This window comes from Streptosporangium longisporum (genome assembly GCF_039534895.1).
GTDB classification, from domain to species: Bacteria; Actinomycetota; Actinomycetes; order Streptosporangiales; family Streptosporangiaceae; genus Streptosporangium; species Streptosporangium longisporum.
Genome location: NZ_BAAAWD010000015.1, coordinates 1 through 57138, shown reverse-complemented (window position 1 = coordinate 57138; position 57138 = coordinate 1). Strand labels below are relative to the sequence as shown.

General features: G+C 72.3%; 50 protein-coding genes (1 of these 50 only partly in view). 27 read left to right on the top strand and 23 right to left on the bottom strand.

What is annotated here, in order from left to right; all coding sequences use genetic code 11:
• On the top strand, positions 1–448 hold the final stretch of the coding sequence (locus tag ABD832_RS26690; RefSeq protein WP_344900189.1) for a phosphotransferase enzyme family protein. Its footprint begins 521 nt before the window's first position; only the last 448 of its 969 coding nucleotides appear in the window; its start codon lies off the left edge, out of view; its stop codon occupies positions 446–448.
• 112 nt (positions 449–560) lie between these two features.
• Here the strand turns inward: ABD832_RS26690 and ABD832_RS26685 are convergent, their stop codons facing one another.
• The gene (locus tag ABD832_RS26685) at positions 561–2396 is read right to left on the bottom strand and encodes a tetratricopeptide repeat protein (RefSeq protein WP_344900188.1); all 1836 of its coding nucleotides are present in this window, start codon (positions 2394–2396) and stop codon (positions 561–563) included.
• A 386-nt stretch (positions 2397–2782) separates the two neighbouring features.
• On the opposite strand from ABD832_RS26685, the gene ABD832_RS26680 reads away from it, so the two are divergent.
• The 3 genes from ABD832_RS26680 to ABD832_RS26670 all read left to right on the top strand — a co-directional run bounded on the left by ABD832_RS26680 (position 2783) and on the right by ABD832_RS26670 (position 5177).
• A complete protein-coding gene (locus tag ABD832_RS26680) occupies positions 2783–3715 on the top strand; it encodes a Ppx/GppA family phosphatase (protein ID WP_344900186.1) in 933 nt (310 codons plus the stop codon).
• A 37-nt stretch (positions 3716–3752) separates the two neighbouring features.
• Positions 3753–4571 carry a DUF1206 domain-containing protein gene (locus ABD832_RS26675; RefSeq protein WP_344900184.1) on the top strand — a complete coding sequence of 273 codons (819 nt, stop codon included), beginning with the start codon at positions 3753–3755 and terminating at the stop codon, positions 4569–4571.
• Positions 4572–4736: 165 nt separating this feature from the next.
• Positions 4737–5177: an ATP-binding protein gene (locus ABD832_RS26670; protein WP_344900182.1), complete on the top strand. Its 441-nt coding sequence runs from the start codon at positions 4737–4739 to the stop codon at positions 5175–5177.
• A gap of 96 nt (positions 5178–5273) precedes the next feature.
• Here ABD832_RS26670 and ABD832_RS26665 read toward each other — a convergent pair whose 3' ends face one another.
• Positions 5274–5786: a DUF1203 domain-containing protein gene (locus ABD832_RS26665; protein ID WP_344900180.1), complete on the bottom strand. Its 513-nt coding sequence runs from the start codon at positions 5784–5786 to the stop codon at positions 5274–5276.
• A gap of 190 nt (positions 5787–5976) precedes the next feature.
• Between ABD832_RS26665 and ABD832_RS26660 the strand changes: the two genes are divergently transcribed.
• Entirely contained in the window at positions 5977–7227 is a 1251-nt protein-coding gene (locus tag ABD832_RS26660; RefSeq protein WP_344900178.1) for a chymotrypsin family serine protease, read from the top strand.
• 221 nt (positions 7228–7448) lie between these two features.
• On the opposite strand, the gene ABD832_RS26655 is transcribed toward ABD832_RS26660, so the two are convergent.
• From ABD832_RS26655 to ABD832_RS26625, 7 genes are all read right to left on the bottom strand, one after another.
• A complete protein-coding gene (locus ABD832_RS26655) occupies positions 7449–8696 on the bottom strand; it encodes a DegT/DnrJ/EryC1/StrS family aminotransferase (protein ID WP_344900176.1) in 1248 nt (415 codons plus the stop codon).
• Positions 8693–9781 carry a GNAT family N-acetyltransferase gene (locus ABD832_RS26650; protein WP_344900174.1) on the bottom strand — a complete coding sequence of 363 codons (1089 nt, stop codon included), beginning with the start codon at positions 9779–9781 and terminating at the stop codon, positions 8693–8695. The genes ABD832_RS26655 and ABD832_RS26650 overlap by 4 nt, the downstream gene beginning before the upstream one ends.
• A gap of 329 nt (positions 9782–10110) precedes the next feature.
• Positions 10111–11271: a DegT/DnrJ/EryC1/StrS family aminotransferase gene (locus ABD832_RS26645; protein ID WP_344900173.1), complete on the bottom strand. Its 1161-nt coding sequence runs from the start codon at positions 11269–11271 to the stop codon at positions 10111–10113.
• A gap of 72 nt (positions 11272–11343) precedes the next feature.
• Positions 11344–12726, bottom strand: a complete 1383-nt coding sequence (locus ABD832_RS26640; RefSeq protein ID WP_344900171.1) for a lipopolysaccharide biosynthesis protein — start codon at positions 12724–12726, stop codon at positions 11344–11346.
• A gap of 820 nt (positions 12727–13546) precedes the next feature.
• Positions 13547–13930, bottom strand: coding sequence for a histone-like nucleoid-structuring protein Lsr2 (locus ABD832_RS26635; RefSeq protein WP_344900169.1), 384 nt, complete (start codon positions 13928–13930; stop codon positions 13547–13549).
• Between the two features lie 1056 nt (positions 13931–14986).
• Positions 14987–15373 carry a DUF1622 domain-containing protein gene (locus ABD832_RS26630; RefSeq protein ID WP_344900167.1) on the bottom strand — a complete coding sequence of 129 codons (387 nt, stop codon included), beginning with the start codon at positions 15371–15373 and terminating at the stop codon, positions 14987–14989.
• Between the two features lie 218 nt (positions 15374–15591).
• On the bottom strand, positions 15592–16713 hold the full coding sequence (locus ABD832_RS26625; RefSeq protein WP_344900165.1) for a DUF5925 domain-containing protein: 1122 nt from the start codon (positions 16711–16713) through the stop codon (positions 15592–15594).
• Between the two features lie 230 nt (positions 16714–16943).
• Here ABD832_RS26625 and ABD832_RS26620 point away from each other — a divergent pair, with 230 nt between their 5' ends.
• From ABD832_RS26620 to ABD832_RS26575, 10 genes are all read left to right on the top strand, one after another.
• Positions 16944–17714, top strand: coding sequence for a peptidoglycan recognition protein family protein (locus tag ABD832_RS26620; protein WP_344900163.1), 771 nt, complete (start codon positions 16944–16946; stop codon positions 17712–17714).
• 79 nt (positions 17715–17793) lie between these two features.
• Positions 17794–19575 (top strand): methylmalonyl-CoA mutase family protein, encoded by a 1782-nt coding sequence (locus ABD832_RS26615; protein ID WP_344900161.1) that lies wholly within the window; start codon positions 17794–17796, stop codon positions 19573–19575.
• On the top strand, positions 19572–21746 hold the full coding sequence (gene scpA / locus ABD832_RS26610; RefSeq protein ID WP_344900159.1) for a methylmalonyl-CoA mutase: 2175 nt from the start codon (positions 19572–19574) through the stop codon (positions 21744–21746). Before ABD832_RS26615 ends, scpA begins: the two co-directional genes overlap by 4 nt.
• Positions 21730–22716 carry a methylmalonyl Co-A mutase-associated GTPase MeaB gene (meaB, locus tag ABD832_RS26605; protein ID WP_344900157.1) on the top strand — a complete coding sequence of 329 codons (987 nt, stop codon included), beginning with the start codon at positions 21730–21732 and terminating at the stop codon, positions 22714–22716. The genes scpA and meaB overlap by 17 nt, the downstream gene beginning before the upstream one ends.
• Before the next feature lie 1038 nt (positions 22717–23754).
• A complete protein-coding gene (locus tag ABD832_RS26600; protein WP_344900155.1) occupies positions 23755–23946 on the top strand; it encodes a hypothetical protein in 192 nt (63 codons plus the stop codon).
• Entirely contained in the window at positions 23927–24577 is a 651-nt protein-coding gene (locus ABD832_RS26595) for a GTP-binding protein (RefSeq protein WP_344900153.1), read from the top strand. Before ABD832_RS26600 ends, ABD832_RS26595 begins: the two co-directional genes overlap by 20 nt.
• A gap of 189 nt (positions 24578–24766) precedes the next feature.
• Positions 24767–26767: a CehA/McbA family metallohydrolase gene (locus tag ABD832_RS26590; RefSeq protein WP_344900151.1), complete on the top strand. Its 2001-nt coding sequence runs from the start codon at positions 24767–24769 to the stop codon at positions 26765–26767.
• Between the two features lie 313 nt (positions 26768–27080).
• Positions 27081–27869: a polyphosphate kinase 2 family protein gene (locus ABD832_RS26585; protein ID WP_344900149.1), complete on the top strand. Its 789-nt coding sequence runs from the start codon at positions 27081–27083 to the stop codon at positions 27867–27869.
• 99 nt (positions 27870–27968) lie between these two features.
• Complete coding sequence (locus tag ABD832_RS26580; RefSeq protein WP_344900147.1) at positions 27969–29411, top strand: bifunctional phosphatase PAP2/diacylglycerol kinase family protein; 1443 nt, start codon at positions 27969–27971, stop codon at positions 29409–29411.
• 154 nt (positions 29412–29565) lie between these two features.
• Positions 29566–30543 carry a hypothetical protein gene (locus tag ABD832_RS26575; RefSeq protein ID WP_344900145.1) on the top strand — a complete coding sequence of 326 codons (978 nt, stop codon included), beginning with the start codon at positions 29566–29568 and terminating at the stop codon, positions 30541–30543.
• A gap of 141 nt (positions 30544–30684) precedes the next feature.
• Here ABD832_RS26575 and ABD832_RS26570 read toward each other — a convergent pair whose 3' ends face one another.
• A complete protein-coding gene (locus ABD832_RS26570; protein WP_344900143.1) occupies positions 30685–30993 on the bottom strand; it encodes a TFIIB-type zinc ribbon-containing protein in 309 nt (102 codons plus the stop codon).
• A 46-nt stretch (positions 30994–31039) separates the two neighbouring features.
• Positions 31040–31954 carry a phosphotransferase family protein gene (locus ABD832_RS26565; protein ID WP_344900141.1) on the bottom strand — a complete coding sequence of 305 codons (915 nt, stop codon included), beginning with the start codon at positions 31952–31954 and terminating at the stop codon, positions 31040–31042.
• 55 nt (positions 31955–32009) lie between these two features.
• Here ABD832_RS26565 and ABD832_RS26560 point away from each other — a divergent pair, with 55 nt between their 5' ends.
• Both ABD832_RS26560 and ABD832_RS26555 read left to right on the top strand, forming a co-directional pair.
• On the top strand, positions 32010–32909 hold the full coding sequence (locus ABD832_RS26560) for a TIGR03619 family F420-dependent LLM class oxidoreductase (RefSeq protein WP_344900139.1): 900 nt from the start codon (positions 32010–32012) through the stop codon (positions 32907–32909).
• A 145-nt stretch (positions 32910–33054) separates the two neighbouring features.
• Positions 33055–33837, top strand: coding sequence for an HAD-IIA family hydrolase (locus ABD832_RS26555; protein WP_344900137.1), 783 nt, complete (start codon positions 33055–33057; stop codon positions 33835–33837).
• A 113-nt stretch (positions 33838–33950) separates the two neighbouring features.
• On the opposite strand, the gene ABD832_RS26550 is transcribed toward ABD832_RS26555, so the two are convergent.
• Together ABD832_RS26550 and arfB are read right to left on the bottom strand one after the other, a co-directional pair.
• Positions 33951–34397 carry an NUDIX hydrolase gene (locus ABD832_RS26550; RefSeq protein WP_344900135.1) on the bottom strand — a complete coding sequence of 149 codons (447 nt, stop codon included), beginning with the start codon at positions 34395–34397 and terminating at the stop codon, positions 33951–33953.
• 128 nt (positions 34398–34525) lie between these two features.
• Positions 34526–34948 (bottom strand): alternative ribosome rescue aminoacyl-tRNA hydrolase ArfB, encoded by a 423-nt coding sequence (gene arfB / locus ABD832_RS26545; protein ID WP_344900133.1) that lies wholly within the window; start codon positions 34946–34948, stop codon positions 34526–34528.
• A gap of 659 nt (positions 34949–35607) precedes the next feature.
• Between arfB and ABD832_RS26540 the strand changes: the two genes are divergently transcribed.
• From ABD832_RS26540 to ABD832_RS26505, 8 genes are read left to right on the top strand one after another with little or no spacing between them, the layout of a single operon-like run.
• Entirely contained in the window at positions 35608–37080 is a 1473-nt protein-coding gene (locus ABD832_RS26540) for a peptide MFS transporter (RefSeq protein WP_344900131.1), read from the top strand.
• On the top strand, positions 37077–38315 hold the full coding sequence (locus tag ABD832_RS26535) for a ketosynthase chain-length factor (RefSeq protein WP_344900129.1): 1239 nt from the start codon (positions 37077–37079) through the stop codon (positions 38313–38315). Before ABD832_RS26540 ends, ABD832_RS26535 begins: the two co-directional genes overlap by 4 nt.
• Positions 38316–38329: 14 nt before the next feature.
• Complete coding sequence (locus tag ABD832_RS26530; RefSeq protein WP_344900127.1) at positions 38330–39085, top strand: SDR family NAD(P)-dependent oxidoreductase; 756 nt, start codon at positions 38330–38332, stop codon at positions 39083–39085.
• Positions 39082–39447: an antibiotic biosynthesis monooxygenase family protein gene (locus ABD832_RS26525; RefSeq protein ID WP_344900125.1), complete on the top strand. Its 366-nt coding sequence runs from the start codon at positions 39082–39084 to the stop codon at positions 39445–39447. Before ABD832_RS26530 ends, ABD832_RS26525 begins: the two co-directional genes overlap by 4 nt.
• 11 nt (positions 39448–39458) lie before the next feature.
• The gene (locus tag ABD832_RS26520; protein ID WP_344900123.1) at positions 39459–39749 is read left to right on the top strand and encodes an antibiotic biosynthesis monooxygenase family protein; all 291 of its coding nucleotides are present in this window, start codon (positions 39459–39461) and stop codon (positions 39747–39749) included.
• A gap of 39 nt (positions 39750–39788) precedes the next feature.
• A complete protein-coding gene (gene accA / locus ABD832_RS26515; protein ID WP_344900121.1) occupies positions 39789–41456 on the top strand; it encodes a carboxyltransferase subunit alpha in 1668 nt (555 codons plus the stop codon).
• Entirely contained in the window at positions 41453–41935 is a 483-nt protein-coding gene (locus ABD832_RS26510) for an acetyl-CoA carboxylase biotin carboxyl carrier protein (RefSeq protein ID WP_344900119.1), read from the top strand. Before accA ends, ABD832_RS26510 begins: the two co-directional genes overlap by 4 nt.
• Positions 41932–43362: an acetyl-CoA carboxylase biotin carboxylase subunit gene (locus ABD832_RS26505; RefSeq protein ID WP_344900117.1), complete on the top strand. Its 1431-nt coding sequence runs from the start codon at positions 41932–41934 to the stop codon at positions 43360–43362. The genes ABD832_RS26510 and ABD832_RS26505 overlap by 4 nt, the downstream gene beginning before the upstream one ends.
• Before the next feature lie 31 nt (positions 43363–43393).
• Here the strand turns inward: ABD832_RS26505 and ABD832_RS26500 are convergent, their stop codons facing one another.
• The 5 genes from ABD832_RS26500 to ABD832_RS26480 all read right to left on the bottom strand — a co-directional run bounded on the left by ABD832_RS26500 (position 43394) and on the right by ABD832_RS26480 (position 48616).
• Positions 43394–45256, bottom strand: a complete 1863-nt coding sequence (locus ABD832_RS26500) for an AfsR/SARP family transcriptional regulator (protein WP_344900115.1) — start codon at positions 45254–45256, stop codon at positions 43394–43396.
• A gap of 543 nt (positions 45257–45799) precedes the next feature.
• Positions 45800–47056, bottom strand: a complete 1257-nt coding sequence (locus ABD832_RS26495) for a beta-ketoacyl-[acyl-carrier-protein] synthase family protein (protein ID WP_344900113.1) — start codon at positions 47054–47056, stop codon at positions 45800–45802.
• Positions 47053–47511, bottom strand: coding sequence for a cupin domain-containing protein (locus tag ABD832_RS26490; RefSeq protein WP_344900112.1), 459 nt, complete (start codon positions 47509–47511; stop codon positions 47053–47055). The genes ABD832_RS26495 and ABD832_RS26490 overlap by 4 nt, the downstream gene beginning before the upstream one ends.
• Positions 47508–47846 (bottom strand): TcmI family type II polyketide cyclase, encoded by a 339-nt coding sequence (locus tag ABD832_RS26485; RefSeq protein ID WP_344900110.1) that lies wholly within the window; start codon positions 47844–47846, stop codon positions 47508–47510. The genes ABD832_RS26490 and ABD832_RS26485 overlap by 4 nt, the downstream gene beginning before the upstream one ends.
• 86 nt (positions 47847–47932) lie before the next feature.
• On the bottom strand, positions 47933–48616 hold the full coding sequence (locus ABD832_RS26480; RefSeq protein ID WP_344900108.1) for an SDR family NAD(P)-dependent oxidoreductase: 684 nt from the start codon (positions 48614–48616) through the stop codon (positions 47933–47935).
• A gap of 145 nt (positions 48617–48761) precedes the next feature.
• On the opposite strand from ABD832_RS26480, the gene ABD832_RS26475 reads away from it, so the two are divergent.
• The gene (locus tag ABD832_RS26475) at positions 48762–49925 is read left to right on the top strand and encodes a nucleotide disphospho-sugar-binding domain-containing protein (protein ID WP_344900106.1); all 1164 of its coding nucleotides are present in this window, start codon (positions 48762–48764) and stop codon (positions 49923–49925) included.
• A gap of 22 nt (positions 49926–49947) precedes the next feature.
• Here the strand turns inward: ABD832_RS26475 and ABD832_RS26470 are convergent, their stop codons facing one another.
• From ABD832_RS26470 to ABD832_RS26460, 3 genes are all read right to left on the bottom strand, one after another.
• Positions 49948–51759, bottom strand: coding sequence for a carbamoyltransferase C-terminal domain-containing protein (locus ABD832_RS26470; protein ID WP_344900104.1), 1812 nt, complete (start codon positions 51757–51759; stop codon positions 49948–49950).
• A 153-nt stretch (positions 51760–51912) separates the two neighbouring features.
• Entirely contained in the window at positions 51913–52611 is a 699-nt protein-coding gene (locus ABD832_RS26465) for a cytochrome P450 (protein WP_344900102.1), read from the bottom strand.
• Entirely contained in the window at positions 52578–53090 is a 513-nt protein-coding gene (locus ABD832_RS26460; RefSeq protein ID WP_344900100.1) for a cytochrome P450 family protein, read from the bottom strand. The genes ABD832_RS26465 and ABD832_RS26460 overlap by 34 nt, the downstream gene beginning before the upstream one ends.
• A gap of 168 nt (positions 53091–53258) precedes the next feature.
• On the opposite strand from ABD832_RS26460, the gene ABD832_RS26455 reads away from it, so the two are divergent.
• Positions 53259–54278 (top strand): methyltransferase, encoded by a 1020-nt coding sequence (locus ABD832_RS26455; RefSeq protein WP_344900098.1) that lies wholly within the window; start codon positions 53259–53261, stop codon positions 54276–54278.
• Here ABD832_RS26455 and ABD832_RS26450 read toward each other — a convergent pair.
• Positions 54226–55896 (bottom strand): DHA2 family efflux MFS transporter permease subunit, encoded by a 1671-nt coding sequence (locus ABD832_RS26450; RefSeq protein WP_344900096.1) that lies wholly within the window; start codon positions 55894–55896, stop codon positions 54226–54228. The genes ABD832_RS26455 and ABD832_RS26450 overlap by 53 nt on opposite strands.
• 5 nt (positions 55897–55901) lie before the next feature.
• Positions 55902–56930, bottom strand: coding sequence for an LLM class flavin-dependent oxidoreductase (locus ABD832_RS26445; protein WP_344900094.1), 1029 nt, complete (start codon positions 56928–56930; stop codon positions 55902–55904).
• Positions 56931–57138: the final 208 nt, after the last annotated feature.

Below are 57138 nucleotides of genomic sequence, written 5' to 3'. Positions count from 1 at the left end.
GCGCACCCTGCTGGGACGGCTGGACACGGAATTGCGGACACGGCTGCGCCGCTTCGGCCGCGGGCCGGAACGCTACGGCCTGATCCACGCCGACCTGCGCTCGGCCAACCTGCTCGTGGCCGGCGACGGGCCACCGGCCGTCATCGACTTCGACGACTGCGGCTTCGGCTGGTACCTGTACGACCTGGCCGCGGCGGTCAGCTTCGTCGAGCACCGTCCCGAGGTCCCCGACCTGCTCGACGCCTGGACGCGGGGCTACCGGACCGTGCTGGACCTGCCGGCCGGGGACGCGGCCGAGATCTGGACGTTCGTGATGTTCCGCAGGCTGCTGCTGGTCGCCTGGATCGGCACCCACACCGGCGCGGAGATCGCCGCCGAGCTCGGCTCCGGCTACACCGAGGGCACCTGCGAGCTGGCCGAGCGCTACCTCTCCGGCACGCTCGGCTGACCCCTGCCCCGCCCGGACCCGTCCCACACGGTCCCGCCCGGCTCGAAGGCCCGGCTCGAAGACCCGGCTCGGGGACCCGGACGAGGGACCCGGACCGGGTGTCCCGTCCGGGTCAGGACTTCAGCTCGCGCCGGATGTCCTCGTCGTCGGGGGCCAGCTCCAGCGCCCGGGTCAGGTCGGCGACGGCCTCCCCGTCGCGTCCGGCGGCGCGCAGCGCCATCGCCCGGTTGAAGAGCAGCGCGGGGTCGGGCCCGGACTCCAGGGCCCGGGTGAAGTCGGCCGCCGCGCCCTCGGGGGCGCCGGTCTCGAACGCCAGCAGCCCCCGGCTTGCCCAGGCGGCGGCGAGGCCGGGGGAGAGCTCCAGCGCGCGGTCGAAGGCCGCGCGCGCCGCGGCGTACCGGCCCTGCGCGGTCTCCACCTGCCCCAGCGCGCACAGCAGGTACGGGTTGTCGGGGGCGATGGCCAGCCCGGCCTCCGCGTCCGCGCGGGCCCTGCCGTACTCGCCGAGACCGGCCAGCAGCCCCGACCGGTTGGCGAGCCCGTCCACGAACGACGGGTCCAGCTCCAGCACGTGGTCCAGGTCCTGGAGCGCGCCGCGGTGGTCGCCCGCGGAGAAGCGGATCTCGGCCCGGTTGTAGTACGGCTCGGGAAAGGGCGGCCCGGCGCGCATCGCCGTCTCGTAGTCGGCGACCGCCGCGTCCATCCGGCCCAGCCGGTGCAGCAGGTTGCCCCGGTCGATGTAGTAGTCGGGGTAGCCGGGATCGGCCGCGATCACCGCGTCCAGGTCCGCCAGGGCCTCCTCGGGACGGTCCAGCATCACGGCGAGCTGGGCCCTGTTGGCCAGCAGCACCAGCCGGTGGATCGGGTGCTCGCCGGGCCGCAGGTCGCGCTCGGCCAGGTCGACGGCCTCCTGCACCAGCTCCATGGCCTTGGCGGGACGGCCCCGACGCGTCTCCACCAGCGCCCGGCCGTTGAGGTCGAACCCCAGCTTGAACGCCCGCTCGCGCGGGTCGGGCAGCAGCGAGGAGATGGCGATCGCCTGGTTCACCAGGGCCAGCGCCGCCCCGGTGTCGCGCCGCGCCGGGTCGCGGTGGCGCACCTTGAGCATCCCGGTGGCGTAGGCGGCCGCGGCGTGCACGGCGGGGGAGACGCTCTCCCTCCTGGCCAGGTCGAACAGGTCCTCGGCCTCGTCCTCGCGGCCCAGCGCGGCCAGCGCGGTCGCGGTGCTGTGCAGCAGCCGCCACCAGGTCGCCGGGTCGTCCTCGGGGTCGGCCAGGCGCAGGGCGCGCCGTCCGAGATCCGCCACGGCGTCGTGGCACCCGGCGTCCAGGCACCAGCCGACCGCGAACGCGAGCGCCTCCAGCGCCCTGGCCGGGTCCTCGCCCCGTTCCCGGTGGTACGGGATCGCCCCGAGCCGCGCGCCGACCGTCCCGAGCCGTTCCAGCTCGTCGGCGCGGGCGTCGTGCCCGGACGGGGTGAGCGTCTCCGGTGGCGTGCCCTCCTCGCGGGTCACCACGGTCAGCAGCTCCGCGGGCACCCGGCGGCGCAGCACCGCGAGGAGTTCCAGGTCGGTGGGGTCGGCCAGGGCGAGGTTCTCCACGACGAGCGTCCGCGGCCCGGTCGCGGCCAGGCGCTCGCGGACGAACTCGGCCAGCCCGTTGGACAGGCGCAGCGTGCGCCGCGGGGCGTGCACCAGGATCCGCTCCGCCTCGGACAGGCCCGCGGCCACCGAGCGGCGCCGTACGGGGACGCGGTCGTGCAGGTCGGGGGCGACGGCGCGCAGCTCGATGTCGTAGCGGGAGACCAGGTCCGGCGGGGCGCCGGGCAGCAGGGCGGCGACGAGCGCGCTTCCGGCGGTGTAGGGCCCGAGCAGGTGCCGGCCGGCGTCCACCGTGGGAAGCGGCGGTGCGGGGCGGGGGTCTCCTGGCGGGTGCGGTTCCCGGCTCACCGGGCTCCTTCGCGTCGGTTCAGGTGCTCTCCGATGGTATCGGGAACACCGTGTTCGGTGGACCGGCGCCCAGCGTGGGACGCCGGTTCTGCGATCAGATCTCAGCCGACGTGCTTGGGGCTCGCGTTACCGCTGAGGGCGACGGTGCCGGGCTTGTGAATGATGACGCGTTTCATGAGAACCTCCCCGTTAATAGCGACAAATGGCAAGTATTTGCAGAAAAGGGGCATCTTTACAAGATCTACTTCCTTTGATGGCCGCATCAGGCCACCCTCGGACGGACGACGGACGACGGACGACGGACGACGGACCCGGTGGGCGGTGCGCCGCGTGCCCGTCCGCGGACCCCGGGTGGAGGAGCGGGCACGGGGTAGTAACTTCATCCCATGCGACTGGGCGTTCTCGACATCGGTTCCAACACGGTCCATCTCCTGGTGATGGACGCGCATCGGGGGGCTCGGCCGCTGCCCGCCTTCTCCCACAAGGTGGATCTGCGGCTCTCCGAGCACATGGAGGACGGCGACCGCCTGTCCGTCCGGGGGGCCACGCGCCTGCGGGAGTTCGTCGAGGAGGCGCTCCGGATCGCCGAGGACAAGGGCGTGGAGGACCTCATGGCCTTCGCCACGTCCGCGGTCAGGGAGTCGGTCAACGGCGAGGAGGTCATCGCCGGGATCAAGGACGGCACGGGCGTCGACATCGAGGTGCTGTCCGGCCAGGACGAGGCGAGGCTGACGTTCCTGGCGGTGCGCCGCTGGTTCGGCTGGTCCTCCGGGCGACTGCTGGTGCTCGACATCGGCGGCGGATCCCTGGAGATCGCCACGGGCCTCGACGAGCAGCCCGACGCCGCGGTCTCGCTCCCGCTGGGCGCCGGGCGCCTCACCCGCGACCACCTCACCGCCGACCCGCCGCCCGCCGACGAGCTCCGGGCGCTGCGCCGGCACGTACGGACCCAGATCGCCCGGACCGTGGGCGAGGTGTGCCGGTACGGCTCGGCCGACCACGCGGTGGCGACGTCCAAGACGTTCCGGCAGCTGGCCAGGATCGCCGGGGCCGCGCCTTCCAGCGAGGGGGAGCGGACGCGCCGGGTGCTCAGGCACGCCGACCTGGTCGGATGGGCCGACCGGCTGGCCAGGATGAAGACGCGCGAGCGGGCCGGGCTGCCCGGCGTCTCGGAGGCGCGGGCACCGCAGCTGCCCGCCGGGGCGATCGTCGCCGACGCGGCGATGGACCTGTTCGGCGTGGAGGAGCTGGAGGTGTGCCCGTGGGCGCTGCGCGAGGGAGTGATCTTGCGCAGGCTCGACGCCATGCCCGAGAATTAAGGTTTACCAGGGGCTGAGCGGGTTAGAGCGCAGAGTTATGAACAGCCCTCAGGCTCAGGTGGAAGGGGCCGCTCGCAGAGCGGCCAACAGTCAGACGCTGGACAGGCTGGCACGGGTCGGAATGGCCTGCCGGGGTGTCCTCTACGGGCTGATCGGTTTCCTTGCGCTGCAGATCGCCTTCGGCGGGGGAAGCGGCGGCAAGGAGGCCGACAAGACCGGTGCCATCGAGATGGTGGCCGAGCAGCCGTTCGGCAAGGTGCTGCTCTGGCTCATGGTCGTCGGCTTCATCGCCCTGACCCTCTGGCAGCTGTCCGAGGCGGTCATCGGCCGTGGCAGGACCAAGGACCGGGTGGAGTCGGCCGGACGCACCGCCGTCTACGGGCTGATCGTGGCCACGCTGCTCGGCATGGTGCTGCGCAACGACCCGGGCGCCTCCATGGACGGCAAGTCCAAGGACATCACCGCCATGGTGATGGACCTGCCCGCCGGCCAGTTCCTGGTGGGGCTGATCGGGCTCGGCCTGATCGCGCTGGGCGCCTACTGGATCCACAAGGGCTGGAAGAAGAAGTTCCTGGAGGACCTGCGCACCGGCCAGATGTCGGCCCAGGCGCGCGGCCTCGCCGAGAAGCTCGGCATGGCCGGCTACATCGCCCGCGGTGTGATCGCCGCCGTCGCCGGTGTCTTCGTCGTCCAGGCCGCGATCACCTACGACCCGGACAAGGCCAAGGGCATCGACGCGACGCTGCGCTCGCTGACCGAGACCCCGGCCGGTCCGTGGCTGCTCGGGCTCGTCGCGATCGGCCTGCTGCTGTTCGCGGTCTACTGTTTCTTCGAGGCTCGCTGGCACCGCATGTGACGGATGACGTCACGCGGTACGGCAGGTACGGGCACGCAGGTGGGGGCCCTTCCGGCAAGCCCCACCTGCCTGTCCGGTAAGTGATCACATTCCTACTTTTCTGAGACATCTCCCCTTCGGACCTCCGCGTCTTCCCAGAAGCGAGAACGACACGGAGGGGGCGGCATGGACATGCCGGAGTACGAGGGCGACGAATGGGTGCTCCGCCTCGCGGGGCTGCCGGAGCAGGTGGCCAGGGCCCGCCGCCTGGTCTCGGCCACCCTGGGGAGGGACCATCCCCTCCACGACGACTGCGTCCTGCTGACCAGCGAGATCGCCACCAACGCGGTCGTCCACTCCCGGTCCGCGGACGGCGGCACGTTCACCGTCACGGTGACCTGCTCGGTGACGGGCGTGCGGGTCTCGGTCCAGGACGAGGGCTCCGGCGAGGTCCCCTGCGCGTGCCGTGCCTCGTCCGACGCGACGGGGGGCCGCGGCCTTCCCCTGCTGGAGGCGCTGGCCCACCGCTGGGGCCTGGTCAGGGAGACCGGCTCCAACGAGGTCTGGTTCGAGCTGGTCCTCCAGCCGGCCCGGATGCGCGCCGGCCGCCTGGCCGTGGCCGGCTGACCGCCGTTCGTCCGGCCGTGGCCGGACGAACGCGAGCCGCCGACGGACCCCCGCCCCCACCTCCCGTGGGGGCGAGACACGCGCCGGGGACGGGCGTCAGTCCCGGCGGGTCTCCAGCAGGAAGCAGCCGAACTCCACCGCCCGCAGGTGCACCGCGGCCACCTCGGGGTCGCGGTACAGGTCGTCCAGTTCCTCCTCGATCGACGGGCGGCCGTCACCGGCCTCCACGTAGCGTCCCCGCAGGATCCGGCCGTCCGCCGCGTACGCGCGCAGCACGCGCCGGTCGCCGCGCATGGCGTCCGGGAAGCCGGACCCCGCCGGACCGGCGCAGCCGCCGACGTGCACGAACACCGGCCCCACCTCGTCGTACGGTCCCGGGTCCGCCCCGGTCTCCGCGGCCCAGCGCCGCAGCGGCGCGTACGACACCAGCGCGATCCTCTCCCCGGGAAGGCTCCGGCCCAGGCAGCAGCGCATCGGGCTGCCGCCCTCCTCGTCGAGGACCATCCGGGGGCCGCCTCCCGCGTCGTCGCGTTCCAGCAGCTCGCTCACGACGTCCGGGGCGATGGCCCGGACCCGGTGGCGTGTCCTCGTGGTCTCGGTGTGGTTCATGCGCCCCATCGTGCCGTCCGGGGACACGGCCGCGCTGGCGGCGACCGGACGGCGCACTCGTCCCGCCCGGTGCCCGTTCCCTTGAGGGACGCACAAGGGCGAATCACCCCCCACACCTCGTAAAAGGGCGAAGAAACGCCGCCGGGACGCTGGTCTCATTGCCTCTCACGGACGACCACGAGGGGAAACAATGGAAACCAGCACGCGCTTACGCATGGCGGCCATCGGCGCCGCCGCGCTCACGCTCCTGACCCTGTCGGGAACGGGGACCGCCGGCGCCCGGACGGCGGACGGTCCCGCGGACAAGCCGCCGATCGTCAACCAGGACGCCCCCCGGGAGCCGGTGCCGGCCGGGTTCACCGGCTGGGACGCCCTGTTCGCCGAGCAGGACCGGCTCAACGGGGTGGCCGACCGGATCACCGAGCGGGCGGAGACGGCCGAGGGGTACGCGGGGATCGTCGTCGCCCCCGAGAACCACGAGGTGCGCCTGTACTGGCGGGGCGCGGTGCCCACGGCCGTGCAGACGGCCGTCGACCAGGGGAGGCAGGTGGCACCGGTCCGCGTGCTGCCCGCGGCCCACACGCACGCCCAGCTCCTCCAGGAGGCCACCAGGTGGGTGGAGGCCGGGCAGGTCACCGGCGCGGTGCCGCAGCCGGACGGCAGCGGCGTCCAGCTCTCCGTCGCGGGGGCCGACACCTCCCCCGACCGGTTGCAGCGGCCCAGCGGAGCGACGGCGCCCGTCGCCGTCGAGGGGAGCGAGACCTTCACCACCGCCTACGACCGGCAGAACGACGTCCCCAGCTACTACGGGGGCGGCCGGATCCTCAACAAGCAGCAGGGCAACGGGTGCACCGCGGGCTTCCCGGTCGTCGACAGGAACGGCAACGCCGGGTACCTCACCGCCTCCCACTGCGGCAGCCTGTGGAACGAGTTCTACGACGGCGGCGGCGTCAGCAGCCAGGCGAACTACATGGGCACGCTGAACTGGTACATCACCAACCGCGACGCCGCGATCGTCAACGCGGACACGACCGGCAGGATCTTCGTCGGCGGCAAGACCTCCTCGTCCAGCGCGAGGGTGGTGGGCGTGGTCAAGACCTACCCCGGCAACTTCGTGTGCAACTCCGGCTCCACGATGGGGCAGATCTGCAACATCAAGGTGACCCACTACGGCTGGAGCGGCACCTACAGCACCGGGCAGCACGTCAAGCACATGATCCGCGCCAAGCACACCACCGCCTCCTGCGCCGGGGCGAAGGGTGACAGCGGCGGACCGGTCTACAGCCACGCCAACTACTACGGCGACGTCAACGCGCACGGCATCTTCTCCGCCTTCAGCAAGAGCGCGAACTGCGGTGGCGCGACCGGGGGATCCGTGATCGTCTTCCCCCGCGCCTGGGACGTGCTCCTCGCCTTCGAGGCGTCACTGCTGGTCTCCTGACCCGGCCCCCGGGGTGCCGTCCGGACGGGGCGACCCCCGGGGACAGGGCGAGAAGGGCGAGACCTGTGGAGCCCCGGGGCCTTCGTGGCCCCGGGGCTCCACCCGGTTTCGCCGAAACCCCCCTTGAGCCACCCGGAGCCGTCCGGAAGCCACCCGGGAGCCACCCTTGAAGCCGTCCGGTAGCCGCCCGGGAGCCGTCCGGCGTCCCGGGAGGGAGCCGTTCAGGGCGCGGGAGGCGGGGGAGCCGGGCGGGCGCCGAGCTCGGTCAGCAGCCCGGCCATCCGGCCCGCGCGCAGCGGGTCCACGGGCAGCACGTGCCGGGTCCACCACCGGGCCACCTCCGGCGACGGCCCCGCGGGCACCAGGTCCAGGTAGTCGTCCAGCGGCGGGTCGTAGATGAAGCCGGGCACCACGCCCCGGCTCTCCAGCCGGGCCACGAGCCCGTCGCGGTCCTCCACCAGCAGCGGCACCCGCAGCAGCGGCAGGGGCGCCGTCTCCCGGACGCCCTCGGCCGCCCACGGGGTGGCGCGCAGCAGCTCCACCCCGGCCGTCCGCCGCTCCCGCTCGCGGTCGATCACCCGGAAACGGGACCGCTGGTAGCCCAGGAGCGGCGCACCCTGGCGCATCCTCCAGTCGTCCAGGTCGATCCGGAGCCAGTACCGCATGGCGTCCAGGTCGACGGGGCCGGCGGCGAGAACGGCCCGCAGCTCGTCCTCGCGCGGCGGGCAGCGGTGACCCGTCCACGTGATGACCCCGGCCGCCTTGAGGGCGTGCCAGATCGGCCGGACCAGCCCGGTGCGGTAGATCGTCTCGCGCAGCACCGGCCGCAGCGTCCCCGACAGCTGGGCCCCGGTCCCGCCGGGCAGCAGCAGCTCCTCCCTGGCACGCGCCAGGGAGGCCAGCGCGGACGGATCCCGCGCGGTGAGGAACCCCCCGGACATCGACCGCCCGTGCTTGGCCAGGCTGAACACCCCGGCCTCGCCGAACGTGCCCGCGGGGCGGCCGTCCACGGTCGTCTGCATGGCGTGCGCGGCGTCGTCCAGCAGCACCACGCCGCGCCGGTCGCACTCGGCCCGCAGCTCGGCCACCCGGTCGGGCAGGCCGTACAGGTGCGTGGTGATCACGCCGGCCAGGCCGGTCCAGTCCACCGCGGGGACGTCGATGTTGCCGTCACGGTGGGAGACCGGCGCCGTCACCGGCTCCAGCCCGGCGGCCAGCACCGTGAACAGCACGGTCTCGCAGTTCGTCGGGGAGATCAGCACCCGGTCACCGCGGCCGAACCAGTGCCGCAGCGCCAGCAGCAGCCCGAACCTGGCCGACGGCACGTGCAGGCACTCCTGGCCGATCCGGTCGCGCATGGCCGCCTCCAACGCCCGGCGGCCGTCCCCGGCACCGGCGGTGCCCGCGGCGCCTGCGCCACCCGAGGGCCCTGCGGTGTCTGAGGCTCCCGCGGCTCCCGGCCCGCTCATCCGGCCCTCCCGCCGCGCAGCCGCCCGTACCGCTTCATGACGCGGTCGGCGACGCCGTACAGCGCCGGGGTGTCCAGGACGAGGCGCCGGGCCCGGCGGACCGGTTCGGTGCGCAGCCAGTGCGCCGCCGCGGCCGCCGACCTGCGGCGCACGATGCCCTCGGAGACGGGAACGGTCCTGCTGCACAGCGCGTCCTTGTACTCCGAGCCGTTGCTGATGCCGAGGTCCAACGAGCGCACCCCGATCTCCGCGGCGGCCTCGACCATGCGCAGGTGCTGGATCAAACCGGGGGAGTAGCGGGCGTACTCGGGATCGTAGGCGGGGAACCAGCCGATCATCGCGGTGTCGGTGCGCAGCCCGAAATGCCCCGCCACGGGCCTGCCGTCCACGTACAGCATGGAGAGCGGCCCGGCGAACTCCGGGGTGTCGACGGCGTGCAGGCGCTCAACCAGCTCCACGACCCACGGCCTGGCGAAGCGGTCGGGGCGTCCCATCCGCCGGTACTGGGCCGACTTCCACTCGCGCAGCAGCCGGAACGCCTCCGGGTCGCTCACGGCGAACTCGGAGGTGACCTCGCCCACGTCGCGGCCGAGCTTCCGCTCCTTGTACAGCGTGCTCTTGACGAACTTCGGGGAACGCCCGCGCAGCTCGTCCAGGAAGGCCGGGTAGCCGTCGGCGAATTCCAGGACCACCGCCTGCTGCGTGAGCGTCTCGAACGGCCGGAACCACCGCTGGCCCTCGACCAGGCAGCCGAACTCCCACACGCTCAGCCCGCACGCCCGCAGCAGCGCGTCCGCGTCGAACTCGGCGCCGGACCGGTGGACGATCCCCTGGCAGAGCGAGACCCACCCGCCGAGGGCGGCGCCCACCCGGCCGCCGTGCCGCTCGAACGGGAAGAACCCGACCGGCCCGTCCGACTCGGTGATCACCGCCACCCGCGCCCCGGCGGAGACCTCTCCCATCGCGATCGTGAACTCGGGACTCAGGAAGGGGTTGGCCAGGTGCGCGCTGGAACGTTGCATCTCGCGCCAGGTCTTGATCTCGACCGGCCCCAGTTCCCCGGGCCGGACGACGCTCACCCTCACCGGCCGCCCCCGCCCCCACCAGGGCGATCACCGGCCGCACCGGCGCCGGGCGCCAACCTACCGTTCACGGGGGGAGGTCCTTTCTCGAGGCCTGGGCTCAGGCGCTGGGGGTCTCGGAACGGTCCAGAGGACCCGGCCGCGCGCCGGACGGGCCCGCCTGCGGGCGTGAGCCGTCCACGACCCCCGACCCGATGGCGTCTCCCCCGAACCGCCGCCCGGTACGGCCGGTCCGGGAAGGCACCGGCCCCCCGGCGCTCCCCGGACCGCCGCCCGACGCGGCAAATCTATAGCGATATCGGTCCCGGCCGCTGAGTGACGCCGAAAGCCCCTCAGGCGATGTCCGAGACCACCGGGGCGGGGGGCGTGGAAGGACTCCCCGAGCGCACCGGCGGGACCGCCGGGGTGAGCCGCTCGACGACGGCCATCGCGCGCCGGGCGTACAGCGGGTCGATCGGCAGCACGTGCCGTCCCCACCAGCGCGCCACCTCGGGCGACGGCGAGGGATCGGTGAACTCGGGCAGGTAGCCGTCGTAGGGCGGGTCGTAGAGGTAGCCGGTGGCGACCCCGTTCCGCTCCAGCTCGGCGATGGCCTCGTCCCGGCCGGAGACCAGCAGCGGCACCCGGAACAGCGGCTGGTCCAGGTGGCGGTGGACCGCGGGCGCCACGGTGGGCAGCGCGGCCAGCATCGAGACGCCGGCGATCCGCCGCGACCGCTGGCGCGGCAGCGTCCGCAGCCGCCGGGACTGGTACCAGCGGGCCAGGTGGCCGCGCCTGGTGCGGTAGTCGTGCAGGTCGGCCTGGACCCAGGAGTCGAACGCGGGCAGCTGCGGCGCGTACTCCAGGGCCTGCAGCAGTTCCACCGGGCGAGGGGCGATCCGGTAGCCCTCGCGCTCCTCCTCCATGCCGAGCGCGCGCATCGCCCGCAGTGCGGGGCGGACCATGTTCAGGCGCAGCGCGGCGTGGCGGCTCGCCGAGGTCAGCACGCTGTGGATCTCCTTGCGGAAGACACCCGGCTGCAGCAGCCGGTCACGCTCGCGCTCCAGGGCGCGCAGGTCCTCGGGGTGCTCCACCGCGAGCACCCCGCCGGAGCCCGCCCCGGCGTGCTTGGACAGGCTGAACACCCCGGCTACCCCGAAGGTGCCCAGCGGCCTGCCGTGCACGGACGTCTCGATCGCGTGCGCGACGTCCTCGATCAGGATCTTGCCCGCGAACGCGGCCACCCGGTCCGGCAGGCCGTACAGGTTGGTGGTCAGGACCGCGTCGACGGTGCCGAGGTCGACGGCGTCGGCGTCGATGTTGCCGTCCTCGACCGACAGGGGGGCGATGACCGGGCGGAGCCCGGCGGCGAGCACGAGGAAGAGGATCTCGTCGGCCGAAAGGGGGGACATCAGTAGCCGCTGGCCGGGACGGCACCAATGCCGCAGGGCCAGATACAGGCCCAGGCGGTTGGAGGGAAGCGAAAGGCAGAGGCGATCTGTCCGCTTCGCCACAATGTGCTCAGGAGTCACCGGAGACCGTCTATCACGTACGGCACCTTGACCACAAGCTGCGGCGGAGTGAGGCTAGTCGGCGCTCACCTGCGACGTCGTGCCGTAACTGATCACCTTGCGGATGTTAGGGAAGATCAGCACGGCGACCAGGAGCTGGCTGCCGAGCATCGCGTAGCCCACCGCGGCGATGCCGAAGTGGGGGAAGAGCAGCACGATGGACGTGAGCACCAGAACGGCCATCCCGATCTGGATGAGGGCCAGCCTGCGCGCCCGGCTCTGCGCGCGCAGCATGCTCAGGCAGATCTCGATCACCGTCTGGGGGAGCACGGCGATCGCCATCAGGCGCAGCAGCGGCGTGCCCGCCTCGGCGAACCCCGGGCCGAACACGCTCAGGATCAGCGGCGCGCCGATCACGACCACCGCGATGACCGGGCCGACGATCAGGAAGGTGCGGCGGAGGGCGTTGCGCACGCTCTCGGCCAGCTGCGCGGCGTTGAAGGAGCCCTCGACGGTCAGCGAGACCGCCATGTTCGCGGCCAGCAGCCCGATCATGGAGCCCAGCGTGTGGGCGATCGAGAAGTAACCGAACGTCGGGGCGTCGTCGAGCCAGCCCGCGACGATCACCGGGACCAGGTAGAGGATCAGCAGGATGGAGAACGCGCCGGGGAAGTCCCCGGCCAGGAAACGCCCCACCTCGCGCAGGCGCGGCGGGTTGGCCGCGCTGACCTCGGTGTCCTTGACGTGCCGGGGGATGATGACGCCGAAGATGAACCAGCTGATCGGCACCAGCGCGATGGCGGTCGGCACGATCCAGGAGACGAAGATCCCGCCGAAGAGCCCGCCCTGCGGCAGCGCGACCGCCAGCGCGGCGAGCATGCCCATCTTCACCAGCCCGAACGCCAGGCTGTTGACCGGCACCCAGACGGCCTTGCGCAGCCCGGCCAGCGTCACGTCCTGCAGGGTGAACACGGTCCAGACGAGCACCGAGGCGAGGAAGAACAGCCCAGGCCCGAACCCGCCCAGGTGGGTGTAGACCTCCCCCCACATCGGCAGCGTCAGCAGGAACCCCAGCGCCGCCACCAGCCCGGTGGCACCGGCGATCGCGTACCCCCGGAGCACGAACTCGGCGGTGCGGCGGCCGGCCACCGGGATGAACCTGGCCAGGGCGCCCGCGAAGGCGAGGCCGGTCAGGGAGGCGAAGAGCCGCATCGCGCTGATCACGGCCTGACCCTCGCCGAAGGCGGTGGCGGTGTACAGGTGCGTGGCGAGGAACCAGTAGCCCAGTCCCAGGACGGCGGTGATCCCCGTGTTGATCATCAGGGCGTAGCCCTGGAGGAACAGCGGGTTGCGCAGGTCCTTGCGCAGGCGGTCCATCAGGCCGAGCCGGCGGCCGGCGGCCGGCGTCACCGGGCCCGTGGTCGGTCCCATCGTCCGGTCGCCTCCGTCGCGCGTCACGTGGCCATCGTCGGCCGGGACCCTTGCGCCGGCCTTGCCGTCTGCTGTACGGACATCGGCGGTACGGAGGTCGGTCGCCGCGTTCGGCGGCGCCTGCGGCGGACCCGTCCGGGGGGCCCGGGGGTCCGGCGCGGGGACACCGGCCCGGTGGAGGGGTTCCCCGGGGACCCCGGGGACCGTAGGAGCAGCGGGGTTCCGGGAGTGCCGCCCGGTGCCGTCCTCACGCATCCCGGTGCTCCCGGCGCGCGCCGTCCCCTCGTGCGGACCCGCGGGCCGGTTCCGGGGACGCGCTCGCGCGGGGCGGGACGACGGCCTCACCCGGTCGCCCGGCGGGCGGCGTCAGGGGTGGGGGCGTCCCGTCACGGGACCGGCCGGTCACGGAGGGGAACATGAGAGTCGGCACGTGAGCCATGATGCCCCAGTTTCAGGCGGCCCGCGCCCGGCATGCGCGGGGAAGCCCACGGGTGGGCTGGATTGTGATATGGAGTGCCCTGTTTTCTGGGGAAATCCAGTGGCGATACGTGAGCGGACACACATCGAAACCGGTGACGGACGCCTCGTGACGGGAGAGGCGGACGGCCCGGGGGCGGGCGGAAGCGGCGCGGGGGACGCGTGAGGACGCCCTCGGACGTCGGGCGGGCTCCTGCCCGGTGAGGGCCCCGGGGACCCGGCGGAGCGCGTCCGGACGATCACCGGCGGCCGGGGCCGAAGGCACCCCCCGCCGTCGTCCCGTCACCACCTCGTCGCCGCGTCGTTCACTGCCTCGCGCACTCCCGGCCGGCTACGACGCCGTCACCCCTGAAGGGTCCGGGAGCCCGTCCTAGTCGCTGAGCGCGGCCTGCGGAGTCTTCTTCGCCGCGGGCTTGGCCATGCTGGGGTCACCGGCGGCGAAGGCCTCGGCGACCTTTCCTCCGATACGGCCACGCTCGCTGACCTCTATCCCGTGGGACTTGGCCCACGCCCGGATCTCGGCACTCCGCTCACGGTTGCCACCCGTCCCCTTGCTCCTGCCCTTGCGCCCCGAGGAGGTGCTCGCCTTGCGGGCGACGGACTGGAAGGGCTTGAGGGCCTCGCGCAGCTTGGTGGCGTTCTTCGAGCTCAGATCGATCTCATAGGTGGTGCCGTCCAGACCGAACGAGACCGTCTCGTCCGCGCGCTTCCCCGTGATGTCATCGGTGAACGTGACGACTTGCTGACGTGCCATTGTGTCACTCCTTAATGTTGGCGTCAGAGTGCGGCTGCGAACCCGGCCGACCGATGGTTCCCGCGTCTCTTCCCCGCGCGCAAAACTCTAGTACCTCCTTTCACCGCCGCGCGCGGGAAACCCCTGTCCGCCGGAGATCCACCCTCTCAGGTCAATTACCCGAGGCTGAACTCCGGGTCTTCACGTCATTGTGAAATGCTTCCCTGCGGGAGGGGATTAAAAACGACCGTGGCGCCGGCGGCCCCGTTGACACGCCTATGACGGCGCCGCGGCCCGCCCGCGGTCCGGTTTTTCGGGCACGGCCGCGATGGTTTTTGAAGTTTCGTTACCTAAGGGTGGTTTTCACCCTTGTCGCCCTGAAAAATGGACGCGCCACCCCGGGTCCCGGCTCCGCGGGGCCGCCGGGCCGGTGCGGCGCGCCACGGTCCGGGCGTGCCGGTACGGGCCGCCGGTCCTCACGCCGGTCCGGAGGATTTCCCTGGTCGGAGGGTGATACGGGTCCGCTCGGGTGACGGCGCGGACCGCGCGGGACCGGCCCGGGACGGCACGGGGCGACGGCCGGGGCGGACCCGGCCGGGCGAGGGCCCGGGAAGGGGCGGGGGCGGCCCGGGCCGGTCGTCCGGTGGATAATTCACGCGGTCCGGATGTCCGTAACCGAACGCGCCGCGGGTTTCCCGGAGGACAAATGATGTGTCTCGCTCCCGAATGGCAGCGGCCCTCCCGCGGGTTTGCGGCCGGTGCGATCGGTGCCTTCGAAGACGCCCCCCGTGACGTGTCGATCACATTGGGAGGCGACGCGGCCACGCTCGGGTAAGACAAGAGCCGTCGCGCGGGCGGGACGATTCCGGGCGTCTCGCATTGCGGAAGGCGAGCGCGAAGGGCGTGGTTCGCTCTATGACGACTATTGGTCCGTTCCAGCATCCCGGCGGATCAATCCACCGGCGTTCCCCGAATTGTTCGGCCGCCGCCCGAAAAGCGGACCGGGCGTCGCCGGGCGCGCCGGACCGGCCGGCCGCGCCGGATGCGTGGGACGTCCCGGGCGGGGCCGGTCCGGGATCAGTTCTTCTCGCCCGGCCGGGCCTGGTCCCCCTTGCCCTCCACCGCGCGCCCCTCGCGCTCGATCTCCCGGTTGAGGAAGAAGTTCAGCGCGGTACGGATGGCGGCGATCGCGGCGAGCTGCCCGATCTGCGCGAAGCTCGGCGCGATCGCGGTGCGCAGCACGTCGCTCGCCAGCTGGAACTCCAGGCCGAGTGCCAGGAAGCGTCCCAGGAACAGCCGGACGGCGATGAAGCCGTGATCGTGCCGCCGTACGGCCACCACGACGAAGCGCACGAACGCGATGGCCGCGCCCGCGAAGATCACGGCGGCCCCGGCGGCCTCGACGAGGCGGACCAGCAGGTTGACGAACTCCCTGAGGGACTCCTCCGGCAGAAGATCGAGCATGCGCTGCCGATACCCGGCGACCCCGAACCCATGCGTCCCGGACCTGCCGGGCATCACGGGTATCAAAGGCATCACCGGCATCAGGGGCATCGGCCGCGCCACGGACGTTGGGAGGTGCCCGAAGCCACGGGAGTCACCCGTGTCACGGGCACCCCGTGCGTCACCGGGACCGCGACCCCGCACGCGTCCCCGGGACATCCCGGGCCCCGTCCCGGGTCTCAGAGGTAGAGGCCGGTGCTCTCCGGGATGGTGGTGCGGTCGAGCACGCCGTCACGGAGCGCGAACAGCTCGGCGAGGGTGGCGCCGGAGCGGGGAAGCCCCTCGGTGGTGCCGAGCCAGCGGGCCGCCTCCTCGTACGGCAGGGGGCCGACCTCGATCTGGGCGAGGCAGCGGCCCGGACGGGTGACGGCGGGGTGCAGGTGGGCCAGGGGCTCGTTGGTGGTGATCGCCACCAGGACGTCGCGGCCCTGGCCGAGGAGCCCGTCGGTCAGGTTGAGCAGCCGCGACAGGCCCTGCCCGGCGGCGTCCTTGGCGCCGGACCTGATCAGCTCGTCGCAGTCCTCCAGCACCAGGAGCCTCCACCGGTCGGCGGAACCGTCCTCGTGGTCGCCGTCGTCCATGCCGACCGCCACCTCCATCAGGTAGCCGGGGGAGTGGAACAGCATCTCCGGGTCCAGCACGCAGTCGACCTGGCACCACGACCGCCACTCGTGCGCGAGCGTGCGCAGCAGCGTCGTCTTGCCGGTCCCCGGCGGCCCGTGCAGCAGCACCAGCCGTCCGTGCACCTCCGAGGGGGTCACCGACATCAGCCGGGAGAGCGGCTCGCCCACCGAGGCGGCGTAGTTGCCGGAGACCTCCGCCCAGGGGGAGGCGGTGATCGGCTTCTCCGAGCGGCGGCTGCCGTGCGGGCCCTGCCACCAGAAGCCCATCTCGACGTGGTCGCTCTGCGGGGCGGGCTCCTCGGCGTCCCTGGTGACCTCCTCGATCACCGAGCGGGCCAGCTTCTCGTCGACCGCGGTCACGCTGACCGTGGCGGCGCGGTTGCGGTAGCGGATCACACGCAGCGTCCAGCCCTCCCCGCGCAGCAGCCGCGACTCGCGGCCGTCCTTCTCCGAGGCCGCCCGCACCAGCGTCCCCGAGGCCGGGGTGAGGGAGGCGTCGGTACGGACCCGCTCCAGGCTCGCGGTGCACGACCACGGCTGGGCGCCGGTGGCGAACGGCGACAGCGCGAGCGCGTCGATCACGTCCACGGCCGAGTCGCCGTCGTCGAGCCAGACGTTCATCGGCAGTTCCCCCGGGCCGGGCTCCGGGGTGAAGTGGACCTCCTTGAGTACGGACATGGCGGTAATGATCCTCGCGGAACGCCCGCCGGTCGACGGGTTTTCACCATCCGTGGGGTGGTTTAGACCTACCGTCCATGGTCAGGGGGACGGCTGTTTCGCTGCCCGACGCCCCCGGAGTGCACTCACCTCACGACGCGACCACGATCGTTGACCGAACCGCCCATATGGTCACGTGTCAACCATTACGCTCCGACGGGCCGACATATCTCAGACAGTGGAGACGTTCCTTGGCCATCGATCTCGTTACCCGCCGCGAGTGGGGCGCCCGCTCGCCGCGCGGTTCCTACAGCAGACTCGACTCCACCAGGGGAGTGAAGGTCCACTACACGGGGGGCCAGGTCAGCCCGGACATCGTGAAGGACCACGCCCGGTGCGTCGCGATGGTGAAGTCCATCCAGAACCACCACATGGACGGCAACGGCTGGATCGACGTGGGCTACTCCATGCTGGTCTGCCCGCACCGGAAGGTGTTCGAGGGCCGCGGCCTGCACCGCGTGCCGGCCGCCAACGGCGCCGGGCTCAACAGCGCCCACTACGCCGTGCTCGGCCTGGTGGGCTCCTCGGGGTTCACCCGGCCCAACGACGGCATCCTGCACGGCATCCTGGACGCCGTCGAGTACCTCAGGGACAAGGGCGGCGCCGGCAAGGAGATCAAGGGCCACCGCGACGGCTACTCGACCAGCTGCCCCGGCGAACCCCTCTACTCCTGGGTCAGGCGGGGCGCCCCCCGTCCCGGCGCGGACCCCGGCACCCCGCCCGAGCCGCACCCCTCCTTCCCCGGCCGTACCCTCACCCAGCCGCCGGTCATGCGCGGAGAGGACGTCCGCACCTGGCAGCGGCAGATGCTCGACCGCGGCTGGGACCTCGACGTCGACGGGCTGTACGGCCCGGCGTCGGAGGACGTGTGCCGCAGATTCCAGAAGGAGAAGGGGCTGCGGGTCACCGGGGCGGTCGACCGGGTGACCTGGAACGCCTCCTGGGAGGAGCCGGTCGGCTGACCCGCGGGCCGCACGAAGATCGGCTCCGGACCCGGGCCCGGCGAGCGCCGGCGGCCGGGCTGCGCCTAGTATCCGGTGCATGACGGTGCCGCCTGAGGACCCTCGATCGGCCGGCGAGTTCCCATCGGTCACCCGTGAGCGGTGGCGGGAACTGGCGCTCGGGGTGCTGCGCAAGTCCGGAGTCGAGACCGGCTCCCCGGAGGAGGCCCTGGCCTCCACCACCCACGACGGCGTGACGATCGCGCCGCTCTACGACGCCTCCGACCTTCCGCCCGACCCCGGCCTGCCCGGACGGGCCCCCTACATCCGGGGCTCGCGCGCCCGGGGCGGCTGGGAGGTGCGCCAGCGCCACGAGACGCCCGACCCCGAGGCGATCCTCACCGACCTGGAGAACGGCGTCACCTCGCTCTGGCTCGCCCTGGAGCCCGGGGACCTGCCCGCCGCCCTGAAGGGGGTCCACCTGGACCTGATCTCGGTCGCGCTGGACGCGGGCGGGCGGACCCGCGAGGCAGCCGAGGCGCTGTTCGCGACGGCCGCCCGGGGCGGCGGGGGCGGCGCTTCCGCCCTCACCGGGACCCTGGGCGCCGACCCGCTGGCCGACCCCGCGACCGCGGCCGAGCTGGCCCGCCGCTGCGTGGCCGACCACCCGGGCCTGCGGGCGGTCGTCGTGGACGCCACGCCGTACCACGACGCGGGCGGCGGGGACGCCGAGGAGCTCGGCTGCTCCCTCGCGGCCGGCGTCGCCGCGCTGCGGACCCTGACCGGCGCGGGCCTGCAGGCCCGCGAGGCGTTCGGCCAGCTGGAGTTCCGCTACGCCGCCACCGCCGACCAGTTCCTCACCGTCGCGAAACTCCGCGCCGCCCGCAGGCTCTGGGCACGCGTCGCCGAGGAGTGCGGCGTCCCGGGCGAGCCGCAACGGCAGCACGCGGTGACCGGATCGGCCATGATGACCGCCCGCGACCCGTGGGTGAACATGCTCCGTACCACGCTCGCCTGCTTCGCGGCCGGGACCGGCGGCGCCGACGCGGTGACCGTGCAGCCCTTCGACACCCGGCTCGGCCTGCCCGACGCCTTCTCCCGCCGGATCGCGCGCAACACCCAGTCGCTGCTGGTGGAGGAGGCGGGCGTGGCCCGGGTGGTCGACCCGGCCGGGGGCTCGTTCTACGTCGAACGGCTGACCGAGGACCTGGCGGAGGCGGCCTGGGAGTGGTTCCGGGAGATCGAGCGCGCCGGAGGGATGGCCGCCGCCCTCGCCTCCGGCCTGGTCGCCGGCCGGCTGGCCGCCACCTGGGAGCGGCGCTCGGCCGCCATCGCCCGGCGCCGCGACCCGATCACCGGCGTCAGCGAGTTCCCCGACCTCGGCGAGCGGCCCGTCCTCAGGCGGCCCCGGCCGGAGAGGGAGCCCGGCGAGGGCACCGGCGCGTACCCGTGGGAGAGCGTGCACTACGCCCAGGAGTACGAGGCGCTGCGCGACCTGGCCGACGCGCGACGGGAACGGCCCGCGGTCTTCCTCGCGACCGTCGGCCCGCCGGCCGCGCACACCGCGCGGGCCTCGTTCGCGGCCAACCTGTTCCGGGCGGGCGGCATCGCCACCGTCCCCGGCGGCGCGTCGACCGACCCCGAGGAGATCGCCGCCGCGTTCACCGCCGCGGGCACCCCGGTGGCGTGCCTGTGCTCCAGCGACCGCCTGTACGCCGAGCACGCCGAGGCGGTGGCCGCCGCGCTGCGCAAGGCCGGCGCGACGCGGATCTGGCTGGCGGGCAAGGGGGAGTTCGAGGGCGTGGACTCCCGGCTGTACGCCGGGTGCGACGCGCTCGGCGTGCTCCGCACCACATTCGACGACCTGGGGGTGGCCCGGTGATTCCCGACTTCTCCGAGATCGAGCTCGGCCCGCGACCGGCCGTCGGTGCCGCCGGTGCCGCGGGCGTCGCGGACGCCCCGGAACCGGCCCCCGCCCCGGACGGGGTGTGGGAGACGCCCGAGGGCATCGACGTCAAGCCGCTCTACACCGCCGCCGACATCGACGGCCTGGACTTCCCGCACACCTACCCCGGCGCCGCGCCGTACCTGCGCGGGCCGTACCCGACGATGTACGTCAACCAGCCCTGGACGGTACGGCAGTACGCCGGGTTCTCCACCGCGGCCGAGTCCAACGCCTTCTACCGGCGCAACCTGGCCGCCGGGCAGAAGGGCCTGTCGGTCGCCTTCGACCTGGCCACCCACCGGGGCTACGACTCCGACCATCCCCGGGTGACCGGCGACGTCGGCATGGCGGGCGTGGCCATCGACTCCATCTACGACATGCGGCAGCTCTTCGACGGCATCCCGCTGGACCGGATGAGCGTGTCGATGACCATGAACGGCGCGGTGCTGCCGGTCCTGGCGCTGTACGTCGTGGCCGCCGAGGAGCAGGGGGTGGCGCCCGAGCAGCTGGCCGGGACCATCCAGAACGACATCCTCAAGGAGTTCATGGTCCGCAACACCTACATCTACCCGCCGGCGCCGTCGATGCGGATCATCTCCGACATCTTCGCGTACACCAGCGAGCGGATGCCGAAGTTCAACTCCATCTCGATCTCCGGCTACCACATCCAGGAGGCCGGGGCCACCTGCGACCTGGAGCTGGCCTACACCCTCGCCGACGGCATGGAGTACCTGCGGGCCGGCGTGGAGACCGGCCTGGACGTCGACCGGTTCGCGCCGAGGCTGTCGTTCTTCTGGTGCATCGGCATGAACTTCTTCATGGAGGTCGCCAAGCTCCGGGCGGCCCGGCTGCTGTGGGCGCGGATCGTCTCCGGCTTCGGCGCGAAGAACCCCAAGTCGCTCTCGCTGCGGACGCACAGCCAGACCTCCGGCTGGTCGCTGACCGCCCAGGACGTCTACAACAACGTGGTGCGCACCTGCGTCGAGGCGATGGCCGCCACCCAGGGCCACACCCAGTCGCTGCACACCAACGCCCTGGACGAGGCGCTGGCCCTGCCCGGCGACTTCTCCGCCCGCATCGCCCGCAACACCCAGCTGCTGCTGCAGCAGGAGTCGGGCACCTGCCGGGTCATCGACCCCTGGGGCGGCTCCTACTACGTCGAGCGGCTCACCCACGAGCTCGCCGGGCGGGCCTGGGCGCACATCGAGGAGGTCGAGGCCGCCGGGGGCATGGCCAGGGCGATCGACGCCGGGCTGCCCAAGCTCCGCATCGAGGAGGCCGCCGCCCGCACCCAGGCGCGCATCGACTCCGGCCGCCAGCCGGTCATCGGCGTCAACAGGTACCGGCCCGACGCCGACGAGCCCATCGAGGTGCTCAAGGTCGACAACACCGCGGTACGCGCCGAGCAGGTGGAAAAACTGCGCCGGCTGCGCGCCGAGCGCGACCCGGCCAGGGTCGAGGAGGCGCTGGCGGCGCTGAGCAAGGGGGCCGAGGGCGACGGGAACCTGCTCGCGCTCTCCATCGAGGCGGCCCGCGCCATGGCCACGGTCGGGGAGATCTCCGACGCGCTGGAGCGGGTCTTCGGCCGGCACGCGGCACAGATCCGTACGATCACCGGGGTGTACCGCGAGGAGGTGGGATCGGGCGTGGACGAGGTACGGGCCGCGTGCGCCGACTTCGAACGCCTCCAGGGGCGCCGCCCCCGGATCCTGGTGGCCAAGATGGGACAGGACGGTCACGACCGGGGCCAGAAGGTGATCGCCACCGCCTTCGCCGACCTCGGCTTCGACGTGGACGTCGGCCCGCTGTTCCAGACGCCCGAGGAGGTCGCCCGCCAGGCCGTCGAGGCCGACGTGCACGTGGTCGGCGTGAACTCCCTGGCCGCCGGGCACCTCACGCTGGTGCCGGCGCTGCGCGAGGCCCTGGTCGGGCTGGGCGCCGAGGACGTCATGATCGTGGTCGGCGGGGTCATCCCGCCGGGCGACTTCGAGGCGCTGCGCGCGGCGGGCGCGAGCGCGATCTTCCCGCCCGGCACCGTGATCGCCGACGCCGCCCGGGGGCTGCTGGCGGACCTGCTCACCCGGCTGGGCCATGACGCGGACGCTTGACGACTACGTCCGCGGCGTGACCGAGGGGTCCAGGGCCTGGATCGGGCGCGCGATCACGCTGGTCGAGTCCTCCCGGGCCGACCACCGGGAGCTGGCCCAGCGGCTGCTGGCCGAGCTGACCCCGCGCGCCGGAGCGGCGCGCAGGGTCGGCATCACCGGCGTGCCGGGCGTCGGCAAGTCCACCTTCATCGACGCCCTCGGCACCCGGCTGACCGGGAAGGGCCACCGGGTTGCGGTGCTGGCCGTGGACCCGTCCTCGACGCGCACCGGCGGGAGCATCCTGGGCGACAAGACCCGGATGTCCCGCCTGGCGACGGACCCGGACGCGTTCATCCGCCCCTCGCCCACCTCGGGCACGCTGGGCGGCGTCGCCCGCGCGACCCGCGAGGCGATGGTCGTGGTGGAGGCGGCCGGGTACGACGTCGTACTGGTGGAGACCGTGGGCGTCGGCCAGTCCGAGACGACCGTCGCCGACATGGTGGACACCTTCCTGCTGCTCACCCTGGCCAGGACCGGCGACCAGCTCCAGGGCATCAAGAAGGGCGTGCTGGAGCTCGCCGACGTGATCGCCATCAACAAGGCCGACGGCGCCGAGGGCAGCCCGCACGAGCTGGACGCGCGCAGGGCCGCCAGGGAGCTGGCCGGGGCGCTCCGCCTGCTGGGCGCGGACCGGACGCCCCCGGTGCTCACCTGCAGCGGGCTGACCGGCACCGGGCTGGACGAGCTCTGGGAGCGGATCGTCGCCCACCGCGACGCCCTTGAGGTCTCCGGCGAGCTCGCCGAGCGCCGCCGGCTGCAGCAGGTCCGCTGGACCTGGGCACTGATCACCGACCGGCTGCTCGCCCGGCTCCGCGAGAACCCCGAGGTCGCGGCGATCATCACCGGGGTGGAGGACGAGGTGCGCGAGGGCCTCCTGACGCCCTCGGCGGCGGCCGACCGCGTCCTCGCGGCCTTCGGCGCGGACGGCTGATCACCCGGTCGCGCGCCGGGTGACCCGCCGGCCCGGCCCGGCTCGTCGTGGCCCGTCGTGGCTTGCCATGGCCCGGGTTCGGTACGGCCCGCAGGTGACAGGCCCCTCCCGGCTCCGATCCCGCACGGTCTCTCCCCGGTCCGATCGTGCCGGTCCTGATCGCGCGGGCCCTCTCCGGTCCCGCGCGGCGCTCTCCGGTCCCCGGCGACCGGCGGGACCCCGGTCGCGAGCTCTTCTCACCCAGCGTGACCGGGTGGTGGGGGTCGCCTGGCCCCTCGGGCGACCGTGAGGCGACGGGGGAGGCCGCGCCTGCCGGAGGCGGTGGCGTATATGAGCTTGCTCACTCCCGGCGAAGCCGTAGATACCGCACGCGCTGATTTATCGAACTCGTGATACGACACGTTCCAATGTTTAAAGCGGGAATGAGGCGGTAAGAAGACCTTCCCCGAAGCGACGGTTACGATCCGGTGACGCGATGTTCGCCGGTGTTCCCGGCGTTCTCCGGCGTTCCCCGGTGTTCCGCCGGCGGCCGGAACGGCGGTCGCGGCCGTCGCGATCCCGGTCCCGATCCCGACCTCGACCAGCCCTTGGACGGGCCCCGGCGTTCCCGGACGGGACGCCGTTCCCGTGTCCGGAGGGCCGTGCCCGCCGATGACGGCCGCGCGGACGGGGCGAGCGGGCCTCGTCCGGCCCGGCGGACCGCCCCCCTTCCGAAGGGGTCCGTACCGAGAAAACCATCCTGAATTAACAAGGAGCGGCGAACAGGATCTATTCTGTTCGCTCTTGAGGGTTTTTAGTGGCATTGCTAAGGTTCGGCAGGAGCGGTGGGGATGCACGTCTGATCCCGTGCGATATGGCGACCGTCCGAACCCTGCGTGTCGACCGTTCGAAAGTACCGTTCGCTTTCTTTCTCCTTCCGGGATGGATGTCATGCACTTGCGGGACGCGAGCCCGCGGACCGGGATCACCTCGCGTCCGGTGTCGCTCACCGCTCTCCGGACGTTCACGGCGCGCATCACGCTGTGTGACGATTCGGACGTGCCGAAGACCGGGACCGCGGTCGATCGAGAAGATCACCGCCCGCGTCGGCCCCGCGGCGGGCACGACCCCGTCCCTCCCGGCGTCCCGCCCGACCAGGAGTTCGCCGTCCTGCGCGAACCGCATCCGGAGACCGACATGCACGACGAGAGGCCGTACGGGGTGATCTCGGATGAACTCCGGGCGCTCTAGCCGCGGCACCGGGCAGACGAAGCTGCCCAGGGCGATCAAGATCCTGGTCGCGGGAGGGTTCGGCGTGGGCAAGACCACGCTGGTCGGCGCGATCTCCGAGATCGAGCCGCTGCGCACCGAGGAGACCCTGAGCAACCGCAGCCTCGACATCGACGACCTGTCCGGGGTGGAGGCCAAGCGGACCACCACGGTCGCGATGGACTTCGGCCGCATCACCATCGGTGACGACTACCGTCTCTACCTGTTCGGCACCCCCGGGCAGGAGCGCTTCTGGTTCCTCTGGGACGAGCTGACCCTGGGCGCCCTGGGCGCGGTGGTCCTCGCCGACACCCGCAGGCTGGCCGACTGCTTTCCCTCGCTCGACTACTTCGAGCGGTGCGGCACCCCCTTCGTCGTCGCGGTCAACTGCTTCGACGGGGCCCGGCGCTACGAGCTGGACGAGATCAGGAACGGTCTGACGCTGCACGAGGACGTACCGATCGTGCTGTGCGACGCCAGGAAGCGCGAGTGCGGCAAGGAGGTGCTCATCGCCCTGGTGGAGCACGCGATGCACAGGCGGCTGGGCACGTCGCCCCCGCCCCGGCCGGGGGCGGCGTCCCCGGCGCAGCCGGCCGCGATCCATCGGCCGTGAGCGTGGAGCCGCCGCCCGCCCGTTCCGGAAGGAGGACCACCACCCCGGAGGGGCTTTTGCCCCTCCGCTAGGGACGAATCCCTCACCCTGGGACGCGGCCCGCCGGTGCCCCGGACGGGCCGTGCCACGATGGCGGCCACATCGGGAGCCCTACCGTGCGGAGAGACCTCTATGTGTGACGATGCGGACATGCCGCTGAGCGTGACGCGGGCGCTCGGCGAGTACCGGACGTTGCTGGCCGAGCACGGGGTCACCTGGGGAGAGGATCCCGTCTTCTACGTCCGGTCGATGGTCACCGACGCCTACCTGATGGGGACGACGACCTTCTGGGAGGTCTGCTACGGCATGCTCGGGGCCCGCTACCCCGGGGCGACGGCCCAGGAGCTCGGCACCCGGCTCGACGAGCTGGACATGGACGAGGTCGTCCGCGCGGTCCTGGCGGGCAGGGTGCTCGGCAACCTCGCCGCGCTCCGCCTGGCCGCCGGGGGCGTCACGCTGGAGGCACGGGCCCAGGCCGTACTGGACGGCCGGCCGCTGCGCACCACGCTGCTGGTCGACTCCGCGCGGCCGGAACCGGCCACCGTGCTGGTGGACGGGCGGGCCCACGTGATCGCCTCGGGCGGCGCCCGGCTCATCACGATCACGAGCCGCAGCGAGGTGGTCGCCGACGGCGCGCCCGTGGACCTGTCACCGCTGACCCGCGCCGCCCCGGCCGCCCGCCTGCGGGTCCGCGCGGGCTTCCCGTGCAAGTGGACCGTGTACGGCGAGCACGGTCAGGGCTGGTACCCCGAGGGCGCTCCCGACCGGCACGACTACCACGTGATGCCCTACTTCCACGGGGACGACCTGGTCCTGGACGTCCCGGCCGAGCCGCTGACCGTACGGGTCTCCCGGGGGATGGAGTACGCCTCCGCCGAGGCCGTGGTCACCCCGGCGCCCGGTGAGGAGACGCTGGTCGAGCTGGCCCCCGAGCGGCTCTACGACGCCGCGGCCCGCGGCTGGTACGGCGGCGACATGCACGTCCACCTCAACTGGGCCGGTGACATGGTGGGCACGCCGGGCCTGGCCGGGGTCATGCAGCACGGCGAGGACCTGCACGTGCTCAACCTGGTCGCCGGCAACGTCTCCTCCGAGCGGGTCTACGACTCCGAGGCGCTGGAGCACTGGGCCGGACGCGACCTGCCCTGGTCGGACGCCTCCCACGTGGCCAGGATCGGCGTCGAGTACCGCAACGACCTGCTCGGCCACCTGTACGCGTTCGGCGTGTCGGCCCCGCCGTCGCGCTTCCACACGGGGTTCCTCGGCACCGCCGACTGGCCGCCCAACAGCGTCGCCTGCGAGGAGCTCCGCGCGCTGGGCGCCGTCACCGGCTACAGCCACCCCTTCCACGCGCCGTTCGCCGAGACCGACGCGCCCGACAAGGCGCTGCGGCAGGGACGCGACTGCTCCTCCAGGGAGATCGTCGCCGACGCCGCGCTCGGCCTCGTCGACACGCTCGACGTGCTCAGCCAGACCTCCATCACCGCCACCGCAGCCGTCTACCGGCGCCTGATCGGGGCGGGCAACCGCATCGCGGTCACCGCCGGGACCGACGCGATGGTCTCCTTCACCCGGCGCGGCAACCAGTCCAACCCGCCCGGATGGGCCCGCGTCTACGCCCGGGTGGACGGGCCGCTGAGCGCGGCGTCGTTCGCCGAGGCGGTCAGGCGGGGGCGTACCTTCGGCACCACCGGGCCCTGGCTGGAGCTGTCGGCCGCCGGGCACGGCCCCGGCGCGACCCTGGACCTGTCGCCCGGCGAGCGGATCACGGTCACCGCCCGCTCGATCGGCCCGGAGGTGGAACGGCTGCAGATCCGTACCGCCGACGGCGTCCTGGCCGAGGGGCCACCGGACGAGCTCACCGCCGAACTGGTCGCCGGCGAGCCCACCTACGTCGTCGCCGTCGCCACGGGCGGGCCGCACGAGCGCTCCTTCACCCGCGAGGTGTACGCCCACACCAGCCCGGTCTACCTCGACGTGGACGGCCGCCACGTGGCCAGGGCCGAGGACGTCGCCTGGTGCCTGGAATGGCTGGACACCCTGGAGAGGCTGCTGCGCGAGGAGGGCACGTTCGAGGCGCCCGGACAGCTCGACGACCACCTGGACGTGATCGACCGGGCCAGAAGGGTCTACCGGGACCGTCTGACCTGATCGGCCACCGACCCCGTCCTCGCGCAGCCGCGAGCTCCGGCCCCGCACCGGCCTCGCACCGGTCCCGCACCGGCCTCGCACCGGTCCCGCACCGGTCCCGCACCGGTCCCGCACCGGCCCCGCACCGGTCCCGCACCGGCCCTGCAACGGGGCCCCGCACCGGCCCTGCGCCGTCGCGGGCCCGTCCGGCCTGTCCGGCCCGTCCGGCCTGTCCGGCCTGTCCGGCCCGTTACGGCCGGGTGCGGGCCGGGAAAGCGTGACGCGCGCCGTTTCCGGCGCCGCCCGCTCCGGGGGACATGCGAGGCTTGTCGGTATGAACCGCCTGTCCAAGATCGACCTATCGCAGAAGCTCCCCAAGAAGGAGGCGTCCGCGCGCCTCGACGAGGCCCTCGAACGCCTGCTCCGCCTGCGGCTCACGCTCGGCGGCCAGGTCGGCGAGAAACGCATCGGCCCGCCGCTGTGCGTGGTCTTCGAGGGCTGGGACGCCTCCGGCAAGGGAGGCGCCATCAAGCGCCTGGTGCGCCCGCTGGACCCGCGCCACGTCCGCGTCGCGCAGTTCGCCGCGCCGACCTACGACGAGAAGCGCCACCACTTCCTGTGGCGGTTCTGGCCGGTCCTGCCCGGCTGGGGCGGGATGGCGGTGTTCGACCGCTCCTGGTACGGGCGGGTGCTGGTGGAACGGGTCGAGGGCTTCGCCACCGAGCGGCAGTGGTCGCGCGCGTACGAGGAGATCGTGGAGTTCGAGCGGACCCTGGTCGCCGAGGGCATGATCATGGTCAAGTTCTGGATGCACGTCTCCGAGGAGGAGCAGCTGAGCCGCTTCCAGGACCGGGCCGACGATCCGCTGCGGGCCTGGAAGCTCACCGACGAGGACTGGCGCAACCGCGAGAAGCGCTCGCAGTACGAGGCCGCCGTGGAGGAGATGCTCGCCCGCACCGACCACCCGGGGGCGCCGTGGCACGTGGTCCCGGGCGACGACAAGCGCCTGGCCCGCGTCACCGTGGTGGAGACCGTCTGCGCCGCCGTCGAGGCGGAACTCGCCGCCCGGGGCCACGAGCCGGCCCCGGACTCGGCGCGCGCGGACGCCGCGGCGGACGACTGACCACGGTCCTTCGTGGTAGGCACCGGGTATCGGGATATCCGGCAGAACCGAACGGCTGCCGGTCCGTCACGCTTTTCGTCATCGCAGGGGGTGCGGCGCATGCGGTTGAGCTCGCGTCTGGGCAGGCTGGACCGGCGGGTGTTCGCCATGGTGGCGGGCACCAGGGGGGCCGGCCTCGACCGGATCGTGCCCGCGCTGTCCCGCGCGGCCGACAACTCGCTGCTGTGGGCCGGGCTGGCCGGTGCGCTGGCGATCAGCGGGCGCCGGCCGTTGCGCCGCGCCGCGACCAGGGGGCTGCTCGCGGTCAGCCTGGCCAGCCCGCTGGTCAACCTGGTCGGCAAGCAGGCCTTCGGCCGCAACCGGCCGTCGGCCGAGGGGCTCCCGGCCAGCCTGATCAAGATGCCGGTCTCGGCGTCGTTCCCCTCGGGCCATTCGGCCTCGGCCGCCGCCTTCGCCGCCGCCGTGGCGATGGAGGCGCCCCGGGCGGTCGCCGTCCCGGTCGCGCTGCTGGCGGCCGGGGTCTGCTTCTCCCGCGTCTACACCGGCGTGCACTACCCCGGCGACGTGCTCGCGGGAGCCGCGATCGGGGTGGCGGCGGGGCTGATCACCCGTCGCATCTGGCCCGAGGCCGGTGAGGCCGGGCAGGCCCGTGCCGCGCTCACCGCGCCCTCGGCGCGGCTGGATCCCGACGGCGAGGGGGCGATCGCCGTGGTCGACGGCATCGCCGAGGCGGGCGTCGCCCAGGAGTTGCGCGCGGCCCTGCCCCGGGCCGAGGTCGTCGAGGTGACGCGGGGCGCCGACCTCGGGGCCGCCCTGCGGGACGCGGCCGCCCGGGCCAAGGTGCTCGCCGTGGCCGGGGGCGACCCCGCGGTCGACCTCGCCGCCCAGGAGACGGCGGGCGGGGCCACCCCGCTGCTGGTCGTGCCCACCGGGGGCCACGGACGTTTCGCCCGCGCGCTCGGGGTGGAGAGCGTCCAGGAGGCCGTGGACGCGTACCACAACGGTGACCTCGTCGCCGTCGACGTCGGCGAGGTGGCGGGCCGGACGTTCGTCAACAGCGCCACCGTGGGCGTCCACCCGGCCCTGATGGAACGCAGGGAACGCAGGAAGCACCGGATCGGCAAGTGGCCCGCCCTGCTCTGGGCCATGGCCGAGCTGCTCGGCCCGGAAGGCGCGCGCCCCGTCGAGCTGGTCGTGGACGGCGTGCCCCGTCGCGTCTGGACGGTGTTCGTGGGCAACTGCCTGCACGAACCGCGCGGCGGCGCCCCCTCCCGCAGGCACCGCCTGGAGGACGGGCTGCTGGACATCCGGGTGCTCGCCGCCGCCGACCGGCTGCCCCGGGTACGGGTCTTCCTCAGTCTCCTGGCCGGGAGGGTGAAGCTGTCGCAGCACTACCAGCAGTGGCAGGCCGACACGTTGCGCCTGTCGGCGCCCTCGGGACGGCTGCTGCTGGCCCGTGACGGCGAGACGTTCACCGTCACCGGGGAGGTGGAGTTCACCAAGCGCCCGCGGTCGCTGCTGGTGATCCGCCCGGGGGGCTGAGCACCGTCCACGCCGGCTTCCCGGAGGGGGACGCGGCGGCTTCCCGGAGGGGGACGGGACGGCGGTGGCGGGCCCGCGGCGCCCGGAGGCCGGGAGCGGCCCGGCGATCCGGTGCTGTTTGACGCACCGTGACGGATACGGCAATAGTTGTGCGGTGACTGCCCCCCGTATTCTCTCGTGTGCCCTGGTCACCCTGGTGGCCCTGTCCGCCTGCAGCTCCGCCGGCGACCCCGTGGTCGGCCCGGCGACCGCGGGCGGAGTCGTGGGAACGGACCGGGGAGCCGGTGGCCGTACCTCCTCCGGGGCGCCCAGTGCCCCGCCCGGCGCCGTGGCGCTGACGCCCGACGAGTACCGCGCGGAGCTGAAGGAGGCGCGCGACCCGGTCCGCGACGCGGTGAAGAAGCTCGCCGGGACCGGCGGGCTGAAGACGCTCGGCAAGCAGCTGGAGCGGACCACGACCGCGGTGGACGGCGCGGTGACCCGGCTGGCCGCGCTGGCCCCGCCCGCCGAGGTGAGGACCCAGCACGACGGGTACGTCGAGGCCCTGCGCGAGCTGTCGGCCGCCCTCGGCAGCGCCCGTCAGGACGCCGCGTCCCAGCAGCTGTGCACCGGCCCGGCCGTGCTGACCAACATGGACCGGGAGGGCGCCCTGGACACGGTGGAGCAGGCCGCCAAGGCGCTGAACGGGTACCCGGCGAGCGTCGTCTCGGTCAAGGCGGCCAAGGAACGCGACCGGCGGCTGTCCAACGGCAGCTTCATCGTCTCGGAGAGCCGGACGGGCCGTGGCTCCCTCGAGGTGCGCAACGGCAACCCGCAGGACGCCGTCGTCATCATGACGCGCGGCGGCAGGAAGGCCGTCGGCGTGTACGTCCGCAAGAAGTCGAACTTCAAGATCCAGGGCGTGCGGGACGGCAACTACAAGATCTTCTACACCTTCGGCGAGGACTGGGACGCCAAGGCCCGCACCTTCACCCGGTCGTGCGACTTCCAGCAGTTCGGCAAGAGCGTGCGGTTCACCACCGTCACCACCGCCACCCAGATCCGCTGGTCCACGTGGAGGATCACGCTGCACAGCGTCGTCGGCGGGAACGTGAAGCCCAAGAAGGTCAACCCGGGCGACTTCCCCGGCTGAGCCGCGCCCGCCCGCGAGGACCGCGTCCCCGCGGCCCCCTCGGTCCCGCGTCTCCGCGGCCCCCTCGCCCCCGCGAACGCGAAGACCGCGCCCCCGTCCACGGGAGCGCGGTCTTCGCGTTCTGCTGTGAGGCCGCGGGGGTCAGGTGGAGAAGAGCATTCCCACCCAGCTGCGCTGGCGGTGGTGGCCGTAGTGGCCGCCGTGGTGCGGGGCGCCCCACGCGGGAGCGCCATAGGCGGGGGCGCCGTAGGCGGGGGCTCCGTGCGCGGGCGGCGGGGGCGGGGGCGGCGGAGCGGCGTGGGACTGCTGAGCCCACTGGCTCTCCATGCGGGTCAGTGTCTCGAGCTCGCCGTAGTCCAGGAAGATTCCGCGACAGCTCTCACACTGGTCGATGTGAACGCCGTTGCGCTCGTAGGTGCGCATGGCACCCCGACACTTGGGGCACTGCATCTGGTTGTTCTCCTTGCTCGGACGTGGTTGCCGACGTAACCACAACCTACTGCGTGGGCACACTATGGCAGGCGCTTCGATGCCGGACAATCCTGAGGCAGGACTCGACCAGCACCTCCTCCACCTCGTCCAGCGGTCGCGCCTGCCGCTCCGCCGTGGCCACCGCGGCCGCCGCGAGCTGCACGGTCATCGCCTGCGCCGGGACCTCCAGCCGCTCCCACGGGTCGCCGTCCGCGGGTACGGCGACCCCGCCCGCGGCGCGGTAGGCCGCCAGGAAGCGGTGCCACACCTCGGGGTCCAGCAGCCCGGCCGCGAACCAGGCGGCCGGCCGGGACAGGTCCCAGGCCTGGTCGCCGACGCCCAGGTCGTCGACGTCGATGAGGATCCACTCGTCCGGGGCGCGGACCAGCTGGCCCATGTGCCAGTCGCCGTGGGTCAGCCCGGCACCCGGAGCGCCGGCACCCGGACCCGGATCGGCGCCGAGGGGCAGGCAGGTGAAGGCCCGGCGCACGACCAGCTCCGCGGCGGAGCCCTCCCCGAGCCGGGCGACGGTCGTGCCCACCCGCGCGGGACCGCCCGCGGCCCGCAGCGGGGGGAGCGTCCCCGCCGGTACGGCGTGCAGCCGTGCCAGCAGCCGGGCGGCCGCCTCCCAGGGCGCCGCGTCCGGGTCGTCGTGGTCCACCGGCGTCCCGGCCGGCCAGACGGTGACCAGCCGGTCCCCGGCGGTCATGACCTCCTCGGTCACCGGACGCAGCACGATCCCGCGCAGCGCCGGGTGGGCGACGGCCCGCATCCGCTCCACCAGCGGTTCCCGCTCCGCGCCGGGCGCGTGCGCCTTGACCACGACGGGACCGGCCCGCACGATGATCACGTCCGGTCTGGTCGGCATCACCGTGCCGGGCACGCCGCCGTACCGGAGGCCGATCCGGCGCAGCCGGTCGATCAGGTCCTCGCTCTCCATCCGGCAAGTGAACCACCGATCGGCGCCCGCGCATCCGGGCGAATAGGGTGCGGGCATGAGGATCGGTTTCGCGGTGCCGGTGTCGGGGTCCTGGGCGACACCGGCCAACATGGCGCGGGTCGCCCGCAGGGCCGAGGAGCTCGGCTACCACGAGCTGTGGACCTTCCAGCGCCTGCTCTACCCGCGGGGTCACGGGATGGGCCCGGTCTACCGCAGCGTGCACGACCCGGTGGTCACGCTGGCCTACCTGGCCGGTCTGACCGAACGGGTCCGGCTGGGGGTGGCGGTGCTGAACATCCCGTTCGCCTCGCCCGCGCTGCTGGCCAAGCAGTTGGCGAGCCTGCAGGCGGTCTCGGGCGGACGGCTGGACGCCGGTCTCGGGCTGGGCTGGCTGCCCGAGGAGTTCGCGGCCTCGGGGGCGTCGTTCGAGCGGCGCGGGCGTCGCGCGGAGGAGTTCGTCCCGCTGCTGCGCCGTTTGTGGACCGAGGAGACCGTGGAGCACCGCGGCGAGTTCTACGAGCTGCCGCCGGTGCACCAGGATCCCAGGCCGTCACCGGTGCCGCCGATCCTGCTGGGCGGGTCGGCGGACGTGGCGCTGCGGCGCGCGGGCCGGCTGGCGGACGGCTGGATCAGTTCGAGCCGCGAGGACCTCGACGGCATCAACGAAAAAATCTATATTGTAAAGGAAGCGGCTCGTGAAGCCGGACGCGACCCCGGGGCACTGCGGTTCGTCACCCGGGGCGTCACCCGCGTCCGCCCGGCGGGTGCGGCCGGCCGCGAGGCGCTGACCGGCTCGTTCGAGGAGATCCGGGGCGACGTCGCCGCGCTGGAGGCCAGGGGCGTCACCGAGGTCTTCCACGATCTCAACTTCGACCCGGAGATCGGGTCGCCGGACGCCGACCCCGCGGGGTCGATGCGCCGGGCCGAGGAGGCCCTGGAGGCGCTCGCGCCCTGAGCGGGCGTCCGGGTGTCACCACAGGCCGGCCCGCACGATGTACGGCCGGCGGAGCGGGGGTGCGGGACGGGCCTGCCGACGAAGGGCCGCCCCGCCACCTGTCATCCTTGGTCCTGTACCCATCGACAGGGAGCAGGGGAGAACGGTGGACGAGCGCAAGCCGATCGAGTGCTGGTTGTCGGACATGGACGGTGTCCTCGTCCACGAAGGACACCCGGTGCCCGGTGCCGACGAGTTCATCCGCCGCCTGCGCGAGTCCGGCAAGCGGTTCCTGGTCCTGACCAACAACTCGATCTACACCCCGCGCGACCTGGCCGTCCGGCTGCGCGCGGCCGGTCTGGACGTCCCGCCGGAGGCGATCTGGACCTCCGCGCTGGCCACGGCCAGGTTCCTGGACGGCCAGCGGCCCGGCGGCTCGGCGTACGTGGTGGGGGAGGCGGGGCTGACCACGGCCCTGCACGAGATCGGCTACGTGCTGACCGACCTCGCCCCCGACTACGTGGTCCTCGGCGAGACCCGCACCTACAGCTTCACCCAGATCACCCGGGCGATCCGGCTGATCGAGGGCGGTGCCCGGTTCATCGCGACCAACCCCGACCCGGTCGGGCCGTCCAACGAGGGGTCGCTGCCCGCGTGCGGCGCCGTCGCCGCGATGATCACCAAGGCGACCGGGGTGGAGCCGTACTTCGTGGGCAAGCCCAACCCGATGATGATGCGCAGCGCGTTGCGGGCCATCGACGGCCACAGCGAGACCACCGCGATGATCGGTGACCGGATGGACACCGACATCGTCTCCGGCATGGAGGCGGGGCTGCACACCATCCTGGTGCTCAGCGGGGTCGTCAGCAAGGACCAGGTCGACCGCTACCCGTTCCGCCCGTCCCGGGTGGTCGACTCGGTCGCCGACCTGATCGAACTGATCGACTAGGCGCCGTCCGGTCCCCGCGCCGGGCCCTTCCCACTCCGTCCCGCTCCTTCGCGGGACGCTGCGGGGAAAGAGGCGGTACGGGAGCGAGGCGGGGCGGGGCCGTCCGGGCGGGGTCAGCCGATCAGGGCGGGCAGGCGCGTGACGGTGTCGGCGAGATAGGCGCCGAGCTCCGGGGGGACGAGGTTGAGGGCGGAGAGCGCGGCGGGGTCGAGGGGGAGGCGCATCACCTCGTAGTGGCCGCGCGCGGGGTCGTCGAACTCCGGGCCGCAGCGCAGCGCCGGGTCCATGGAGACCAGCCGGCAGCCGTACACGTGCTGGGTCTTGACGCCCTCGTCGCGGACGCACTCCAGGGTGGTCAGCGGGGTGACCGCGGAGACCACGGCGCCGAGCTCCTCCATGACCTCGCGGTGCAGGGTGTGCTCCAGTGAGGCGTCCTCGGGCTCGACGTGACCGCCCGGGATCGACCAGTAGAGCTCCTTGCCCGGGACCGTGCGCCGGAACAGCACCAGCCGGTCGTCGTCATCGAGGAGAACGGCACGGACGCTCAGCACGACGGGCATGCGGCCATTGTGCCACGCCGTCCCCGGCGGCGTGCCCCGCCCGCGAGACCCGCGGGACCCCTTCCCGGGTGCCCGCGGACGGCCCGTGGACGTGCGCGGGGGCGTGGTCGTGCGCGGGGGCGGGACGGTCAGCTCTGGTCCCCGCGCAGGCGCTTGAGGTCGGAGCGCCGCTTCTTGGCGGCGATCCGCCGTTCGACCGCGCCCCGGCTCGGCTTGGTCGGGCGGCGCTTCTTGGGCGGCGGGGCGATCGCCTCGCGCAACATCTGGGCCAGCCGCATCTCGGCGGCCTCGCGGTTGCGCAGCTGGGAGCGGAACTCCGAGGCCGCGATGGTGATCACACCGTTCACCAGGCGGGGGCCGAGACGTTCGAGGGCGCGGGCCTTGAAGACGGGGCCGAGCGCCTCGGTGGCGGCCAGGTCGAAGCTGAGCTCGACCCGGCTGTCGGTGGTGTTGACCCCCTGCCCGCCGGGCCCGGAGGAGCGGGAGAACCGCCAGCCGAGCTCGGCCTCGGGGATGGAGACCGAACCGCTGATCTGGAGCGGACCGGGCATGGCGGTGACTTCCTTCTCACGGGGGTGTGTGTTTCCAGGGTACCGAGTGGCGACAAGCATGGATCAACTGATTTTATGCCCCTGGGTTCCGGCATCGGTGGGAAGCCGGTCCTGCTGGAGACCGCCGGGACCTCGGTCTTCGTGAAGCGGGTGCCCTCACCGATTCGGGGGCAGGCCCACTTCGAGAACATCCTGACCGACGGCCGGCGCCTCTCCGGCGGTACCCGAGGGCACGGCGATGGCCCGGTCGTACGCACCCGGCACCGAACCTGCCCGGCAGCCCGGTCAACGGAACACCCGTCTCAGTGCGTGCCACGCCACCGGCGCACGGGCCTTTCCCGGCGCCCGCCCGCCGCCGAGGGCGACGTGGGAGTCACCCGCACAGGACGGTCCTGACCGTCGTGCACCCGGCCGTACGCCGGGCCCGCCTCACCCGCCGCATGCCTCCGTACCAGCCGCTGAACGGCTTGCTGCCCGCAACGCAAGGCAGATTCGAGTCCTCTGCCGTAGGCAAGAGGGTGTTGCCCGGGTCAAGCTGAAGGAAGGGCCTGCATGTACGAGCTGAGAGTATCGGCGCCTGCCGGCGCGCAGGCGGGCGGCATTCCCGCGGGCGGCGGGGCACGATGAGGAGCGCCGACACGACCATCACGCTGCGCGCGATGCCTCGGTGGTACCTGACCTTGTTCACCAGCGACGCACTTGAGCGTTTCGGTTTCTACGGCCTGCAGGCGATCCTGGTGCTGTACGCGTCCGCCCCTGCCTCGCACGGCGGCCTGGGCCTGCCGCCCACCGACGCCGCGACGCTGTTCGGCGTCTGGATCGGCTTCATGTTCATGCTGTCGATCGCCGGTGGCTGGATCGGCGACCGGTTGCTGGGCAACCGGCGGGCACTGCTCGTCGGCTCCGTGGTCGGCATGACCGGCTACCTGTGCCTGGCCGTGCCCGCAGGCTGGGGCGCCGCGGTCGGCCTGCCGCTCGTGGCCGTCGGCGGCGCCATCTACAAGCCGAACCACCAGGCCATGATCAACCTGATGTTCGACGGGAGCCGCGGCCGAGAGGCGGGAATCTCGCTCATGTACGTCGCGACGCAGGTCTCCGCGCTGGCGGCTCCGCTGCTGGTCGGCTACCTGGGAGAGCGCGTCAGCTGGAGTGCCGCGTTCCTGGTGGCCGCGCTGGTCATGCTGGCCACCGCGATCCAGCTCCGGCTGAGCGCCGGGCAGTTCGGCGACGTGGGGCACCGGCCGGTGCGGTCGCTGACGGCCGACGAGCGCGTCACCGTCGCGCGGCGGATCGGGCTGGCGGGTGCCGTGGTCGTGGCGGCGCTGCTCGCGCTCGGGCTGACCGGCCTGCTCAGCGTGTCCCTGGCGATCATGCTGGTGGGCGTGTTCAGCGTGATCGCGCCGATCGTGTGCTACATCGCGATCTACCGCAACCCGGCCCTCGGCGCGCAGGACCGGCGTCGGCTGCGCGCCTTCCTCGTCGTCTTCCTGGGTTCCACGCTCTTCTGGATGATCGTCGCGCACGCCGCGTCGCTGCTGAACCTCTTCGCCCGGGACCATGTGGATCGCCAGGTGCTCGGCATGGAGATCCCGGCGAGCTGGTTTCAGGCGGCGACGCCACTGTTCATCCTGATGCTCGCGCCGCTGATCGCCGTCGCGTTGCCGGCGCTCGGCGGCCGGAACCACGTCCCGGTGAAGTTCGCCATCGGACTCGTCCTCGTCGGCACGGGCTTCCTGATCATGTCGCTGACGACGGTGCTCGCCTCGTCGGGCGAGAAGGTGTCGCCGCTCTGGCTGGCCGCCGTCTACCTCACCCACGCCTGCGGCGAGGTCATCGTCGCCGCGGTGATCATCTCGGCGGTCGCCGAGATACTCCCGTCGGGCTTCATGGGACGCACGCTCGGCCTGATGTGGCTGTTCGCCGGGCTCGGTGGCGGGCTGGGCAGCGGCGTGGTCCGGCTCGCCGAAGTGATCCCCGAGCCGCTGTACTACCTCGGCCTCGGCGGCGTGGCGATGGTCTGCGGGCTCGCCTTCGCGCTCGGCCGCCGTCCTCTCGCCAACGGGCTGACGGCCGGTCTTCACACTCCCGCCCCGCAGGCCGCGGGCGACGCCGTCACGGAGGGCAGCCGATGAACACAGCCGACATGGCCGACATGGCCGACAGTCCGGTGGTGACCGGTATCGGGGTCGTCGCGCCGACCGGGATCGGGACCGAGACGCACTGGCAGGCCACGCTGGCCGGCAAGTCGGGGATCGGCAGGATCACGCGGTTCGATGCGACCGGCTACCCGGTGCGGCTGGCAGGGCAGGTGCCCGGCTTCGTCGCGGGGGAGCGACTCCCCAGCCGGCTGATCCCGCAGACCGACCACTGGACGCACATGGGCCTGGTGGCGACCGAGGCGGCGCTGGCCGACGCCGACGTGGTCCCCTCCGAGTTGCCCGAGTACGAGATGGCGGTGGTGACCGCCAGTTCGTCGGGCGGCACCGAGTTCGGCCAGCGCGAGATGGAGCGGCTTTACCGCAAGGGCCCCTCCTGGGTGGGCGCCTACCAGTCGATCGCCTGGTTCTACGCCGCCACCACCGGTCAGGTGGCGATCCGGCACGGCATGCGCGGCCCCTGTGGGGTGCTGTGCTGCGAACAGGCCGGCGGCCTGGACGCGCTCGGGCAGGCACGCAGGCTGATCCGGCGGGGGGCCCGCATCGTGGTGACCGGCGGCACCGACGCCTCGTTGTGCCCCTACGGCCTGGTCGCGCAGCTTTCCAGCGGCGGCCTGTCCACCGTTGACGACCCGGAGCGCGCATACCTGCCGTTCGACGAGGCGGCCTCCGGCTACCTGCCTGGCGAGGGCGGCGCCATGCTGATCGTGGAGAACGCCGAGAGCGCCAGGCAACGCGGCGCCGACACCGTCTACGGCGCGATCGCCGGCTACGCGGCGGGCTTCGACCCGCCACCGGGCTCCGACCGGCCGCCGGCCCTGCGCCGCACGATCGAGCGCGCGCTGGCGGACGCGGGAACGGCGCCGTCCGAGGTGGACGTCGTGTTCGCGGACGCCTGCGGCACGCCGGGCGGCGACCTCGCCGAGGCGCGGGCCATCACCGCGGTGTTCGGCCCGCGGGGCGTCCCGGTCACCGCGCCCAAGACGCTGACCGGCCGGCTTTACGGCGGCGGCGCCGCCCTCGACGTGGCGACGTCGCTACTGGCGCTGCGCGACGGCATCATCCCGGCCACCGTCGGCTCCTCCCGGCTCGCGCCGGGATGCGACATCGACCTCGTCCTCGGCCAGCCCCGCGACGGCGTGCTGCGGACCGCGCTCGTACTGGCCCATGGGCATGGTGGGTTCACCGCCGCGCTCGTGCTCAAAAAGTGAAGGAAAGGAACATCATGGATTTCGGCTTGAGCGGTAAGCGGGCTCTCGTCACCGGAGGCACCCGCGGAGTAGGCCGCGGCATCGTACTCGCGCTCGCGGAGGCGGGCGTGGATGTGATCACCTGCTACAGGCAGGAGGGCGAGAACGCCGTCTCGCTCGAGCACGAACTGAAGCGGATCGGTGGCCGACACGGGGTCCTGCGCGCCGACCTCACCGATCCCACGCAGATCGCCGTTCTGATCGAGCAGTGCGGCGAGCGGTTCGACGGCCGGCTGGACCTGGTGGTGAACAACGCGGCTGCGATCACCCACGTCCCCTACGCGAAGCTTGACCTCGCCGAGTGGCAGCGCATCATCGACACCAACCTCACCGCCGTGCACCTGACGATCCAGCACGCGCTTCCCCTGCTGGCGGAGGGCTCCTCGGTCATCGGCATCAGCTCGAAGTCGATCGAGGTCGGCATTCCGCTGCGGGCGCACTACACCGCCACCAAGGCCGCGCTGCACGGCCTGTTCCGGAGCCTGGCGAGGGAACTGGGCCCGCAGGGCATCCGGTTCAACGTGCTGGCCCTCGGCATGATCCACACTGAGGCGTTCGACAAGATGCCGGAGGAGCAGCGCACGCAGATGATCGAGCGGTACTCCGGCAAGACCTGCCTGGGCCGCCTGGGCACTCCGGCAGAGGTCGCGGGTGCCGTGTTGTGGCTGGCCGGCGACCTGTCGCGGTACGTCACCGGCTCCGTCGTGTCGGTGGACGGGGGGATCTCATGAGCGAGGCCTCGTTCCGCGTCATGCTCCGCCTGCAGATCAAACCGGGTATGGAGCGCGAGTTCGAGCGGGTATGGCTGGAGGTCGGTGACTCCGTCACCACCCATCCGGCCAACCTCGGCCAGTGGCTTGCCCGCGACGGCGAGGAGAAAGGGGTCTACCACATCATGAGCGACTGGGTGGACGAGCCGCGCTTCCGCGAGTTCGAGACCAGCGAACGGCACCTGGAGCACCGCGAGAAGCTCCACCCCTACCGCTCGGGCGGGTCCATGAGCACGATGCACCTCGTCGCGCACCTGCGAGGGGCGATCGGTTCCGCGCCCGTGGAAGCGGCCACGCACGAGGCGTGGGAGGCGGCGCGATGACGGACCACGGCGTGCGGGTGCTTCTCTATCACGCCACGACCGACATCGCCGGCATCGAGACGGCCTATCACGAGGCGAGCACCCGGCTGGCCGGGGTGCCCGGCCTGCTGTCCAACGAGTTGCTGCAGTCGGTCACCGATCACGGCGACTTCGTGGTGGTGAGCACCTGGCGCAGCCTGGCGGACTTCGAGCAATGGGAACAGGGGCCGGACCACAAGCGGCAGACGGCGCCGCTGCGTCCCTTCCGGGACGGCACGATGCGCCGGCCGTTCGCCGTCTATCAGGTAACAGCGTCGTACTAGCCGGGAGACCGACTCGTGAAACCCGTTCCGATTGGGATCATGAAGACCACGATGGATCTGTCGGACTGGCTGTCCTGCGCAGGCTGCGGGATGCTCGTCTACCGCAAGCGGTTCGATCGCCTGTCCATGGTGTGCCCCGACTGCGGCCGCCACGCGCAACTGACTGCGGAGCAGCGGCTGGGGCGGCTGCTCGACGCGGGCACCGGTACGCCGGTCGAGCCCGCTCCGTCGGTGCGCGACCCGCTCGGCTTCGAGGATCTCCTTCCCTACACCGACCGGCTGGACACGGCCCGCTCACGTACCGAGATGGACTGCGCGGTCCGGGTGGTGCGCGGCACCGTGCGTGGCCGCGGCGTGGTGGCGGCCGTCATGGACTTCCGCTTCCTCGGCGGGAGCATGGGCGTCGCCGAGGGCGAGGCGATCGTGACCGCGGCCGAGGAGGCACTGAAGCACCGGCTGCCGCTGCTGATCGTCACGGCGTCGGGCGGCGCGCGCATGCAGGAGGGTGTCTTCGCCCTCCTGCAGATGGCCAGGACGAGCAACGCGATGACGGCCCTCGACGAGGCGGGCCTGCTGACGATCACCCTGGTGACCGACCCCACCTACGGCGGGGTGGCCGCGTCCTACGCGACGCTCTCGGACGTGATCCTCGCCGAACCCGGCGCCAGGATGGGGTTCGCGGGGCCACGGGTGATCGAGCAGACCATCCGGCAACGGCTGCCGGAGGGCTTCCAGACCGCCGAGTTCCTGCTCGAGCACGGCCTGCTCGACAGGGTCGTGCCGCGCGGGGAACTGCCGCAGGTCCTGCAGTCGCTGCTCGTCCTGGGGGCGCCGCCCGACCCGGGCTGGAACCCGGCGGTGACCGATCCGGTGATCCGCCATCCGGAGCTGCTGCCCGAGCGACCGGTCGCGCAGGTGGTCGGACTGGCCCGCGAGCTGGGCCGGCCGACCACGCTCGACCATGTCGCCGCCTGGGACGGAGAGTTCGTCGAGCTGCGTGGCGACCGGACCGGCGCCGACTGCCCCGCCATAGTGGGCGGACTGGCCGACCTGGACGGCCTGCCGGTGATGCTGATCGGCCATCAGAAGGGCCACACCACTCAGGAACTGGTACGGCGCGACTTCGGCATGCCGTCGCCCGCGGGCTACCGCAAGGCGGTGCGGCTGATGCGGCTGGCCGGGAAGCTACGGGTGCCGGTGGTCACGCTCATCGACACCCCTGGAGCACATCCCGGCCTGGAGGCCGAGCGGCACGGCCAGGCGCACGCGATCGCCGACTGCCTGCGGGTGATGGGCTCCCTCGACGTCCCCGTGGTCAGCGTGATCACGGGGGAGGGAGGCAGCGGCGGGGCGCTGGCCCTTGCGGTGGCCGACCGCCTGTTGCTGTGCGAGAACGCGATCTTCTCAGTGATCAGCCCCGAGGGCTGCGCGGCGATCCTCTGGCGCAGCGGGGAGGCCGCTCCCGCGGCGGCCGCCGCGCTGGGCGTCGACGCGTCGACGCTGCTCTCGAACGGCATCGTGGACGGGGTGGTGCCGGAGCCGGCGGGCGGTGCTCACCAGGCCCCGGCGGCGGCGAGCAAGCTGGTGCACGACGCGGTGGTGTGCGCGCTCAGGGAGTTGCGCGAGCAGGACGGCGCCGCGCTGCGGGAGGCCCGGCGGCGGCGGCTTCGCTGGTTCGGCACCTACAGGAAGCGGGTGGACATATGACGGACGCGCAGCGGTCGAGCGTGTGGGATGGGGCGCTGGCCGAACTGGGCGCGCGGGATGCGGTGGCGATCCTCTGCCGAGGGCTGGCCGACGCCGTCCAGGCGGCGCCGCGGCCGCCGAGCAGGGTACGCGTACGGCTGGGCGGTGCGAGCATCGAGGTCGAATGGCCGCCGCTCGCGGAGCCGTCCACGATGCCGCCGCCCGTCGAGGAGACGACCCCGGAGACGACGGGTCATGTGGTGCGGGCCGAGCTGGTGGGCACCTTCTACCGGCAGCCCGAGCCGGGCACGAAGCCGTTCGTGGAGGTCGGCGACATCGTCGAGCCGGACCAGCAGGTGGCCATCGTCGAGGCGATGAAGCTGATGAACCCGGTCGTCGTGGACGTCGGTGGCCGGGTGGCGCAGATCCTCGTCGACGACGCCGAGGGTGTCGAGTACGACCAGCCTCTGATCGTGATCGACCAGGAAGTCGACGAATGACCGGGAACACGCATCGGCCGTCGCGGCCGTTCGACACCGTGCTGGTCGCCAACCGCGGCGAGATCGCGCTGCGGATCGTACGGACCTGCCGCGAGATGGGCATCCGGACCGTCGTGGTCCATTCGTCGGTGGACCGCGACACGGCCGCCGTGCGGGCCGCGGACGTCGCGACGCAGATCGGCCCCGGCCCGGCGAAACGCAGCTACCTTTACCCACCGGCGATCATCGAGGCCGCGCTGCGCACCGGCGCGCAGGCCGTGCACCCCGGGTACGGGTTCCTGTCCGAAGACCCCGACTTCGCGGAGATCTGCGCGGGCAACGGCCTCGTCTTCGTCGGTGCCCGGCCCGAGGTCATGGCCAAGCTCGGAGACAAGGCGCTGGCCAGGAGCATGATGGCGGACGCCGGCCTTCCGGTCCTGCCCGGCACGCTGGAGCCGGTGAGCACCGCGGCCGACGTGCTCGACGCCGGGCAGCGGATCGGTTTCCCGCTGATCATCAAGGCGGTGGCGGGCGGTGGCGGGCGCGGTATGGCGGTGGTGGGCCGGATGGAGGACCTGGCGGCCACGTTCCGCGCCACCAGCGCGGCCGCCCGGGCGGTCTTCGGCGACGGCCGGGTGTACCTCGAACGGTTGATGGAGCGGGCCAAGCACGTCGAGGTCCAAGTGCTCGCCGACGAGCACGGCACGGTCGTGGCGCTCGGCAACCGGGACTGCTCGGTGCAGCGGCGGCACCAGAAGCTGATCGAGGAGACGCCCGCCCCCGGTGTGTCGCCGGCGCTTGCCGACCGGTTGGCCGAGGCGGCGGTCGCCGGGGCGAAGGCGGCGGGTTTCACCGGTGCGGGGACGTTCGAGTTCCTTGTGGTCGGCGAGGAGTTCGCGTTCATCGAGGTGAACTCGCGCATTCAGGTGGAGCACCCGGTGACGGAAGCGGTGACGGGCATCGACATCGTGCGCGAGCAGCTCTGCGTCGCCGCCGGCTGGCCGCTGTCCTTCACCCAGGAGGAGATCCGCCCGCGCGGCGTGGCCGTGGAATGCCGGATCAACGCCGAGGACCCGGCTCGCGACTTCGCGCCGAGCGCGGGCGAGCTGACGGAGTTCGTGCCGCCGGGCGGCCCGTTCCTGCGCGTGGACACCCATGCCTACGCGGGCTACCTGGTGCCGCCCGACTACGACTCACTGCTGGCCAAGGTGGTCGCCTGGGCGCCGGACCGTGACCAGGCGATCGCCCGGATGGAACGGGCGCTGGCGGAGTTCCGCATCGAGGGCCGCGGCATCCGTACGACCAAGGGGCTGCTGCAGGCCGTGCTGGCCGACCCCGTCTTCCGCGAGGGCACGCACACCACGTCGCTGCTGGCCCAGGGAATTTCTCCTGACGGGGTACCGCATGGCGGCCGCGGCACACTCTCAGCGGCACCCCGTAAGACGTGAACCCGGTGGAAGCAGACCAGCGTGCACCAGATCAGGACGATACCGGCGTAACTCCGGCACCGACGGCCTGGTAGGGCGAGCCCTGGACGACGTCACCGGCACCGGCGAGCAGCCGCCGGCCGGCCGCCCGTACGCTGGGCAGGAAGCGGTACTGAAGCAGATCCGCCTCTCCTCCGGGCTCGGCCACCATGAGCCGGAACTCCACGAGCTCGTCCAGAAGCGACTCCGTGTGGAACTCGGATAGCTGCAGCAGGCGTGCGGCCAGGTGCGGCGTGAACGTGGAGACGTCGAACCGGACGAGCTTGCAGAAGGCATGCTGCACGTTCGGCGGGGCGAGCCGGTAACTCAGCTCTACGCTGGGGTAGAGGAACAGCTCGTGATGGTTGGGGATGCCGTACCCGTTCGTTGCGCCGTTCCCCCTGACCAGCTTGCTGAGCGGCCAGTGCAGCCTGAGCTGGAGCAGTGCGGCGGCCGCCTGCAGCGCGGCGGGGAGGCCGTCGCACAGGTGGACGAGCTCGCGGGCGGCCGCCTCCTCCCGGGCGATGCGCTGCTTGCCGAGCACGTTGGTCAGCAGCCGCAGCCCTTCGTCGACGTCCAGCGGGCCCACCTCGACGGCCGCCGTGACCACAGGTGCGGAAAGCTGCCTGCGAGCGGTGATCAGGACGCCGCAGTCCGGACTCGCGGGCACCAGCGGGAGGAGCTGGTCCGTCTGGACCAGGTCGTCGAGGATCACCAGAATGTGCCGGTCCGCGGTCCAGGTGCGGAAGAGCCGGGAGCGCTCGCTCAGCGTGGCCGGGATGCGGTCCTCGGGCACGTCCAGGGCGCGCAGGAACTCGGCCAGGATGTTGTGGGGGTCGGCCGGGTGGCCCTGGGCGTCCAGCAGGCGCACGAAGAGCTGGCCGTCGGGATAGGGGGTGTTGACTCGATGGCCGACGTCGGCGCACAGCGCGGACTTGCCTGAGCCGGGTGGACCGGTGATGACGACCACCGGCGGTGCGTGGACCTGCCGCGCCGACATGGCCGCGAGCACGGCACGGACCTGCGGCTGCCGGCCCACGAGCGCGGTTCGCTGAGGTGGGAGCTGGCGTGGCGGCCGGGTGTGGCTCAGCCGGACCGGTGACCGGGGACGCGGCAGAGCAAGGCTCTCGTCGGATGCCAGCACGGCGCGATGCAGTTGCTCCAATTCGTTGGACGGGTCGAGGCCCAGCTCCCTGGCCAGGACGCTGCGGGTGCGCTGGTAGATTTGGAGTGCCTCAGAACGTCGGCCCGCGCGGTGCAGCGCCAGCATCAGCTTGGCCTGGAACCCTTCATGCGTGAGCTGCTCGGCGGCCAATCGCGTGAGCTCGCCGAGCAGCCCATGATGTCGGCCCAGGTAAAGGTCCGCCTCGATGCGGCGCTCGAGCGTGTTCCTGTTGATCTCCTCAAGCCGCAGCGCCTCCGCTCGCAGCACCGGCCCGTGGCTGACATCGACCAGCGCGGGCCCGCGCCAGAGCCGCAGGGCACGGGAGAGTGTCTCGGCGGCGGCGTTCACGTCGCCCGCCTCCAGCTCCCGCCTGCCCTGGTCCGACAGCCGCTCGAAGCGCGTGGTGTCGAGCATGTCAGGGTCGAGGAACAACGCATATCCGTAGGGGGACGTACGTAATACGGCGTCGGCAGGAGTGTCGCCCGCTCTGTCCATGTCCGGCGGCGTCCCCAGCCGCAGCAGCTTTCTCAACTGGTAGATGTAGGTCTGGAGCGTGGTGGTGACGCTCGTCGGCGGATTGTCCTCCCAGAGCTCCTCAATGATCTTGTCGGTTCGGACGACGACGCTCGTTTGCACGGCCAGCAAGCTGAGCACGGTGCGCAGCTTGGGAGCCGACGGCGTCAAGATGGCGCCATGACTGAGTACCTCCATCGGTCCGAGAAGATTGATCTCCACCACACGCACCGCCCCCTGTATTCATTGGGTCACGCCCGTGCAGGCCTCTCCTGACGTCGTTCCCCATGCGTCCACTTGCCCGAGAATGTCGTCGGCGGCACCATCGCAACTTACCCCGGCGTTGCCTTCGGCCGCACAATGAACGATCTCTCTTAGGAAGTTAGCAGACGCGTGTTATAAGACCTCGAAAATCACTCGAAGATCACTGGGCTGCAGGGTGTAGCGGTTCTCGATAACGGTATTACTCGATTCCGGCGACGAACATCGGAGAAAACCCTGAACTCTCCCCTAGGGCTCGACTTCCGGCCCCGTGATTCAGTATTTGATCAACTCGCGTGTTTTCCCGCAATTTCCGTTGTGGCCTGCGAAGACTCCGCACTTGCCGGAGAACGTCCCGCCGCGAAGCGGATGTGGGCATCCCTGGTTTTATGAGTCTTACCTTCGGTGGTATTGACGGATTCGTTACTCGGCCAATCGAGGGTACCGATCTCCCGGGTGCGGAGTCAGTGCAGATAACCGCTATGCGGGACGGGTGAGCACCATGGCACTTTGGAACCCGCCGAAACCGCTGCCGACACTGAGCACGACGTCCATTTCATGGTCGCGGGCCGTGATCGGCACATAGTCGAGATCACATTCCGGATCGCGGTGCCGCAGATTGGCCGTCGGCGGCACGACCTGCCGTTCCAGCGCCAGCGCGCACGCCGCGACCTCGATGGAGCCGATCGCGCCGAGCGAGTGCCCGACCATCGACTTGATCGAGCTCACCGGGACCTCGTAGGCGCGCCGGCCCAGGCTGCGCTTGAACGCCGCCGTCTCGTGCCGGTCGTTCTGCCGCGTGCCCGAGCCGTGCGCGTTGATGTAGTCGACGTCCGCCGGGTCGATCCTGGCCTCATCCAGCGCCACCCGGATCGCTTCGGCCATCTCACGTCCGTCGGGCTTGAGGCCGGTCATGTGGAAGGCGTTGCTGCGGCTGGCGAAGCCGGCGATGCGGGCGTACACCCGCGCGCCGCGGCGCCGCGCGGCCTCGGCCTCCTCCAGCACCATCACGGCGGCGCCTTCGCCGAGCACGAAGCCGTCCCGGGTCGCGTCGAACGGCCGCGAGGCGTGCTCGGGGTCGTCGTTGTTCGGCGAGGTGGCCCGGATGGCGTCGAAGCACGCGGAGGTGATGGGGGACAGGGGCGCATCCGTCGCCCCCGCGATCACGACGTCCGCCGCGTTCTCCTGGATGAGCACGGCCCCATGGCCGACCGCGTCGAGCCCCGACGTGCAACCGGTCGAGATCAGCGCCGCCGGGCCCTCCGCGCCCGCCTCCCACGCCACCTCGACGGCCAGCGTGCTGGGCACCATGTATCCGTACAGGTGCGGCACCCCGTAGGTGTGGTCCGCCAGCCAGCGGCGGCCCTCGTCGGTCAGGACCGTGTACTCCTTCTCCAGGCCCATCGTGCAGCCCACGGCGCTGCCGATCGCGACGCCGATCCGGTCCGGCTCGAAGCCCCCCAGGTCCAGGCCGCTGTCGGAGACCGCCTCCCTCGTGCTGACCATGGCGAACTGGGCGGCCCGGTCCATGCGCCGGATCTGCTGCGCCGACAGCCCCGCGGCCCTGGGATCGAAGTCCACCTCGGCCGCGATCTGCGAGCGGAACCCGCTCGGGTCGAACAGCGAGATCCGCCGGGTGGCGGTGCGCCCCTCGGCGAGCAGGCGCCAGAACGCCTCCCGCCCGATGCCGCCGGGCACGACCGCACCGATACCGGTGACCACCACCTCCCGGCTCAACTCGGCCCCCCGACCTGCGGGCCGGGCTCCTGGGGCGCTGGCAGCCGCTCGGTGTCCACGTGCCCGAGCTCGGGACGAGGAGCCAGAGGCGAGAGGTGGAAGACCACATGCGCCGCGTCCTCCCCGACGTTCACGAGGCGGTGACGCACGTTGATCGGCACCAGCAGGGAGTCACCCGGTGAGAGTGGGACGCGCTCCCCGTCCAGGCTCATCTCCAGTTCGCCGGCGATCACGTGCAGGAACTCCTCCGAGTACGGGTGGTAGTGCTCGGCGACGAACTCGCCGCTCTTGAGATACAGCACGCCGCCGAACCCGGAGGTGCAGCTCACCGTCCTCGGGCTGAGCGTGACCCGGATGTCCCCGCCACGGCGGTGATTGGGCACCACGTCCGCGGCCTTCACCACGGCGGGCTTGCCGGTTCCGGCGGCGCTCGCGCCGGTCGTCTCGGTGGTCACCGGATCCTCCCCTCGTCAGAGGTCCACACGTAGAACGGGGTGGCCATCGCGTCCTTCGGCTCCTTCCAGTTCGGGTCGTACGGTGCGACCAGTTCGGCCAGCCGCGCGTTGATGTCCTCGTAGAGCGGGTGGCTGCGCGCCTTGTACAGGTTGGGGGAGATGTCCTCGTCCGCCTCGACGAGATGGAAGTAGAGATCATGGAAGTGGAAGAGGGTCCGCCGGTTCACACCCACCATGTGGGGCAGCTCCGAGGCGTCCGACTCGCCGAACGTCTCGGCGATCGGCCGCGTGTTGTCGGCGCTCCTCAGCTTGGCGACGATCAAAGTCCTGTGCACGTTCTCGCCTCCTGCGAATGAGTTCGAAAGGCCGCCTCGATGGTTGCCGCGGGCAGTGGAGGGATGCTCGAAGTCAGCTCCAACCGTCACCAGCCGATCTGCTGGTCACCGCGGAGGAACACGCCCGTCGGCCCGTCGTCGGGGAGGGTGGCCGCGTCGGCGATGCCGGTGGCGGCCTCCCCGGGGGTCCGGTCGGCCGTGGGCACCATTCTGGTCCTCGTCTGCCCGGGATTGACGGCGTTGACCAGGACGCCGGTCCCCTTGGTGCAGGTGGCCAGCATGGTGGTCAGCCCGTTGACGGCGGTCTTCGACACCGAGTAGGAGGGCGCCCCCGTCCACAACCCGACGCTGAACGACCCGGTGCCGCTGGAGACGAAGACCACCCGTCCCCAGCCTCGGGAGACCATGCCCGGCACGAACGCCTGGGCCACTCGCCACCCGCCCAGGAGGTTGACCGCCAGCGTGCGCTCCACGCGTTCCAGCGGCACCGACAACGGGTCGTCGCCGGCGTCGAGCAGCACGCCTGCGTTGCACACGAGCACGTCCACGGGCCCGAGCCGGGCCGCCGCCCGTCCGACGCCGTCCTCATCGGTGACGTCGAGCGGATGGGAGCGGACGTCCGGGCCGATCCGCGCGGCCGCCTCCGCGGCGGTGTCCGCGTCCCTCGCGGTCACGATGACACGGAGACCCCGGCGATGCAGCTCGGCGGCGGTCGCATGACCCAGCCCTCGGTTGGCCCCGGTGATCAGGGCGATACGTGGTTCGCTCACCCCGCCACCATGGCCGCGGCCGCTCGACGCGCGACGGTGCCGCGCTCCAGCGGCTCTCCAGGACGCGGTGCCATCGTCGATGCAGGAAGGCACGCCGGCGAACGGCCGCAGGCGCGCCTGCGAACGGTCAAGGAGGAGATGCCCCATGCGGGTGGTGTTCACGACCTGGGCCTGGCCCTCGCATCTGTACGCGCTGGTCCCGCTGGCCCGGGCCTGCCGGGCCGCAGGGCACGAGGTGCTCCTCGCCAGCGAACCCGGCCTGACCCGCGACGTTCTGCGGGCCGACCTCCCGGTGGCGGTCGTGGGGACGGATGTCGACACGGCCGGGATGGTGCAGGAGTACCTGCTGCCCCTGCCCGATGCCGCCGGGCCCGCTCCCAAGCGGGACGGGAAGGGGCCCCGGGCACTGCGGATGCTGACGGCGCACGCCGAGTCCATGACCGCCGACCTGATCCGCTTGATCACGGACTGGCAGGCCGATCTCGTGGTGTACGACCAGGTGACCCTGGCCGGCCCGGTCGCCGCCGCGGTCACCGGGGTTCCGGCCGTGCGCCAGCTCTACGGCTTCGACCTGCTGCAGCGGGCCCGCGGCGTGCTGCCGGACGCGCTGGCGCCCCTGGCGGACCGGTTCGGCGCCGGGCCGGTGGACCCCTTCGGCGCGGCGACCGTGGACCCGGTGCCGGCGAGCGTGCAGTTGCCCGGTGTCCAGCGGGTGCTGCCGATGCGTTACGTCCCCTACAACGGCCCGGAGACCTCTCCCTGGCAACCACCCGGCCCGCGCAGCCGCCCTCGCGTGTGCGTGAGCTGGGGCCACACCATCGCCAAGGTGGACCCGTCCCGCTTCCTCGCCGGCCGGATGGCCGCCGCCTTCGCGGGGACGGGCATGGACGTGGTCCTCGCCGTCTCCGCCGCGCAGCGCGACCTGCTCGCCGAGCTGCCGGAGAACGTGCGCGTCGTGGTCGACACCCCGCTGAGGAACGTGCTGCGCGATTGCGACGCCTTCATCGGGCACGGTGGTGCCGGCGGCATCCTCACCGCGCTCGCCCACGGCCTGCCCATGTTGCTGGTGCCGCAGCTGCCGGACCACGCCGGCCACACCGGGCGGGTCGCGGCCGGTGATGCGGCGTCGGTGCTCAGCATGGCCGAGCTGACGCCGACGGCGGTGCGGGAGGAGGTGAGGAGGCTGCTGGACGCCCCCGAGCCCCGCCGGGCCGCCGGCGAGCTGCGGGAGGAGATGCTCGGCCGGCCCGCCCCGGCCGTGGTGGCCGGCGCGCTGGCCGAGCTACGTCCCTCCTTCGTCCGTCACTGACGCCGCCGGGTCGCCGGATCGCTCACGCGCCGGTGATCTGGCGGACGGCGCCCAGCTCCAGGTTGAGCAGCGCGTCCGGGCCGAACGTGGTGAACCGGTGCTCCGCGCGGCGCATACTGCGCTCGGCGGCCTGCCACAGCGAGGGATCGGCGCGCAGCCGGCTGTTCACCGCCTTGAACGCCTCCGCCGCGCCCTCCTCCGTACGCAGGTCGAACTTCCCGCTCAGGGCGAGGTCGAGGTACAGCACGTGCAGGTACAGGTCAGGCAGGCGGTATGGGTTCAGCTCGGCGTGCACGGCCATGGCCCGGCTCGCCGGGATCGAGGTGAAGGGCTGGCGCATGCGCGGGTAGGGCCCCTTCGCCGGGTAGGAGTCGAAGTTGTGGAAGGCCACCCTGCGGCCGTTGAGGTACGCGACGCCGATCCTCCTGCGCAGGCAGAAATTGATCGTCTCACGGATGGTGTCGATGATCGGCTCGCCCTTGTCGTTCAGCGAGGTGTTGCAGAGCATCGGCACGCCGGTGTGCCGGTGGAAGGCGGTCAGCAGGGCGTGCAGCGCCGGGTTCTGCTCGGCGTTGAGCGACTGCACCCGGGCGGAGTAGTCGAGGTGCGCGACCGCCTGGATCTGGTCGCGGCGCTCTTCCCGGATCGTGAAGGTCTCCAGCATGTACGGTGAGGGCCTGCTGTCCTCGAACCATGCCTCGAGCTGGTCCTCCAGCACCACGGGCGCGACCGGCCGCCACCACTCACGCAGTTTGAACCCGTTGAGCGCGTCCTTGGCCGCCCGCGACGTCGGGTCGCCGAGCAGGCTGCGGTTGCCCAGTGCCCGCGGCCCGATCTCCGAGCGGCCGTGGAACCAGGCGATGGGCTCGGCGAGGATGTCCCGCACCGCCTGGTCGTGGTCGAGGTCGGAGATGTCGGCCACGTACTCGCCGAACTCCGCCAGGGCACCGTCGAGGTCGTCGTCCTGGCGCCCGAGATAGGCGCCGGGGAAACGGAAGGTGAACCGCTCGCCGCCGGTCTTCTTGTGGAAGGCGGCCAGGCCGATGCCGATCGCCTGCCCGCCGTCGTCCACGCACGGCGGGGTGAGGAAGCCGCAGAAACCGTACTTGGCCATGAGGTGGCTGTTGGTCGGGCAGTTCAGCGCGTAACCCCCGGCCAGCGCGAGGTGCGTCTCGGCCGGGTCGAGGTCGTAGCGCTCCAGCGCGGTCTCGACGTTGCGCTCCATGGCCATCACCGAGATCGCCTGGATCTCCTTCATGACGGCACTGACGAAGCTCTCCTCCTCGGTGAAGTCCGGATCGGTGCTCGCCGTCGCCCGGACCTCGGCCACGATTTCCTCGAACGCCAGCGGCGCCCCCTCCAGCGCCGCCAGGCCGGTGAAGTCGAACGTGCGGAGGATGCTCTCGCGGTCGCACCGCCCGGCCGCCTTGGTGGCCGTCGCGAGCGCCATCAGCGTGCCCTCGCGCATCTTGAACCGGTCCTTGGCGGTGCTGTAGAGCAGGCCGGGCGAGGCGACGGGGAAGGTCTCGACGACGCCGCGGCGGCTGACCGCGCCGGTGAACCAGTAGCGCTTGTACCGCTGGTCGAGCAGGCGGTCGGGCCCACCGTCCACGGCGAGCCCCAGGATGTCGCCCTCGAAGAACGTCTCGCTGTCCAGCAGTATCGCGCTGTAGAGGTGCGCGATGCTGTGAAAGGAGAGCTCCGGGTACTCCTCGACGAAGTGGTAGTCGTTCGTGGTGGCCAGGCCTGGAGTGCCCCAGATCTCGGTCATGTCGCCGAGTGACAATCCGAAGGCGCCGAGCAGGCCGTTCACGAACGAGCGCAGGTCCTCCATGGTCAGGAACGGCGTCCGTGGTGCTTCAGGCCGCTTATTCGCTCGAACTCCAGTGACCGAGGAGCCGGATCTCCGATCCCTGCTTGTGCCACAGCGAGATGTTGTTGTCGTGCCGGTAGGACACCATCGCCAGCCGCTGCAGCCCCGGGGGGGTCAGGTAGCTCGAAGGTAATAGCCGTCTCGCATTTCTCCTCCGGTGGTTACCAGGTGACGGGAACTTCGGCGAAGCCGAGTTCGAAGGGGTTGTCGTGGTGCCTGAGCTCGCTGACGTCGACCGCGAGCCGCAGGGCGGGAAACCGGCTCGATCAGTGCGGCGAACGCGGTTCGCAGTTCGAGCCTGGCCAGCGCCGCGCCCAGGCAGTAGTGCGGACCGGAGCTGAAGGCGATCTGGTCCCGCGCGTCCCTGGTGATGTCAAGGCGCAGCGGGTCGGGGAAGACCGATTCGTCGAGGTTGGCGGACTCCAGCACCGGCACCACGCCGGAGCCGGCCGGTATGGTGACCCCGCCGACCTCGATGTCCTCCGTGACGTACCGCAGCATCGACAGCGAGTGGCCGGCCACCTGGAAGCGGAGCAGCTCCTCCACCGCGTCAGAGATCCGCTCCGGTTCGGAGCGCAGCAGGGCGAGCTGGTCGGGGTGCTGCATGAGGAGCACCGCCCCGCTGCCGATCTGCGCCGCGGTCGTCTCGTGCCCGGCCATCAGCAGCACGGTGCACCAGACGTGCAGCTCGTGCGTGCTCAGCCGCCCGTCCTGGTCGTCGTGCACGCCGATCAGCTCGCTGACCAGATCGTCGCCCGGATCCGCCCGCTTGACCTCGATCAGCTCGCCGATGTACTGCCACGCCTCGCCCACCCCGGTGCGGAAGCGCTCCTGGTCGGCACCGGGACACCGAGCAGGCGACAGATGACGCGCAACGTCAGCGGCAAGGCGAACTCGGCGACGAGGTCCACCGGCGGCTCGCGCCACCGGTTCAGCAGCTCTGCCACCACCTCCTTGACGTAGGGCTCCAGCCGCTCGATCCGCGCCGGGGTGAACGCCTTGGTCATCAGCCGGCGCATGCGGGTGTGCTCGGGCGGATCCCGGTCGATCTTCGGGTTCTGGAACATCTTGGTTCTCGCCGCCACGGTCATGCGCGGCGCGCCGGGTCGCTCCCTGTTGCGGCTCAGGCGCCGGTCCGACAGCACCGCCCGGACGTCCGCGTGGCGCGTCACCAGCCAGACCGGGTCGCCGCTCGGCATGACAGCCCGCACCACCGGCTCGTCCCGGAGCGTGGCGAGCTCCTCCGGCAGTCGTGCCCCGGGCGGCCACTCGAACGGGAACTTGAGGGTCATCGGTGGTCTCCTGCTCTCCGATATGTCGTCGTCCACGACGATGGACGCGGCGGCTCAAGCCGTCCGCAAGCGGCGCTGGACTCTCGTCCTGGTTTCGCTCGGTGTTCGAGCGGCCGAGCACAGGATGAGGCCGACACATCGTCCGCCAGGTGGTGAGAGGAAACGGAAATGACCAGCACAGCGGAACCGTCTCCCGCGGAAAGGGTTCGCCGCCTGTCCAACTCGGTGCACGACGCCGCGATCGTGCGGGCAGCGGCGGAACTGGGCCTGGCCGACGCGGTCGGCGACGGGCCCACACCCGTGGCCGAGATCGCCGTGCGGGTCGCGGCGGAGCCGAAGGCGCTGGCCCGCCTGCTGCGCGCGCTCGCCGCGTACGGCATCTTCGAGCAGGTGACCCCGGACGCGTACAGGCACACGGACATGTCCCGCACGATGCGCAGGGACGCACCTGGCGGCCTGATCCACACCCTGCTCACCCCGTCCGACTGGGGCTGGGTGATGTGGGGCAGGCTCGCCGACGCGGTCCGCGCCGGCAAGTGCCTGTTTCCCGACGTCTTCGGCACCGACTTCTTCGGCTATCTCAAGGACCACCCCGAGGCGCAGGCGCGGATGTTCCGCGGGATGACGTCCTGGTCGGACCAGATGAACCCGAGGCTGGTGCGCGCGCTGCCCCTGGGGGAGGCCGACACCGTCGCCGACATGGGCGCGGGGGAGGGGACGTTGCTGCGCGCGATCCTGGAACACGCCCCGCACCTGTCCGGAGTCTGGTTCGACACCGAGGCCACGCTGACCGTGGTCGACGACGACCTGCTGTCCGGCCGGTTGTCCGACCGTTGCGCGATGGTGACCGGCGACTACTTCCGAGAGGTGCCCTTCAGCGCCGACCTGTACGTGTTCAAGCTGACGCTGCACATGTACGAGGACGACGACTGCGAGCAGATCCTGCGCAATGTGGCGGCCTCGGCGAAGCCGGGGGCGCGGATCGTCATCGCCGACCCGTTGCTGCAGGACCCACCGAAGGGCAAGTTCGTGCCGGCGATGGACCTGCACATGCTGCTGGTCATGGGGGGCCGGGAGCGCACCGAGCAGGACTACGCCGCCCTGTTCGAGCGAGCCGGCCTGGAGTTCGCGGGGATCACGCCGACGGGGACCGATCTGTATCTGGCCGTGGGACGCGTTCCGGGCTGACCGCCTTGGCCCGCTCGTTCAGGTAGGAGCCCAGCGCCGCGAGCACCACGCTCGCGGCGCAGACCAGCAACGTGAACCTGACCGCCGAGCCGAACGCGGTCCCGTACGCCGCCTCGGCCAGCACCCGCATCCGCTCGGCCGTCCCGGCGGGCACACCGGACGGCACCACGATCGCGGCTCCCTCGCCGCGGGCGGCCGCCCCGGCCACGGCCTCGGCGAACGGGCCGCGGTACCGGGCGGGCAACGGCCCGGCCACCTGATCCGCGGCCTCCCCTGTGCCGCCGTCCAGCCGGGCCTGCAGCACCGCGCCCAGCACGGAGATCCCGATCAGCGTCCCGGTCTGGCGGATCGTGTTGAACACCCCGGAGGCGGCCCCCGCCATGCCAGCGCCGACGTCCCGCATCGCCAGTGAGGTGATCGGGCCGAACGCCGCGGACTGTGACAGCCCGGCGACCGCGAGCGGCACCACGAGCAGGTGCCCGCTCACACCCGGCCTGCAGAGCAGCGCGACGGTGACGAGGGCGGCGGCGTACACGGTGAGCCCACCCAGCAGCACCCGCTCACCGCCGAACCGTTCGACGAGGCGGCTCGTGAGGGGAAACCCGAACGTCATGCCCAGCGCCCACGGCGCCAGTGTGAGCCCGGCCTGTACGGCTGGCATGCCGAGCACCGTCTGCAGGTAGAGCGTCAAGGTCAGGGAAAGCGTGATCACGCACATGGAGACGATCGCCATGGAGGCCGTCATCAGCGTGAACGTCCGGTCGGCGAACAACCTCGTCGGCACCAGCGGCTCCCGCGCCCGGTGCTGCCGGATCACGAACCCGGCCAGGAACAGGCATCCCATCCCGATGATCATCGGCACGGTCACGAAGGACACGACGGTGCCCCAGCCGTAGTGCCTGCCCTCCAGCAGGCCGAAGGTGATCGCGCCCAGCCCGGCACCGGCCAGGGCCGCGCCCGTCGCGTCCAGCCGCCTGACCCGCCGGTCGTGTCCGGGCGGTACCACCAGCAGGGTGAGGACCACGATCAGCGCGCCGACGGGAAGGTTCACGGCGAAGACCGAGCGCCAGCCGGTGGTGGAGACCAGCAGGCCGCCGAGCGTCGGGCCCGCCACGCCGGCGAGCCCGGCGGTCACGCCCCACACCATGGCGGCTCGTCCCCGCCGCTCCGGCGGGAAGACGAGGGTCATCATCGTGAGCGTCTGCGGGATGATCGACGCCGCGCCGACGCCCTGGAGCAGGCGGGCGGCGATGAGCTGCCACGGCGACTGGGCGGACCCGCACAGCGCCGAGGCGACGGTGAACACCACCATCCCCGCCAGGAAGACGTTCCGCGGGCCCGCGACGTCCCCGAGCCTGCCGGCGGTGACGGTCAGCACGGCGAGGGCCAGCACGTAGCCGCCGACCACCCACAGCACCTCGCTGAGACTCGCGCCGAGGTCGGCCTGGATCTCCGGGACGGCGATGCTGACCGAGGTGGAGTTCAGGATCGTGATGAAGTATCCGAGGCAGGTGGTCGTCATGACCGCCCAGGGGTTGCCGCGCAACCCGCGCAACCCGCGCAACCCGCGCAGCCCGCGCAGCACGGCCCCCCGGCGGCTCGTTCCGGAGGTGTCCATGGCGGTCAGACCGCGAGGCCGGTTCGGTCGAGTGCCGTCGCGGCGATCCGCAGGATCTGGATCCGCTCGGCCGTCGTGCCGCCGAAGGGTGAGATCACCAGGGTGGTGACGCCCTGCTCCGCGTACGCCCGCATCCGGCCGGCGATCCGGTCCGGGGTGCCGAGGAGCGAGATGCGGTCCACCAGGCCGGCCGGCACCGCCGCGGCGGCGGCGTGCGGGTCGCCCGCGACCATGCGCTCGTGCACGACGCCGGTCTCGCCGCCGTACCCCATCCGCTCGAAGAGGGAGAGGTAGACGTTGCGGCTGCGGCCGCCCATGCCGAGGAAGTGTGACAGGTAGCCGCGGATCGGCACGGCGGCCGCCTCGACGTCGGCGCCCAGCGCCATGGGGATTCCGCAGAGCATCTCGAACCCGTCGAGCGGCAGCCCGGCGCGCAGCCTGCCGGCGCGCAGCGACTCGACGGTCTTCGGCAGCTCGTCCGGTGGGGAGAACGCCCCCAGCCAGCCGTCGGCGATCTCACCGGCCAGTTCCAGCCCGCCGGGCGCGACGGCGGCGAGATAGATCGGGATGCGCTCGGCCACGGGCTCGCTGTACAGCCGCAACGGCGTCGCCGTGCACCCCTCGGGCGGGAGCCGGTAGTGCGCGCCGTCGTGGGTGACCGGCTCGCGGGCGAGCGTGCGGCGCACGATCTCCACGTACTCCCGGGTACGGCCGAGCGGCCGCCGGAACGGGACGCCGTGCCAGCCCTCGGAGATGTCCGGGTTCGACACCCCGAGCCCCAGCCGGAAGCGGCCTCCGGACACGAGGTCGAGCGTCGAGGCGGTCAGGGCGGTCATCGCCGGCGTGCGGCCGGGAAGCTGGAAGACGCCGGAGGCCAGGGCGATTCGCGTGGTCGCGGCGGCCACGGCGCCGAGAACGGTCGCGCCGTCCGCGCGAAACCCCTCCGGGACGACCGCGACGTCGTACCCGAGCCGTTCGGCCTCCCGCGCGACCTCGACCGCGTCGAGGTAGGAGAGATTGACACCGAGGTTCATGCCAGGGCCGTCCCTTCAGTGAGGTGCCCATCAGTGCGGCGGGCTGCGCCTGCGCGCTCAGGTTCACAGGTCCGCCTCGAGGACCGAGCAGGCAGCGGCCGAGCGGCGGCCGATCGGCGGCCGATCGAGGTTGGATCGCCGCTCGAGCACCCTGCCGGATAAAGGAGAGCCCGCAACAGCCACGAAGGAGTTCGCATGAGGACGGATC

What these genes read in the sequence shown, in the direction of transcription:
- ABD832_RS26680 (WP_344900186.1), top strand. Translation starts at nt 2,783, where the DNA reads ATGCGACTGGGCGTTCTCGACATCGGTTCCAACACGGTCCATCTCCTG.
- ABD832_RS26675 (WP_344900184.1), top strand. Translation starts at nt 3,753, where the DNA reads ATGAACAGCCCTCAGGCTCAGGTGGAAGGGGCCGCTCGCAGAGCGGCC.
- ABD832_RS26670 (WP_344900182.1), top strand. Translation starts at nt 4,737, where the DNA reads ATGGACATGCCGGAGTACGAGGGCGACGAATGGGTGCTCCGCCTCGCG.
- ABD832_RS26665 (WP_344900180.1), bottom strand. Translation starts at nt 5,786, where the DNA reads ATGAACCACACCGAGACCACGAGGACACGCCACCGGGTCCGGGCCATC.
- ABD832_RS26660 (WP_344900178.1), top strand. Translation starts at nt 5,977, where the DNA reads ATGGAAACCAGCACGCGCTTACGCATGGCGGCCATCGGCGCCGCCGCG.
- ABD832_RS26655 (WP_344900176.1), bottom strand. Translation starts at nt 8,696, where the DNA reads ATGAGCGGGCCGGGAGCCGCGGGAGCCTCAGACACCGCAGGGCCCTCG.
- ABD832_RS26635 (WP_344900169.1), bottom strand. Translation starts at nt 13,930, where the DNA reads ATGGCACGTCAGCAAGTCGTCACGTTCACCGATGACATCACGGGGAAG.
- ABD832_RS26630 (WP_344900167.1), bottom strand. Translation starts at nt 15,373, where the DNA reads ATGCTCGATCTTCTGCCGGAGGAGTCCCTCAGGGAGTTCGTCAACCTG.
- ABD832_RS26625 (WP_344900165.1), bottom strand. Translation starts at nt 16,713, where the DNA reads ATGTCCGTACTCAAGGAGGTCCACTTCACCCCGGAGCCCGGCCCGGGG.
- ABD832_RS26615 (WP_344900161.1), top strand. Translation starts at nt 17,794, where the DNA reads ATGACGGTGCCGCCTGAGGACCCTCGATCGGCCGGCGAGTTCCCATCG.
- meaB (WP_344900157.1), top strand. Translation starts at nt 21,730, where the DNA reads ATGACGCGGACGCTTGACGACTACGTCCGCGGCGTGACCGAGGGGTCC.
- ABD832_RS26595 (WP_344900153.1), top strand. Translation starts at nt 23,927, where the DNA reads ATGAACTCCGGGCGCTCTAGCCGCGGCACCGGGCAGACGAAGCTGCCC.
- ABD832_RS26590 (WP_344900151.1), top strand. Translation starts at nt 24,767, where the DNA reads ATGCCGCTGAGCGTGACGCGGGCGCTCGGCGAGTACCGGACGTTGCTG.
- ABD832_RS26585 (WP_344900149.1), top strand. Translation starts at nt 27,081, where the DNA reads ATGAACCGCCTGTCCAAGATCGACCTATCGCAGAAGCTCCCCAAGAAG.
- ABD832_RS26580 (WP_344900147.1), top strand. Translation starts at nt 27,969, where the DNA reads ATGCGGTTGAGCTCGCGTCTGGGCAGGCTGGACCGGCGGGTGTTCGCC.
- ABD832_RS26570 (WP_344900143.1), bottom strand. Translation starts at nt 30,993, where the DNA reads ATGCAGTGCCCCAAGTGTCGGGGTGCCATGCGCACCTACGAGCGCAAC.
- ABD832_RS26565 (WP_344900141.1), bottom strand. Translation starts at nt 31,954, where the DNA reads ATGGAGAGCGAGGACCTGATCGACCGGCTGCGCCGGATCGGCCTCCGG.
- ABD832_RS26560 (WP_344900139.1), top strand. Translation starts at nt 32,010, where the DNA reads ATGAGGATCGGTTTCGCGGTGCCGGTGTCGGGGTCCTGGGCGACACCG.
- ABD832_RS26550 (WP_344900135.1), bottom strand. Translation starts at nt 34,397, where the DNA reads ATGCCCGTCGTGCTGAGCGTCCGTGCCGTTCTCCTCGATGACGACGAC.
- arfB (WP_344900133.1), bottom strand. Translation starts at nt 34,948, where the DNA reads ATGCCCGGTCCGCTCCAGATCAGCGGTTCGGTCTCCATCCCCGAGGCC.
- ABD832_RS26540 (WP_344900131.1), top strand. Translation starts at nt 35,608, where the DNA reads ATGCCTCGGTGGTACCTGACCTTGTTCACCAGCGACGCACTTGAGCGT.
- ABD832_RS26535 (WP_344900129.1), top strand. Translation starts at nt 37,077, where the DNA reads ATGAACACAGCCGACATGGCCGACATGGCCGACAGTCCGGTGGTGACC.
- ABD832_RS26530 (WP_344900127.1), top strand. Translation starts at nt 38,330, where the DNA reads ATGGATTTCGGCTTGAGCGGTAAGCGGGCTCTCGTCACCGGAGGCACC.
- ABD832_RS26525 (WP_344900125.1), top strand. Translation starts at nt 39,082, where the DNA reads ATGAGCGAGGCCTCGTTCCGCGTCATGCTCCGCCTGCAGATCAAACCG.
- accA (WP_344900121.1), top strand. Translation starts at nt 39,789, where the DNA reads ATGAAGACCACGATGGATCTGTCGGACTGGCTGTCCTGCGCAGGCTGC.
- ABD832_RS26510 (WP_344900119.1), top strand. Translation starts at nt 41,453, where the DNA reads ATGACGGACGCGCAGCGGTCGAGCGTGTGGGATGGGGCGCTGGCCGAA.
- ABD832_RS26505 (WP_344900117.1), top strand. Translation starts at nt 41,932, where the DNA reads ATGACCGGGAACACGCATCGGCCGTCGCGGCCGTTCGACACCGTGCTG.
- ABD832_RS26500 (WP_344900115.1), bottom strand. Translation starts at nt 45,256, where the DNA reads ATGGAGGTACTCAGTCATGGCGCCATCTTGACGCCGTCGGCTCCCAAG.
- ABD832_RS26475 (WP_344900106.1), top strand. Translation starts at nt 48,762, where the DNA reads ATGCGGGTGGTGTTCACGACCTGGGCCTGGCCCTCGCATCTGTACGCG.
- ABD832_RS26470 (WP_344900104.1), bottom strand. Translation starts at nt 51,759, where the DNA reads ATGGAGGACCTGCGCTCGTTCGTGAACGGCCTGCTCGGCGCCTTCGGA.
- ABD832_RS26460 (WP_344900100.1), bottom strand. Translation starts at nt 53,090, where the DNA reads ATGACCCTCAAGTTCCCGTTCGAGTGGCCGCCCGGGGCACGACTGCCG.
- ABD832_RS26455 (WP_344900098.1), top strand. Translation starts at nt 53,259, where the DNA reads ATGACCAGCACAGCGGAACCGTCTCCCGCGGAAAGGGTTCGCCGCCTG.
- ABD832_RS26450 (WP_344900096.1), bottom strand. Translation starts at nt 55,896, where the DNA reads ATGGACACCTCCGGAACGAGCCGCCGGGGGGCCGTGCTGCGCGGGCTG.
- ABD832_RS26445 (WP_344900094.1), bottom strand. Translation starts at nt 56,930, where the DNA reads ATGAACCTCGGTGTCAATCTCTCCTACCTCGACGCGGTCGAGGTCGCG.